The sequence below is a fragment of the Streptomyces wedmorensis genome (genome assembly GCF_000716445.1).
In the GTDB taxonomy this organism is placed as follows: Bacteria; Actinomycetota; Actinomycetes; order Streptomycetales; family Streptomycetaceae; genus Streptomyces; species Streptomyces wedmorensis.
In genome coordinates this window covers 1-57,671 of record NZ_JNWK01000020.1, presented here as the reverse complement: position 1 = coordinate 57,671, position 57,671 = coordinate 1, and the positions used below count along the sequence as shown (strand labels likewise).

Annotated in this window: 45 protein-coding genes and 2 pseudogenes (1 of these 47 running past the window's edge); 21 read left to right on the top strand and 26 right to left on the bottom strand. The window is 72.3% G+C overall.

Annotation, left to right across the window (positions count from 1 at the left end):
* A protein-coding gene (locus tag OO54_RS17710) for a carbon-nitrogen hydrolase family protein (protein ID WP_033204227.1) crosses the window boundary here: on the top strand, positions 1-550 show its 3' portion. The gene continues 332 nt to the left of window position 1, outside the view; only the last 550 of its 882 coding nucleotides appear in the window; its start codon lies off the left edge, out of view; it ends in the stop codon at positions 548-550.
* 126 nt (positions 551-676) lie between these two features.
* On the top strand, positions 677-1,135 hold the full coding sequence (locus OO54_RS41585; protein ID WP_051787008.1) for an ATP-binding protein: 459 nt from the start codon (positions 677-679) through the stop codon (positions 1,133-1,135).
* 119 nt (positions 1,136-1,254) lie between these two features.
* Here OO54_RS41585 and OO54_RS17700 read toward each other — a convergent pair whose 3' ends face one another.
* Entirely contained in the window at positions 1,255-2,289 is a 1,035-nt protein-coding gene (locus OO54_RS17700) for a LacI family DNA-binding transcriptional regulator (RefSeq protein ID WP_033204225.1), read from the bottom strand.
* 231 nt (positions 2,290-2,520) lie between these two features.
* Between OO54_RS17700 and OO54_RS17695 the strand changes: the two genes are divergently transcribed.
* The 8 genes from OO54_RS17695 (at position 2,521) to OO54_RS17660 (ending at position 11,426) form a co-directional block, all read left to right on the top strand.
* A complete protein-coding gene (locus tag OO54_RS17695; protein WP_234439635.1) occupies positions 2,521-3,819 on the top strand; it encodes an ABC transporter substrate-binding protein in 1,299 nt (432 codons plus the stop codon).
* Positions 3,820-3,933: 114 nt separating this feature from the next.
* The gene (locus tag OO54_RS17690) at positions 3,934-4,902 is read left to right on the top strand and encodes a carbohydrate ABC transporter permease (protein WP_051787007.1); all 969 of its coding nucleotides are present in this window, start codon (positions 3,934-3,936) and stop codon (positions 4,900-4,902) included.
* Positions 4,899-5,777, top strand: coding sequence for a carbohydrate ABC transporter permease (locus tag OO54_RS17685; protein ID WP_051787006.1), 879 nt, complete (start codon positions 4,899-4,901; stop codon positions 5,775-5,777). Before OO54_RS17690 ends, OO54_RS17685 begins: the two co-directional genes overlap by 4 nt.
* Positions 5,774-7,615, top strand: coding sequence for a glycoside hydrolase family 35 protein (locus tag OO54_RS17680; protein WP_078905239.1), 1,842 nt, complete (start codon positions 5,774-5,776; stop codon positions 7,613-7,615). The genes OO54_RS17685 and OO54_RS17680 overlap by 4 nt, the downstream gene beginning before the upstream one ends.
* A gap of 132 nt (positions 7,616-7,747) precedes the next feature.
* Positions 7,748-8,710 (top strand): SIS domain-containing protein, encoded by a 963-nt coding sequence (locus tag OO54_RS17675; protein WP_033204222.1) that lies wholly within the window; start codon positions 7,748-7,750, stop codon positions 8,708-8,710.
* Positions 8,703-9,680 carry an ROK family protein gene (locus OO54_RS17670; RefSeq protein ID WP_051787005.1) on the top strand — a complete coding sequence of 326 codons (978 nt, stop codon included), beginning with the start codon at positions 8,703-8,705 and terminating at the stop codon, positions 9,678-9,680. The genes OO54_RS17675 and OO54_RS17670 overlap by 8 nt, the downstream gene beginning before the upstream one ends.
* Positions 9,677-10,609, top strand: coding sequence for a 1-phosphofructokinase family hexose kinase (locus tag OO54_RS17665; protein ID WP_033204221.1), 933 nt, complete (start codon positions 9,677-9,679; stop codon positions 10,607-10,609). Before OO54_RS17670 ends, OO54_RS17665 begins: the two co-directional genes overlap by 4 nt.
* Entirely contained in the window at positions 10,590-11,426 is an 837-nt protein-coding gene (locus tag OO54_RS17660) for a class II fructose-bisphosphate aldolase (protein ID WP_033204220.1), read from the top strand. The genes OO54_RS17665 and OO54_RS17660 overlap by 20 nt, the downstream gene beginning before the upstream one ends.
* A 91-nt stretch (positions 11,427-11,517) precedes the next feature.
* On the opposite strand, the gene OO54_RS17655 is transcribed toward OO54_RS17660, so the two are convergent.
* Positions 11,518-12,516, bottom strand: a complete 999-nt coding sequence (locus OO54_RS17655) for a LacI family DNA-binding transcriptional regulator (RefSeq protein ID WP_033204218.1) — start codon at positions 12,514-12,516, stop codon at positions 11,518-11,520.
* Positions 12,517-13,160: 644 nt separating this feature from the next.
* Here OO54_RS17655 and OO54_RS17650 point away from each other — a divergent pair.
* From OO54_RS17650 to OO54_RS17625, 6 genes and pseudogenes are all read left to right on the top strand, one after another.
* Positions 13,161-15,392, top strand: a complete 2,232-nt coding sequence (locus OO54_RS17650) for an RICIN domain-containing protein (RefSeq protein WP_033204216.1) — start codon at positions 13,161-13,163, stop codon at positions 15,390-15,392.
* A 318-nt stretch (positions 15,393-15,710) separates the two neighbouring features.
* Positions 15,711-17,807: a phosphocholine-specific phospholipase C gene (locus OO54_RS17645; protein ID WP_033204215.1), complete on the top strand. Its 2,097-nt coding sequence runs from the start codon at positions 15,711-15,713 to the stop codon at positions 17,805-17,807.
* A gap of 689 nt (positions 17,808-18,496) precedes the next feature.
* Positions 18,497-19,952 (top strand): annotated as a pseudogene (locus OO54_RS48570) (DUF4158 domain-containing protein); the annotation flags it as partial.
* Positions 19,953-20,588: pseudogene (locus OO54_RS43655) on the top strand (MFS transporter); the annotation flags it as partial.
* A gap of 215 nt (positions 20,589-20,803) precedes the next feature.
* The gene (locus OO54_RS17630; RefSeq protein WP_033204213.1) at positions 20,804-21,787 is read left to right on the top strand and encodes a quinone oxidoreductase family protein; all 984 of its coding nucleotides are present in this window, start codon (positions 20,804-20,806) and stop codon (positions 21,785-21,787) included.
* Positions 21,788-21,985: 198 nt separating this feature from the next.
* Positions 21,986-23,152 (top strand): IS30 family transposase, encoded by a 1,167-nt coding sequence (locus OO54_RS17625; protein ID WP_078905246.1) that lies wholly within the window; start codon positions 21,986-21,988, stop codon positions 23,150-23,152.
* On the opposite strand, the gene OO54_RS17620 is transcribed toward OO54_RS17625, so the two are convergent.
* Entirely contained in the window at positions 23,061-23,573 is a 513-nt protein-coding gene (locus OO54_RS17620) for a hypothetical protein (protein ID WP_033204211.1), read from the bottom strand. The two genes, OO54_RS17625 and OO54_RS17620, sit on opposite strands and share 92 nt — an antisense overlap.
* A complete protein-coding gene (locus tag OO54_RS17615; RefSeq protein ID WP_033204209.1) occupies positions 23,570-24,202 on the bottom strand; it encodes an ATP-binding protein in 633 nt (210 codons plus the stop codon). The genes OO54_RS17620 and OO54_RS17615 overlap by 4 nt, the downstream gene beginning before the upstream one ends.
* A gap of 132 nt (positions 24,203-24,334) precedes the next feature.
* Here OO54_RS17615 and OO54_RS17610 point away from each other — a divergent pair, with 132 nt between their 5' ends.
* Both OO54_RS17610 and OO54_RS17605 read left to right on the top strand, forming a co-directional pair.
* Positions 24,335-24,955, top strand: a complete 621-nt coding sequence (locus OO54_RS17610) for a TetR/AcrR family transcriptional regulator (RefSeq protein WP_033204207.1) — start codon at positions 24,335-24,337, stop codon at positions 24,953-24,955.
* A complete protein-coding gene (locus tag OO54_RS17605; protein ID WP_033204206.1) occupies positions 24,952-25,668 on the top strand; it encodes a phosphatase PAP2 family protein in 717 nt (238 codons plus the stop codon). The genes OO54_RS17610 and OO54_RS17605 overlap by 4 nt, the downstream gene beginning before the upstream one ends.
* A 12-nt stretch (positions 25,669-25,680) precedes the next feature.
* Here OO54_RS17605 and OO54_RS17600 read toward each other — a convergent pair whose 3' ends face one another.
* From OO54_RS17600 to OO54_RS17500, 21 genes are all read right to left on the bottom strand, one after another.
* The gene (locus OO54_RS17600) at positions 25,681-27,015 is read right to left on the bottom strand and encodes a glutamate-1-semialdehyde 2,1-aminomutase (protein WP_033204204.1); all 1,335 of its coding nucleotides are present in this window, start codon (positions 27,013-27,015) and stop codon (positions 25,681-25,683) included.
* Between the two features lie 7 nt (positions 27,016-27,022).
* Positions 27,023-27,574 carry a dTDP-4-dehydrorhamnose 3,5-epimerase gene (rfbC, locus tag OO54_RS17595; RefSeq protein ID WP_033204202.1) on the bottom strand — a complete coding sequence of 184 codons (552 nt, stop codon included), beginning with the start codon at positions 27,572-27,574 and terminating at the stop codon, positions 27,023-27,025.
* On the bottom strand, positions 27,571-28,812 hold the full coding sequence (locus OO54_RS17590) for a polysaccharide pyruvyl transferase family protein (protein WP_033204200.1): 1,242 nt from the start codon (positions 28,810-28,812) through the stop codon (positions 27,571-27,573). The genes rfbC and OO54_RS17590 overlap by 4 nt, the downstream gene beginning before the upstream one ends.
* On the bottom strand, positions 28,809-29,756 hold the full coding sequence (locus OO54_RS17585; RefSeq protein ID WP_033204199.1) for a glycosyltransferase family 2 protein: 948 nt from the start codon (positions 29,754-29,756) through the stop codon (positions 28,809-28,811). The genes OO54_RS17590 and OO54_RS17585 overlap by 4 nt, the downstream gene beginning before the upstream one ends.
* A complete protein-coding gene (locus OO54_RS17580; protein WP_033204198.1) occupies positions 29,753-31,042 on the bottom strand; it encodes an MATE family efflux transporter in 1,290 nt (429 codons plus the stop codon). The genes OO54_RS17585 and OO54_RS17580 overlap by 4 nt, the downstream gene beginning before the upstream one ends.
* Before the next feature lie 5 nt (positions 31,043-31,047).
* Positions 31,048-32,328 (bottom strand): DUF4910 domain-containing protein, encoded by a 1,281-nt coding sequence (locus OO54_RS17575; protein WP_033204196.1) that lies wholly within the window; start codon positions 32,326-32,328, stop codon positions 31,048-31,050.
* Entirely contained in the window at positions 32,316-33,341 is a 1,026-nt protein-coding gene (locus tag OO54_RS17570) for an NAD-dependent epimerase/dehydratase family protein (RefSeq protein WP_033204195.1), read from the bottom strand. Before OO54_RS17570 ends, OO54_RS17575 begins: the two co-directional genes overlap by 13 nt.
* A 3-nt stretch (positions 33,342-33,344) precedes the next feature.
* Entirely contained in the window at positions 33,345-33,995 is a 651-nt protein-coding gene (locus tag OO54_RS17565; RefSeq protein WP_033204193.1) for a PIG-L deacetylase family protein, read from the bottom strand.
* Positions 33,992-34,798: a glycosyltransferase family protein gene (locus tag OO54_RS17560; protein ID WP_017237717.1), complete on the bottom strand. Its 807-nt coding sequence runs from the start codon at positions 34,796-34,798 to the stop codon at positions 33,992-33,994. Before OO54_RS17560 ends, OO54_RS17565 begins: the two co-directional genes overlap by 4 nt.
* Positions 34,795-36,030, bottom strand: a complete 1,236-nt coding sequence (locus OO54_RS17555; RefSeq protein ID WP_017237718.1) for a class I SAM-dependent methyltransferase — start codon at positions 36,028-36,030, stop codon at positions 34,795-34,797. Before OO54_RS17555 ends, OO54_RS17560 begins: the two co-directional genes overlap by 4 nt.
* The gene (locus tag OO54_RS17550) at positions 36,027-37,238 is read right to left on the bottom strand and encodes a glycosyltransferase (protein ID WP_033204192.1); all 1,212 of its coding nucleotides are present in this window, start codon (positions 37,236-37,238) and stop codon (positions 36,027-36,029) included. Before OO54_RS17550 ends, OO54_RS17555 begins: the two co-directional genes overlap by 4 nt.
* Positions 37,239-37,246: 8 nt before the next feature.
* Positions 37,247-38,467, bottom strand: coding sequence for a membrane protein (locus OO54_RS17545; RefSeq protein WP_033204190.1), 1,221 nt, complete (start codon positions 38,465-38,467; stop codon positions 37,247-37,249).
* Between the two features lies 1 nt (position 38,468).
* A complete protein-coding gene (locus OO54_RS17540) occupies positions 38,469-39,989 on the bottom strand; it encodes a right-handed parallel beta-helix repeat-containing protein (protein ID WP_033204188.1) in 1,521 nt (506 codons plus the stop codon).
* Between the two features lie 11 nt (positions 39,990-40,000).
* Positions 40,001-41,968 carry an alginate lyase family protein gene (locus OO54_RS17535; RefSeq protein WP_033204186.1) on the bottom strand — a complete coding sequence of 656 codons (1,968 nt, stop codon included), beginning with the start codon at positions 41,966-41,968 and terminating at the stop codon, positions 40,001-40,003.
* Positions 41,965-44,148, bottom strand: coding sequence for a bi-domain-containing oxidoreductase (locus OO54_RS17530; protein ID WP_033204184.1), 2,184 nt, complete (start codon positions 44,146-44,148; stop codon positions 41,965-41,967). The genes OO54_RS17535 and OO54_RS17530 overlap by 4 nt, the downstream gene beginning before the upstream one ends.
* Positions 44,149-44,164: 16 nt before the next feature.
* Positions 44,165-46,102, bottom strand: coding sequence for an asparagine synthase (glutamine-hydrolyzing) (gene asnB, locus OO54_RS17525; RefSeq protein WP_033204182.1), 1,938 nt, complete (start codon positions 46,100-46,102; stop codon positions 44,165-44,167).
* 3 nt (positions 46,103-46,105) lie between these two features.
* A complete protein-coding gene (locus OO54_RS17520; RefSeq protein WP_033204180.1) occupies positions 46,106-47,626 on the bottom strand; it encodes a Wzz/FepE/Etk N-terminal domain-containing protein in 1,521 nt (506 codons plus the stop codon).
* Complete coding sequence (locus OO54_RS17515) at positions 47,623-49,029, bottom strand: Wzz/FepE/Etk N-terminal domain-containing protein (RefSeq protein ID WP_033204178.1); 1,407 nt, start codon at positions 49,027-49,029, stop codon at positions 47,623-47,625. The genes OO54_RS17520 and OO54_RS17515 overlap by 4 nt, the downstream gene beginning before the upstream one ends.
* Positions 49,026-50,285 carry a glycosyltransferase family 4 protein gene (locus OO54_RS17510; RefSeq protein ID WP_078905237.1) on the bottom strand — a complete coding sequence of 420 codons (1,260 nt, stop codon included), beginning with the start codon at positions 50,283-50,285 and terminating at the stop codon, positions 49,026-49,028. The genes OO54_RS17515 and OO54_RS17510 overlap by 4 nt, the downstream gene beginning before the upstream one ends.
* On the bottom strand, positions 50,275-51,591 hold the full coding sequence (locus tag OO54_RS17505) for a nucleotide sugar dehydrogenase (RefSeq protein WP_033204175.1): 1,317 nt from the start codon (positions 51,589-51,591) through the stop codon (positions 50,275-50,277). The genes OO54_RS17510 and OO54_RS17505 overlap by 11 nt, the downstream gene beginning before the upstream one ends.
* 73 nt (positions 51,592-51,664) lie before the next feature.
* The gene (locus OO54_RS17500) at positions 51,665-53,143 is read right to left on the bottom strand and encodes a sugar transferase (RefSeq protein WP_033204174.1); all 1,479 of its coding nucleotides are present in this window, start codon (positions 53,141-53,143) and stop codon (positions 51,665-51,667) included.
* Between the two features lie 763 nt (positions 53,144-53,906).
* Here OO54_RS17500 and OO54_RS17495 point away from each other — a divergent pair.
* The 3 genes from OO54_RS17495 to OO54_RS42440 all read left to right on the top strand — a co-directional run bounded on the left by OO54_RS17495 (position 53,907) and on the right by OO54_RS42440 (position 56,004).
* A complete protein-coding gene (locus OO54_RS17495; protein ID WP_033204172.1) occupies positions 53,907-54,383 on the top strand; it encodes a hypothetical protein in 477 nt (158 codons plus the stop codon).
* Between the two features lie 112 nt (positions 54,384-54,495).
* On the top strand, positions 54,496-55,089 hold the full coding sequence (locus OO54_RS17490) for an RNA polymerase sigma factor (protein WP_033204170.1): 594 nt from the start codon (positions 54,496-54,498) through the stop codon (positions 55,087-55,089).
* 3 nt (positions 55,090-55,092) lie between these two features.
* Positions 55,093-56,004, top strand: coding sequence for a hypothetical protein (locus OO54_RS42440; protein WP_051787004.1), 912 nt, complete (start codon positions 55,093-55,095; stop codon positions 56,002-56,004).
* A gap of 103 nt (positions 56,005-56,107) precedes the next feature.
* Here OO54_RS42440 and OO54_RS17480 read toward each other — a convergent pair whose 3' ends face one another.
* Positions 56,108-57,367 carry an SLC13 family permease gene (locus OO54_RS17480; protein ID WP_267888975.1) on the bottom strand — a complete coding sequence of 420 codons (1,260 nt, stop codon included), beginning with the start codon at positions 57,365-57,367 and terminating at the stop codon, positions 56,108-56,110.
* Positions 57,368-57,671 lie beyond the last annotated feature (304 nt).

Here is a 57,671-nt window from a genome sequence, read left to right as displayed (position 1 = left end):
CTCCCCCGAGGGTGAGATCGTCGCCCGCTACCGCAAGGTCTTCCCCTGGCAGCCGTACGAACAGACCTCCCCCGGCGATGAGTTCACCGTCTTCGACATCCCCGGCACCGGCCGGATCGGCCTCGCGATCTGCTACGACGGCTCGTTCCCCGAGACCGTCCGTCAACTCGCCTGGCTCGGCGCCGAGATCGTGATCCAGCCGACCCTCACCACCACCCGCGATCGGGAGATGGAGCTGGTCTGCGCCCGTGCCAACGCGTGGACCAACCAGGTGTACGTCGTCAACGTCAACGCCGCTGACCCGGCTGCTGTCGGCACCAGTGCGATCGTCGACCCGGAAGGCATCGTCCGTCAGCAGGCCGGTGCCGGCGAGGAGATCCTCGTCGACGTCCTGGACCTCGATACCGTCTCCCGGGTGCGCGAGCAGGGCTCGGCCGGCCTCAACCGCCCCTGGTCCCAGCTCGCCCGCTACGGGGAGGGGATCCATCTCCCCATGTACGGAGGGACGTTCCGCACGCCGGAGTGGGCGGCGAAGCAGATCCCGGGCTAGACGGCGTCTTCACGTGGTCTCGGGAGGGGGGATCACGGCGCCCGATTCGATCGTCATGCGCGGGCCTCATGAGGCAGGACAGGGGGGACGAAAAGGATCTCACCGGAAACGGCAGAGGAGCCCTCCATGAACCCCGTCGAAGTCCTCGGCCATGCTGGGGACCACAAGGCAGGCGCCGCGGTCAGCGACCGTACGGAGCAGAGCCGGAGCGACGGGCCGCCCGGCCCGTCCCGTGCCCGGCCGCCAGGGCGGACCGGCGCCGTCTGGGAGCTCGACCACCGTCCGGAATCGGTCGGCGCCGCCCGGCGCATCACCGGCGCCGTCCTCGTCGGATGGGGAATGGCGGAGGACGCCATTGACCAGGCTCTGCTCATCGTCTCCGAACTCATCACCAACGCCGTTGAGCACGCCGTGCCCCCGATCGCCCTGCGCCTCGACCGTCCGACCCCGGACAGCAGCGTGCGCATCGAGGTCGACGACGGCGGTCCGGCCGAGCGGGACGGTGCCTGGACCGCAAGCTGCCGCCGACGAACACGGCCGCGGCCTCGGCATCGTCGCCCTGCCGGCCACCGCACACGGCTGTAGCCCGGGGGAGCGTGGCGTCACCTACTGGGTGGTCCTGTGACCGGGGCGGAGGGAAGCCCCCGGGCCGTCCTGGGTCGGTCGGCGCGTACGGCGCCCGTGGATGCCGTGGATGCCGTCGGTCAGCGGCGGGGGGCCGTGGTCGTGCTGGCGCGGACGACGAGGCGCGGCTCGACGGAGTGCGGTTCGGGAAGGGGGTCGGGCGCCGCGATCCGGCGGAGCAGGTGCGTCACGGCGAGGGCGCCCATGTGCTGGAACGGCTGGGCGATGGTGGTGAGGGAGGGGGAGCAGTACTCGGCGAGCTCGATGTCGTCGAAGCCGACGACGGAGATGTCGTCGGGGACGCGCCGCCCGGCCTCGTGCAGGGCCCGGATCACCCCGAAGGCCATCTCGTCGCTCGCCACGAAGACGGCGGTGACATCGGGGATCCGGGCGAGGACCAGCCCGTTGCGGTAGCCGGAGCCCGGTGACCAGTCGCCCTCCAGGGGCGGTGGCACGGCGCGGCCCGCCGCCTGGAGGGCGGCTTGCCAGCCGTCGCGGCGCTGCGTCGATTCGAGCCACTCCGCCGGGCCGGCGATGTGCCAGACCGTCTCGTGCCCGAGGTCCAGGAGGTGCTGGGTGGCGGTGCGGGCGGCCTGCGCCTGGTCGACGGCGAGGATCTCGGTCGCGTCGGTGCGTGAGCCGTCGATGGTGACGGTGGGCGTGGAACGGGTGAGCTGCTCGATCCGGCTGCTGGAGTGGATGAGGGGCACCGACAGGATGATGCCCTCCACGTCCTGGTCGGCGAGCCGGGAGAGCGCGTCCTCGATGGCGAAGGTGTCCAGCGAGGTGGTGGTGGCGGTGCTGACGGCGTACCCCGCCTCGCGGGCGGCGTTCTCGATGCCGGAGGTGACGGCGGCCCGGGAGTAGAAGTTCGTCTGGAGGGTGACGACGCCGAGGGTCCGGCTGCGGCCCGAGGAGAGCATCCGGGCCGCGTTGTTCCGGCGGTAGCCGAGCTGGTCGACCGCGGCCAGCACCTTCGCGCGGGTCTTCTCCTGCACGTTCGGATGGCCGGCGAGCGCGCGCGAGACGGTCTGCGCGGACACGCCGGCGACGCGCGCGACGTCCGCCATGCCGGGCGGGCGCGCCCCGGTGCTGGTGTCACCGCGCTTTCCCATGAGGTCCCTTCCTCGTGATCGATCCGCTCGATGATATCGCCGAACGCGGCGCTCACGTGCAGTTATGCCGACAGGACGCTAATCGGTAACAGCCATTGGCATCGATAACATTCTCTGTCATAGTTTCGGCCATCGACACGCGGCGGATGCATCGCGCCGACGGTGCCTCGCCGGACATGCGGCCCCGTACGGGATGTTCCAGTTGCCCTGTCGCGACACTCAGGAGGAGCTGTGAAGCGTAGTTTCATCCGTTTTGTGGGAATGGCGGGGGCTCTCGCTCTCGCCGTCGCGGCCACCGGCTGTTCCGGATCGGGTTCAGGCTCCGGCTCGGCATCCGGCGGTAAGGCATCGATAACATTCTGGGGCTGGGCCCCGGGTTACGAGGATGCCGTCAAGGCGTTCAACGCCGGCCACCCGAACGTCGAGGTCACGTACCAGACGGTGCAGCCCGGCGCGAAGGGCGGCTACCAGAAGATGCTGAACGCCGTGAAGGCCGGGAACGCCCCCTGCCTGGCACAGGTGGGGTACGAGACGATGCCCAGCTTCGCCGCCCAGGGCGCTCTGGAGGACGTGTCGAAGCACGCCGCCTCCGCCAAGCGGGAGTACCAGTCGGCCGCCTGGAACGCCGTGACCCTCGGCAGCGCCGTCTACGGAGCTCCGGTGGACACCGGCCCGATGGCCCTCTTCTACAACAAGAAGCTCTTCGACTCCCTCGACCTCAAGCCCCCGACCACCTGGGCGGAATACCACGCGGCGGGCAAGAAGATCCACGCCTCCGACCCCAAGCGGTTCATCTCCTCGCCCTACCTCGACTACGACTACGCCGGGCTCGCCTGGCAGGCCGGCGCCGACTGGTTCGGCGTCGCGAACGACTCCTGGAAGGTCAGCATGGCCTCCGCGGAGAACAAGAAGGTCGCCGACTACTGGCAGGGCCTCGCCGACGACGGCCTGATCAGCAGAGCCCCCATGTACGACCAGGCCTGGTACACCGGCCTGGGCAACGGCGACATCGCCACGGTCGTCGGAGCGGTCTGGCAGGCGGGTGTCATCAAGGGCGGCGCCAAGGAGGGTACGGGCCAGTGGGCCGTCGCTCCCATGCCGCAGTGGGAGAAGGGTGACAAGAAGGTCGGCAACGCCGGCGGCTCGGCCACGGCCGTGCTCAAGGGCTGCGAGAACACCGCGGCGGCCTGGGAGTTCGCCCACTGGCTGGGTACCGACAAGGACGCCTTCGGCAAGCTGATCGAGAAGGCCTCGCTCTACCCGGCCGCCAACGACCTGCTGTACCTGCCGCAGCTGAAGGCCGACCCCTACTTCGGTGGACAGCAGATCTACGAGGTCTTCGCCACCGCCACGCCGCAGGTCAACCCCGAGTGGACCTGGGGCCCGCTGATGACCTCCACGGTCACGGACCTCAACGACGGCCTCGGCAAGGCATGGACCGGCAAGGGCACCATCGCGCAGGCGCTGAGCCACGCGCAGGAGACCACTGTCGCCGAGATGCGCAAGCAGGGCCTGGCCGTCGCCCCGTAGAGCAAGCCCGCCGGGCGGCGTCCCATGCCCCGCCCGGCGGTAGCCGCCCCTGTCCGCCCGACCGTCGCCGGGATTCCCGCCACCGTTCCGGCGACGCCGCAGTGAGGAACGCTCGTGACCCATGCCCCCGCCGCGCACCGCGCCCCCGCACGGCGCCCGGCAACCACCGCACCGTCCCGCCGGACGCGTGAGACGCCCCCCGGACACCCCCGACGACTTCGCCCGCTGCTCTTCTGCGCCCCCTTCGTCGTCCTGTTCGTCGCCATGTACATCGCACCGATCCTGTACGCGGCCTACAGCAGCCTCTTCACCATCCGCCGCTCCGGCCTGGGCCTGACCGCGCCCACGGAGGTCTTCGCGCCCCTGGACAACTACACACGGGCCCTGCACGACGGATCGTTCACGGCCTCGCTGGGTCGCGTCGCCCTCTTCGGTGTCGTACAAGTGCCCCTCATGCTGGGGCTCGCCCTCGCGCTGGCGCTGCTCATCGACTCCAAGTCCGCGCGGGGCAGGGGCTTCTTCCGCCTGACGAGCTTCGTCCCCTACGCGATTCCGGGCGTCAGTGCCGCACTCGTGTGGTCGTTCATGTACTCCTCGACGTCGAGCCCGCTCAACCGGCTGCTCGAACCGCTCGCCGTCACCGTCCCCTTCTTCGACCAGGACGTCGTGCTCTGGTCCGTGGCCAACATCGTCACCTGGAGCTGGGCCGGCTACAACATGATCATCATCTACGCGGCCCTCCAGTCCATCCCCGCCGAAGTCCTCGAAGCCGCACGGATGGACGGGGCGTCCGCCCTGCGGATCGCCTGGAGCGTCAAGATCCCCGCCGTGCGGGGCGCGCTGGTGCTGACCACGGTGTTCTCGATCATCGGGTCGGCCCAGCTGTACAACGAGCCGGCCGTGCTGCAGCCGGTCTCGGGCGGATCGATCTCCTCCGCGTTCACCCCCCTGATGTCGGCACAGAACGCGGTCGCGGACGGCAACTACCCCTACGCCGCGGCCCAGTCGGTCCTCCTCGCGGTCGCCGTGGGCATGGTGTCGCTCATCTTCTTCAAGCTGACCCGCCGAGGAGACCACGCATGACCACGGTGATCCCCGCTCCCGCCGCCCGGATCCGTCCCCGGCGCGAGACGAGCCCCGCCAGCCGCCTCACCGTCCTCGCCCTGCTGGGCCTGTCCGCGTTCTACTTCCTCTTCCCGCTGTGGTGGCTGCTGGTGGCGGCGACCAAGCCCTTCGGAGAACAGTTCGGTGGCAGCGGGCTGTGGTTCGACGGCTTCGGCCTGTTCGACAACATCGCCCGGCTCAGCAGTCAGGACGACGGTATCTTCTGGCGCTGGATGCTCAACAGCGTCCTGTACTGCGGCGTCGGCGCGCTGATCGGCACGACCCTGTCCGCCCTGACCGGATACGCGCTGGCCAAGTACGACTTTCCCGGCCGCGGGATGCTGTTCTCCCTGGTCCTTGCGGCCGTCCTCGTGCCCAAGGTGCTGTTCACGCTGCCGCTGTACCTGATGTTCTCGGGCGTCCACCTGATCGACAATCCTCTGGCGGTCCTGCTGCCGAGCGTCGTCAGCCCCTTCGGCGTCTATCTCGCCAGAGTCTTCGCCGAACAGAGCGTGCCCGACGAGGTCCTCGAAGCCGGCCGCCTCGACGGCGCGGGCGAGTTCCGTGTCTTCCGCACGATCGCGGTACGGATGATGCTGCCCGCCCTGGTCACGATCTTCCTGTTCCAGTTCGTCGAGATCTGGAACAACTACCTCCTGCCCGCCATGGTCCTGGGAGACGACCGGCTGCAGCCCGTCACGGTCGGCCTCGTCGCCTGGAACGCCAGCCATGTCGCCGTGCCCCCGCCCCTGGTCGTCATCGGTTCGCTGGTGTCCGTCGCGCCGCTCCTGATCGCGTTCCTCGCGCTCCAGCGGTTCTGGCGCGCGGGCATGACCGCCGGAGCCGTCAAATGACCCCTTCCGCCCCCACCGGAACCGTGGTGCCCGCGCCTCCGCGCGAAGCCGCGACCACGGGCCCCACACTGACCTGGACCGACGGCCGCTTCCTCCGCCTCAGGCAGCCGCACAGGATCCTGGCCGGCTCCCTGCACTACTTCCGCGTCCACCCCGAGCAGTGGGCGGACCGCCTCCAGCGCGTCGCCTCTCTCGGGCTCAACACCGTCGACACCTACGTGCCGTGGAACTTCCACGAACGCCGACGCGGCGACATCCGCCTCGACGGCTGGCGCGACCTGCCCCGCTTCCTCCGGCTCGCCCAGGAAGCCGGCCTGGACGTCATCGTCCGCCCGGGCCCGTACATCTGCGCCGAATGGGACAACGGCGGTCTGCCCGCGTGGCTGACCGGACGGCCCGGCATGCGCCCCAGGAGCAGTCACCGGGACTTCCTGAACGAGGTGGGCCGCTGGTTCGACGTACTGATCCCGCTCATCGCCGCCCGCCAGGCGGCACACGGTGGGCCCGTCGTAGCGGTCCAGGTCGAGAACGAGTACGGCAGCTACGGCGACGACCGCGTCTACCTGCGCTGGCTCCGCGACGCCCTGGTCGCACGCGGCATCTCCGAGCTGCTGTTCACCGCGGACGGCCCCACCCCGCTGATGCTCGACGGCGGCACCCTTCCGGGCGAACTCGCGGCGGCCACCTTCGGGTCGCGCCCCGACCAGGCAGCCGCACTGCTGCGCTCGCGCCGCGCCGGCGAGCCCTTCCTCTGCGCGGAGTTCTGGAACGGCTGGTTCGACCACTGGGGCGAGCGGCACAACGTGCGGTCCGCGCAGAGCGCCGCCGACGACGTGAAGGGCATCCTCGCCCACGGCGGATCGGTCAGCCTCTACATGGCCCACGGCGGCACCAACTTCGGACTCTGGGCCGGCGCCAACCACGACGGCACGAACCTCCAGCCCACCATCACCAGTTACGACTCCGACGCCCCCGTCGCCGAACACGGCGCGCTCACCGCCAAGTTCCACGCCCTGCGCGAGACGCTGGCGCCGCACCGCACACGGCCCGTGCCCCCGCCGCCGGACGACCCCCCGCTGCTCAAGCCCACCACGCTCTCCGTGCGACACGGGGCCGGCCTGCTGGGCGCGCTGAAGTCGGTGTCGACCCCCCTGCACACCTCCAGCCCGCTGAGCTTCGAGGAACTGGGGCAGAACTCCGGCCTCGTGCTCTACACCGCGCACCCGGTCATCCCTCCCGGTCCCCACGAGGTGACGGTCACCGGTCTCCACGACCGCGCCCAGGTCTTCGCCGACGGCACCCTGGTCACCGTCCTGGACCGGCCCACCTCGACTTTCACCCTCACCGGAACGGGTGCCGCGGTCCGGCTCGAACTGCTCGTGGAGAACCAGGGCCGCATCAACTACGGCCCCCTGCTCGGACAGCGCAAAGGCATCCTCGGCGGCGTCCGCGTAGAGCGCCGCCTCATTCACGGATGGTCCATGCGCCCCCTGCCCCTGGACGAGTGGACCGCCGACGACCTCGCACGCGCCGCCACGGCAGCCGAACCCGCCGACGGCCGTGGCATCGCCACCGCGCGACTGCGGGTCGAGGAGCCGGCCGACACCTTCCTGAGCCTGCCGGGCTTCGGCAAGGGCTTCGTCTGGGTCAATGACACCCTGCTCGGCCGCTACTGGGACGTCGGCCCCCAAACGACGCTCTACGTCCCCCGACCCTTGCTGCGTGCGGGGGACAACGTCCTGACGATCCTGGAGCTCGATCACTTCGGTCAGCGTCTCGACCTCCTCGACGCACCCGACCTCGGGCCGCGCGAAGAGTACATCGAGACCTTCGCCTGATCACCTCACCGACCCCACCGGCGCACGGCCGCGCACACGCCCCTGGGCCAGAGCGTCCGAGCGCCGCGAACTGCCCACCCCGAGTGCCACGACCCCCTGGCCCGTTCCCCACCCGAGAGGACACCAGCACCGATGTCCACCACTCACGGCTCCGCGCACCCCTCCCACACCGCCCACGAGATCGCCACCCAACCCGACTGCTGGCGCAAGGCGGCGGCCTCCGCCGCCGGCCACAGCGCCGCGCTGCCCGGCCGCGGTGAACGCGTCGCCGTCGTGGGCTGCGGGACCTCCTGGTTCATGGCCCTGGCCTACGCCGAACTGCGCGAGCAGGCCGGCCACGGCGAGACGGACGCCTTCGCCGCCTCCCTGTTCCCCGTCAACCGCCGCTACGACCGCATCGTGGCGTTGACCCGCTCCGGTACGACCACCGAGGTCGTGGACCTCCTGACCCGAATACAGGGCCAGGCCTCCGTCACCGCCATCACCGCCGACGGCACCACTCCCGTGGCCGACGTCGCCGACAGTGTCATCGTGCTCGACCACGCCGACGAGAAGTCGGTGGTGCAGACCAGATTCGCGACCACGGCCCTCGCTCTCCTCCGGGCCCACCTGGAAAGCCAGGGCCCCCTCCCCGAGGGCGTACGCACGATCGCCGAGGCCGCCGAAGACGCGGAGCTGGCGGTCGTCGCGCCCCTGCCGGGTGACATGCGCACAGCCGAGCAGATCACCTTCCTGGGCGACGGCTGGACCTACGGCCTCGCGCTGGAGGCCGGCCTGAAGATGCGCGAGGCGGCCTGCGCCTGGACCGAGGCGTATCCGGCGATGGAATACCGCCACGGCCCCATCAGCGTCACCGCACCCGGCCGCGGCACCTGGGTCTTCGGCCCGGCCCCGCACGGACTGGCCGACGACGTCGCCCGCACCGGCGGTGCCTACCTCGCCGAATCCGGAGGGAGCGCCGACGCACTGGACCCGATGGCCGACCTCATCCGGGCCCAGCGCCTGGCCGTGCACTTCGCCGGCACGCGAGGGCTCGACCCGGACCGCCCGCGAGCCCTGACCCGCTCGGTGATACTGGCGGACGCGCATGGCTGAGCACACCGACAGCCGCGCGTGCGTGATCGCCCTGGACGTCGGCGGCACGTCGATGAAGGGCGCGGTCCTGGACCACGCCATGCGGCCGCTGAAGACCCTGCGCGTGCCGACGCCCCGGCGCGAGGGACCCGAGGCGGTGGTGAACGCGGTCGCCCGGGCGCTGCGGGACCTGCAGTCCCAGGCGGCCGCGATTCACCAGAAGCCCGTCGCCGCCGGTGTGGTGATCCCCGGCATCGTCGACGAGCCCGCGCAACAGGCAGTGCACTCGGTCGATCTCGGCTGGCGCGATGTGCCCTTGGCCGCAGTGCTGGAGCACTCCACAGGACTTCCCGTCACCATCGGGCACGATGTACGCGCCGGAGCCGTGGCGGAGAGTCGTCTCGGCGCGGCCCGGGGCGTCGACGACGCGCTGTTCGTGGCCATCGGAACGGGCATCTCCGCCGCGGTCCTGACGGAAGGCCGTCCGCTGCGCGCCGGCGGCCATGCCGGAGAGCTCGGCCACCTGTCCGTCACCACCTCGGCCGTGCGGTGCGCGTGCGGCAACAGCCGCTGCCTGGAGACGGTCGCCTCGGCCCGCGCGATCGCCGCCGCCTACACAGCCCTGTCGGGGCGGGAGGTCGAGGGAGCCGAGCACGTCGCGGCTCTCGTGACGGACGGGGATCCGGTGGCGTTCCGCGTGTGGGAGCGTGCGACCGACGCCCTGGCGGAGGCGTTCGCCGTCTGCGCCACGCTCCTGGCTCCGGAAGTGATCGTGATCGGCGGGGGACTGTCCCGCGCCGGGGAACTCCTCCTCGCCCCGCTCCGCGACGCGATCGACTGCCGTCTGAGCTGTCAGCGGCGACCCGAACTGGTTCAGGCGGCGCTGGGGACGCAGGCCGGCTGCCTGGGTGCGGGACTGCTCGCCTGGGACGCCGCAGGCACCGGCGTGGCGGCCGGCCTGCCGACCGGGAGGGTGGGAGGAACACTGTGATCCTGACCGTCACTTTGAACGCGGCGCTGGACGTCACGTACTTCGTCGACGACCTGACCCCGCACACCTCTCACCGCGTCAAGCGGACCTTCGAACGCGCCGGTGGCAAGGGCATCAACGTGGCGCGCGTCCTGGCGGCGCTGGGGCACCCCGTGCTCCTCACCGGCCTGGTGGGAGGAACCACCGGGCAGGCCGTGGGGGAGGACCTGCGTTCCGCCGGTCTGCGGGACGCGCTCGTGCCGGTGCCGGGGGAGTCCCGCAGAACCGTCACCGTGGTCTCGGAACGCAGCGGCGATGCCACCGTGTTCAACCAGCCCGGTCCACGTGTCGACCCGTGTTCCTGGCCCGCGTTCACCCGGCGGTTCGCCGAACTCGCCGGGCAGGCCCGGGTCGTGGTGCTCGCCGGGAGTCTCCCACCGGGCCTGCCGTGCGACACGTACGCGAGCCTGGTGACAGCTGCTCGCGAAGCCGGAGCCGTCACCGTCCTCGACACCAGCGGCCCCGCCCTGCTTGCCGCGCTGGACGCGCGGCCCGATGTGATCAAGCCGAACGCGGCGGAGATCATCGAGGTGACCGGCCGCTCACATCTCGCGGACGCGGCCGCCGAGCTCCAGGCACGCGGAGCCCGGGCTGTCGTCGCCTCCGACGGCCCGCGGGGCCTGCACGCCGTCACTCGGGACGGACGCCACCGCGCCGTCCCTCCCACCCGGCTCCGCGGCAACCCGACCGGCGCCGGCGACGCGTGCGTCGCCGCCCTGGCGGCAGGACTCGCGGCCGGCCTGCCCTGGCCGGACATCCTGCGCGACGCCGTCGCCCTGTCGGCGGCCGCCGTCGCTGCGCCCCTCGCCGGCGACTTCCACCGCGACCTCTACGAGCAGTTCCGTACCGACGTGAGTGTGGAGACACCCCATGCCCCTGACGCCCACTGACGACATCATCGCTCCCGCCTACGCCCACAACCGTGGTGTCGGAGCCTTCAACGTCGTCCAGCTCGAGCACGCCGAGGCCATCGTGGACGGCGCACACCGGGCGAACCTGCCCGTCATCCTCCAGATCAGCGAGAACACCGTCCGCTACCACGGATCCCTCGCCCCGATCGGCCGCGCCGCACTGGCCCTGGCGGAGGAGGCGACGGTGCCGGTGGCCGTCCACCTGGATCACGCCGAGTCCGAGGACCTCGTGCGCGAAGCCGTCCGGCTCGGTTTCACGTCCGTGATGCTCGACGCCTCCCGGCTGCCCTACGAGCGGAACGTCGCCGTGACCCGGGCCATCACCGAGTTCGGGCACAGAGCCGACGTTCTCGTCGAGGCCGAACTCGGCGAGGTGGGGGGCAAGGACGGCGCCCATGCCCCCGGGGTCCGTACCGACCCGGACGAAGCCCGCGAGTTCGCCGCGGCGACTGCGGTGGACTGCCTCGCGGTCGCCGTCGGCAGCTCCCACGCCATGGTCACGCGCGATGCCGTGCTGGACTTCGACCTGATCGCCCGCCTCCGGGGCGGCACCGGCGTGCCACTTGTCCTTCACGGCTCGTCGGGCGTCTCGGACACGGACCTCGCTCGGGCCGTGACGGCCGGAATGACGAAGGTCAACATCTCCACCCACCTCAACGGCATCTTCTCCGCGACCGTCAGGCGGGAACTGGATCGCCGGCCGGCGGTCAGCGACTCCCGCAGGTACATCGGTCCGGCCCGCGAGGACGTCGCGGCGGAAGTCGCACGTCTCCTGAACGTCCTGGCGCTTGCCTGACACCTGTCCTGAGCCGCGTCGGCGGGCGGTGGCGGTGGTTCGAATGGCGTGGTCCCAGGGGCGGGATCCCGCAAGACGGGGGGTGGGCGTGTCAGCCGGGCGGAGCGGTGCTGTCGCGGACGATGAGCCGCGGGAGCAGGAGACGCGGATGCGGCTCGGCGGACTGGGCACCCGAGACGGCTCCGAGGAGCAGTCCGATGGCTTCGCGCGTCATCTCCCTTTTGGGCAGGGCGACACTGGTGAGGGCAGGGCGGGTCAACAGCCCTTCTGGCGTGTCGTCATGAGCCACCACCGACAGGTCGGCCGGGATCGAACAGCCCTTGTCCCGGGCAGCTTCGAGTGCTCCGACGGCGAGCACGTCGTGCGTGGCGAACAGCGCGGTCGCCGCCGGGTGAGCCTTCATCGCCTTGTGGGCCGCCGCGATCCCGCCTGTGAACGATGGCTCCGGCGCCAGGTGCACGGCAGAGTCCGGGACGTCCAGGCCGTCCTCGGTGAAGGCGCGCCGGAAGCCGCTCACGCGCATCGTGTGCGCCGGGCTGGCGAGAACGGCCACGTTCTCGTGTCCGAGTTCCCGGAGGTGACGCCCGGCCAGGTACCCGCCGTGCTCGTAGTCGATGGTGACCACCGGGAAACGGGCGGGAGCCCGGGTCTCCCAAGCGCACAGGACGACGGGGAAGCGGGTGCGCGACAGCAACGGCAGGTGGTCGGTCAGCCCCTCGTCGCCCGCGATGAGGAGGCCGTCGACGGACCGGCTGGTCAGCCCCGCAAGATGCCTCCTGGCGCGCTCTCCGTCCCGGCGGGTGGTGCAGAGCAGCAGGCGGTAACCGTGCTCGCCGAGGACGTCCTCCGCCTCTTCGACCAGTTCCGCGTAGAAGGCGGTGGACACGGTCGGAACGAAGAGGCCCACCGTGCGCGTGCTGCCGGTGGCGAGCGATCGGGCGACCAGATTGGGGACGTATCCGAGTTCGGAAATGGCCTCGCGGACCCGGGCCTCGGTGGCAGGCCGAACGGCGACACGACCGGAGAGCACGTTGGAGACCGTTTGCTTGGTGACCCCGGCCCGGTCCGCCACGTCCTGCATCGTCGCCATGGCTACCTCTATTTTACCGATCCAAAAACGGATGCAACGTACTGCGGGGAAGGGCGAACGGTCAACACCCGGGTCAGGGGATCCGGGCGCGCGGCGGCACCGGAGGCGCCGGTTCCGAGAAAACCGAAGTTTTCGACCACAGGCTCTTGTTTTACCGGTCAAATTGGCCGTACGGTCCACCCACCAACGGCAACCGAGACCCGGAGGCCGACCGGTGCGGCGCCCCTCCTCGCGTCGCGGAGCGGACACCTGAACCGCACGGGTCTTGGTCTCCGCACCACGCCCACAGCCTTGCCTTCCCCGCACCACCCGGCCGAGACCGGGTCACCCCGCCCGCATGCCACGCCCGCCTCAGCACTCCGCGAGCCGGACCGCATGCCGTGCCCCCACCTCCCACAGGCGGCCGTCCCCGTTGAGGCCCGCGGCCCGAACCGAAATGCGCTCGCCCCGCAGGCACCCGCACCGACACGTGCCCTCCCTGAAACGCTCCCCCGGCCGGACCGGCCCCGCACGGTACGCCCCCCCCGGCCGAAGGGGGCCGCACTCGGGACGCCCCACAGCCGTCCCGAAACGCACCCGCCGTCCCGAAGGACGCCGGACCACCCACGGAGCCTCCCCTCGGCTCCTCCGATCAAGGAACACTCATGACCGCTCCTCGCACCAGACTGGCCGGAGCGCTCGCCGCAGCCGCGCTGGTCATCACAGGCGGCAGCACGCTGATGATGCCCACGGCATCCGCAGAGACGAGCGCCGCCTCCTACACCGTCACCGTCGGCGCCAAGGGCTCGTGGACGTACCCCGACGACACGCCCGCCGGCCCGTACATCGACAAGGACGGCACCTTCTACTTCCAGCAGGCCCACGCCCTCTACAGCGCGAACGACCCGCGCAAGTGGAACTTCTTCACCGGCACGAACATCGATTCGGCCACGAAGTCCAGCGCCCTCAGCGACGCCGTGAACCCGGCCAACTCCAACGACCGCAACAACGACACCACCTGGCGCTGCAACTACAGCCCGACCGGCGTGGAGTCCACCCCATCGCCCGTCACGACCACCTACGCCCACCGCAACTACTGCGACCTGGCCGGTGTCTGGGTCGACCCGGACACCGGTGACTGGTACGGGCTCGTGCACAACGAGTTCACTCCGGAGCCCTTCGGCGACGGCTCCCACTTCGACGGCATCGACTACGCCGTCTCCAGCGACCAGGGCCGGACGTGGTCCATCAAGGACCACGTCATCACCTCGCCCTACAGCACCAAGCGCGGCGACACCGCCGCCTTCCCGCAGCAGACCTACCACTACGGCACCGGCGACCCCCGGCTCTTCGTCGACACCGCCTCGGGCTACTTCTACGCGTTCTACGGCTCCCGGATCGTGAACAAGGGCTACGGCGGCGGCTGGGCCGCGTTCTACGGACACGTCGCCCGCGCCCCGATCTCGTCGAAGATGGCGCCCTCCTCCTGGCAGAAGTGGTACAACGGCGCCTGGTCCCAGCCGGGCGTCGGAGGCCGCGAGAGCAACATGGTCCCGGTCGGCTCCGGCAGCACCACGGGTTACACGCCGACGTCGAAGGAGTACAACCCCGCCAACAGCGGCTCGGTGAGCCAGCAGGTGGCCGCCGGCCTCACGCCCCCGACGTCCCCGCTCTTCGTCATGGACATCACCTACAACGCCCACCTCGGCCTGTACATCGGCCAGCCGCAGGCGGTCGACCAGAGCGGCAACGCCTCCCAGGAGATCTACGCCACCGACAACCTGGCCACCCAGAAGTGGTTCCGGCTCGGTGACACCGGCAGCTACAAGAACGCCTCCTGGTACCGCTGGTTCCTCGACAGCGCCAACAAGACCAGCTCCACGATCGTCGGCAAGGACTTCCGCTCGTACTGCTCCTTCGGCTGTTCCAACGGGTCCAGCAGCGAGTACGTCAACCTGACGATCAACACGACCGAACCCGCCGCACCGGTCGACACCAGCAAGGCCTACCGCATCGCCGCCGGCGGCCGGGTCCTGGCCCAGGTCTCCGGCAGCTCGGCCACCACCTCGCTCGCCGCCCCCACCGGCTCCGGCCACGAGTCGTGGATCTTCATCGCCAACGGTGACGGCTCCCACCGCATAGCCAACTCCGCCACCGGTCAGCTCCTGGGCGTGAGCACCGCGTCCACGGCCACCCGCGCCTGGGGCACCAAGCCCACCGTGACCCCCGCCGGCGCGGGCGGGGCCACCGTCGGACAGCAGTGGTTCGTCATCCGCGGCACCTCGGCAACCGGGGGCACCCCCACCGGCACCTACAAGATCGTCAACCGGTACAGCGGCCTCGTCATCGGCCTCTCCTCCGACTCCGGCCGCCTCGCCGAGACCACACCCACCCGCAGCTGGACCAACACCACCGGCGACGCGGTCGGCGGCACCCGCACGGCCGGCGAGCAGACCCTGACGCTCACCCCGATCGCCCAGGCCCCCACGCTCGACGGAACACACACCCTCACCGCCGGCGGCAAGGCTCTCGACAACCCCGACCACAGCACCACCGCCGGTACCCGGCTCATCACCTGGGCACCGACCGGCGGCGCCAACCAGAGCTGGACCTTCACCCGGCAGACCGACGGCACCTACGAGATCAAGAACAGCGAGTCCGGCCTCTGCGCCGACGTCCACAGCGGCTCCACCAGCGCCGGCGCGTCGATCATCCAGTGGGGCTGCAACGCCGGCGCCAACCAGCGCTGGAACGTCACTCGTCTGGCCAACGGCACCTACACCGTCGCCTCCGTGGCAAGCGGACTGCTCCTGACCACCGCCTCCTCCACCGACGGAGCAGCCGTCACCCAGCAGCCCGACACCGGCAGCGCCCTTCAGCAGTGGACCATCAACTGACCTGACCTGACCTGACCTGACCTGACCTGACCTGACCTGACCTGACCTGACCGGACACGGCCGCGGCCGTGACGACCTGCCGGAGCCCCGTGCAGCACACGGGGCTCCGGCAGCCTCCGTAGCGCTTCCGCGCGCCGATCCCCTGGGTCCGGCCGCCCCATGCACCGGTCACTCCACCACTGCCCTCGGCCCGCAGCGCAAGGGCTCGCGGTACGAGCGCCGATCAATCGGTGAGCCGCGCCGGCTCACCACCAGAGGCGGCCTGCTCAGCCGGTAGGCACACCTTGACATCCGCCAACTGATTCGTGAGGTCATGCCATGGTTCCCATGGACCGCCGGAAGTTCCTCGTCTCAGCGGCCGGCGCCGCAGCGGTGTCGCTTCCCCATCTGGCGGCGAGAACGCAGTCACGAGAGCTTCCCGAAATGGACGCCGCGCTTGTTGCCGCTCCTTCGCCAAGCGACCTGACCAAGATCAAGCACGTGGTCATCCTCATGCAGGAGAACCGCAGTTTCGATCACTACTTCGGCACACTGAAGGGGGTGCGCGGTTTCGGCGACAAGAGCACCATCGACCTCCCGGGCACACTTGGCGCGCCTGCGGGAAAGTCGGTCCTCCAGCAGCCCGACGGTTCGTCCTGGCGTTACCCGTGGGCCCTGAACCGAGGGGGACCCGACGGCTGGAAGAACGCGCAGGGCGTGGGTACGGCACACAGCTGGACCGACGGCCATGGAGCATGGAACGGCGGGCGCCTCGACCGGTGGATCGCGGAGAAGGGGCAGCTCACCATGGGCTACTTCACACGCGCCGACCTGCCGTTCCACTACGACCTGGCGGACGCCTTCACCATCTGCGACGCCTACCACTGTTCGGTACTCAGCTCGACCGGCCCCAACCGCAACTACTTCTGGAGCGGCTCCACCGGAGTCGGGCTGATATCCCCCCCTCACCTGAACGGTGGGGACTTCGAGGGTGAGAACCAACCGTGGACCGCCTACGCGGAGGAACTCCAGAACGCCGGTGTCACCTGGCGGACCTACAACGTCGAGACCGACAACTACGGGGACAACGCGCTGGAGTACTTCGCAGGCTTCGGCTCCGGCCCGTTGTACGAGGCCGGTGTCAAGTCCGTTCCCTCACTGCCCGACGGAGGCAGTACCGCCGACCGGATCGTCGAGGCGATCCGCAAGGACGTCGTAGGCGGCACCCTCCGGCAGGTTTCCTGGGTGGTCACGGACGAATCCCACTCCGAGCACTCGGACGAGACGCCCAGCCGCGGGGCGGTCTTCATGAAGCGACTGCTCGATGCCCTGAGTGCCGATGCGGAGGTCCTCCGGTCCACCGCGCTGTTCGTCACGTATGACGAGAACGACGGATTCTTCGACCACGTTCCGCCCCCGTTCCCGCAACAGGGCTCCACCGACGCGACGAATGAGTGGGGTACCCACAACAACGTCTCCGGACCGGTAGGACTGGGCGTCCGCGTCCCCATGATCGTCGTGTCACCGTGGACCACCGGTGGTCGCGTCTGCTCACAGACGTTCGATCACACCTCCATGCTCCAGTTCCTGGAAAAGTGGACCGCGGCCCTGGGTAAACCCGCGGTGTGCAACAACATCACCGCCTGGCGGCGCAAGGTGTCCGGCGACCTGACCAGCGTCTTCGACTTCAGCAAGGACGCGTCCCCTTACACCCTGCCGGCACTCGGCTCCGCGGCCCCCGATGGGCAGACGCCGGGAACCATCGGCATCAACCCCGCGCCCCCGGGCACGAACACCCAGCCACCTCAGGAATCCGGCACCAAGACGGCGTGCGCCCTGCCGTACCAGACCAATGCCTACCTCGACCGCGTCGAAGTCGGCGGCGGCGCCACACAGATCTGGATCCCCCTGCAGAACGTGGGGGTCCACGCCACCAGCGCCGCCCACTTCAGTGTGTACGCCAACGCCTACCGCACCGGCGGCCCCTGGCAGTACACCATCGATCCCCACACCGACACAGAGGACTTCTTCAACGTCGGCAGCGGTTTCGGAAACGGCAAGTACGACTTCACGGTCACCGGGCCCAACCGGTTCCTGCGCCGCTTCAGGGGAGACGCCTCCCAAATCGCCCTGGGCCGGTACGTCACCGTCAAGCCGACCTTCGAAGTGCACCCGTCCACCGGCCAACTGGCTGTCATCTTCTCCATGAAGAACCACGGCACCCAGGGCGTCACCTTCCGCATCAAGTCCAACCAGTACCGCACCTGGGACAGCACCTACTCCGTGGCCGCCGGAAACGCGACAACCGAGTTCTTCAACGCTGTCGCGTACCAGCAGGGTTGGTACGACTTCACCATCACCGTCGACAACGACACGACCTGGTCGCAAAGATTCGCCGGGCACATCGAGTACGGCGCCACGAGCATCACTGGCTGACCTGGCGTCGCGGACACATGGGTCCAACTCGAAGGTGCCGACGGCGTGTCGGACGGATCAACTGTTCTGGCTCCACATTCTTGCGATGGCTCACCACGTGGAGTGCGTGGCGGTCCTGGAGCCGGTGAAGAAGGACGCCTGAACTGCGGTTCTGTGGGCACGCGGTATGTGCAGTGTGTGAGGTGTGTGCGGTGTGTGCGGTATGTGCGGTGTGGGCGTTACGGGCGATGTCTCGATGCTGAGATGACGCTCGCGACGCCCATTTGGCACTCATTCTGATGGAGCGTCAGGTCGTCGTGTGTTCGCGTGCGGCATGCGCTCCTTACGAGCCCTCGGCCGCCCGTTCCGGCACGGGCGCCCGGGTGCTGATGGTCAAGGCGCGAGGATGCCCCCGGGTGGCGAGCGGCGCCGGTGGTGTGCGGCCCGGGAGATCGGGTTCGACGGGAGATCGCTCCACGCCTCGCGCCGGTCGTGTGGCTTAACCGGGTCCGTTAACCTCTGGACAACGTTGTCATCCGCTCGGCAGGGTGGTCCATCGCGCAGTTCGGAAGGTTCTCGGCCTCGGGGAACATCGGTACAGCGGTTATCGGTGAGAACGATCATGGTCGTCTAGCGCAGTGATCCACTTCGCTGCTGAGGTTCGGTGAAACGCCTCCGGGCCTGGTCCGGGCCTGGCTACGGTCCGGCTCGTGCCGGTGGAATTTCTGAGTGATGAGCAGGCCGAGGCGTACGGGACGTTCGCTGAGGAGCCGACGAGGCCCGAGCTGGAGCGGTTCTTCTTCCTGGACGACGTGGACCGGGACCTGATCGCCCTGCGGCGGACGGAGCATCGCCGGCTCGGGTTCGCGCTCCAGATGTGCACGGTGCGGTACGTCGGCCTGTTCCTGGAGGACCCGCTCGCGGTGCCGTGGCCAGTGATCGAGCACCTGGCCGTGCAGCTCGGCATCGAGGACCCGTCGGTGGTCAAGCGGTACACCGAGCGGCGCCAGACGCTGTACGACCACGCGTGGGAGATCCGGGACGCCTACGGCTACCACCCCTACGAGGACGCTGAGTGGGGCCGGCGGTTCCGTACGTTCCTGCACGGGCGGGCATGGACGCACGCTGAGGGCCCGAAGGCAGCTTCTCGACCACGCGGTGGGCTGGCTGCGCCGTCACGGGGTCCTGCTGCCCGGGGTGTCCGTGCTGGCCCGGCAGGTGTCGGAGGCGCGTACGGTCGCGGAGAAGCGGCTGCACGCCACCGTCGCGGGCGCTGCCCGCCGCGCGGACCCGGCGCTGCCCGGGGATCTGGTGGCGACGCTGAAGACGCCGGAGGGCTCGCGGTTCTCGGAGCTGGAGCGGCTGCGCCGGCCGCCGACGCGGACGACGGGCACGGCGTTCGCCCGCGCGCTGGAGCGGATGGACGAGATCGGCGCGTACCGGCTCGGCAGGCTGAGGCTGTCGCAGATCCCGCCGAACCGGATGGCGGCGCTGGCCCGGTACGCGCTGGGGTCGAAGGCGCCGCTGCTGGAGCGGGCGGTGGAACCGAAGCGCACGGCGATGCTCGCCGCGGTGATGCGGCACCTGGAGGCGAAGGCAATCGATGAGGCCCTGGACCTGTTCCAGGTCCTGATGGCCACCCGCCTGCTGAACACGGCGAAGCGCAAGACGGAGAAGGAGCGGCTGTCGACGCTGCCGCAGTTGGAGAAGGCGTCACGGGTGCTCGCGCGGGCGGCGAAGGTGCTGTTCGAGGAGCTGGAGCTGTTCGAGGAGCAGGAGGCGGACCTGGACGTGGCCGCGCTGTGGGCGGCGGTGGAGGAAGTCGCCCCGCGCGCCGCCGTGATGACCACAGCGGCCACGGTGGTCTCGCTGGTGCCCGAGGACGAGAACTCGGCCGAGGTCGCCATGCGGGCCGCGCTCGCGACCCGGTACGCCACGGTGCGCCCGTTCCTCGCGTTGCTGGGTGAGTCGAAGGCGCTGGACGCGGCGAGCGCGGGCAAGCGGGTCCTGGCCGGGGTGCGCGGCCTGCCTGCGTTGGCTCGGCGGAAGGTGGGGGTCAAGCCGCTGCTGCCGCGCGAGGTGGACGACAAGCTCGTGCCGCCCGCGTGGCGCAAGGCGGTGTATGCCAACCCCGGTCTGCCGCAGGGCGCGGTGGACCGGGTCGCCCGGCCCGAGGCCGGCGCGTCCAAGACGGAGGCACCGCGGGGCGCCGACGATGTGGCCTCGTTCGTGAAGCTGTCCCTGGCGGTCGTCTTCCGCTCCATCGTCTTCACCGGCCTAAGCACCTTCATCTCCCTCTACGCCCAGCAGCGCATGCGGGGCAGCACCACCGCGGGCACCATTGCCCTGTTCCTGCTGTTCCTGGGCGGCGCAGTCGGCTCGGTCCTGGGGGGGTCCCTGGCCAACCGCTACGACCGCGTCCATGTCTCCCGCTGGTCCTACCTGCTCTCCGTCGCCGCCGTGACCGGAGTGATCTACGCACCCGGCCCGGCCATGTTCCTCTTCGTGGCCCTCACCTCCGTCGGCCTGTACGTCCCCTTCTCCCTCCAGGTCACCCTGGGCCAGGATTACCTGCCCTCCCGTATCGGTACTGCCAGCGGCGTCACCCTCGGCCTCACCGTCAGCGTCGGCGGCCTCATCAGCCCCCTGCTGGGACACCTGGCCGACTCCACCTCCCTGAAGACAGCCCTCACCCCCCTGATCGCCATGCCTGCCCTGAGCTGGCTCCTCTTCCGCGCCCTGCCCGAACCCACCGCCCCCAAGCCTCAAGCCGACGCACCCGCGCCCCGCGATCCCGGGTGATGACCGCTAACGGGAGCCGGCTGCGGTGCGAGCGCAGGCAGAGCCGAGATGCCCGGCCGACCGTCGACCGCGTTTCGTCACCTGAGCAGGCCCATTCCGTCGGTGGCACCCTTCTCCCACGTGGGCACGAGACGGCTACGACACCTCACCGCGAGCGGGAATCGGATCGCCACGACCGGAGTTGGTGAGGGGAGTTAGCCGTTTCAGGAGGGGTCATGCGAGCGATTCAGGTTTCCGAAGTGGGCGGTCCCGAGGTGCTGCGACTGGTCGACATTGATCAACCGATGCCGGGCCCGGGCCAGGCGGTCGTGGAGGTCGCCGCGTCCGGCGTCAACTTCCTCGACGTATACCACCGCCAGGGCCGGTACACCCTCCCGCTGCCCTTCACCCCGGGCACTGAGGGCGCGGGCACGGTCCTCGAGGTTGGCCCCGGCGTCACCCACGTCGCTGTGGGAGACCGGGTCGGCTGGGTGGAGATTCCCGGCACCTATGCCGAGCAGGCCGTCGTGGACTCCTCCCGGCTCGTGCCCCTGCCCGACGGCGTCGACTTCGAGGCCGCCGCCGCCGTGCTGCTGCAGGGCATGACGGCGCACTACCTCGTCAAGGACGCCTACCCGGTCCAGCCAGGTGACACGGTGCTCGTGCACGCTGCTGCCGGCGGCATGGGGCTTGTGCTGACCCAGCTCATCACCCATCTCGGCGGCAGAGTGATCGGCACAACCTCGACACCGGAGAAGGCCCAGCTGGCGCGGCGCGCCGGGGCCGCCGAGGTGATCCTCTACTCTGCAGTGGACGATCTCGCGGCAGAGGTGAAGCGGCTCCATGGCGGCCAGGGCCTGCCTGTCGTCTTCGACGGCGTCGGCAGGGACACCTTCGATGCGAGCCTCGCCAGCCTGCGAACCCGCGGCCACCTGGTGCTCTTCGGCGCCGCGAGTGGTGCAGTGCCGCCCTTCGACCCCATCCGGCTCGCCCAGGGCGGTTCGCTGACCCTGATCCGGCCAAGCCTCGGGGACTTCATCGCCGATCGGTCCGAGCTGCTCCGGCGCGCCGCCGACGTGCTCGAATTGGTGCGCACCAAGGTGCTTGAGACCACCGTGACGGCCCGCTACCCGCTCGCCGAGGTCGCCCAAACTCACCGCGATCTGGAGGCTCGGCGTACCACCGGCAAGCTACTCGTCATCCCCCGCGATCCCGGGTGATGACCGCTAACGGGAGCCGGCTGCGGTGCGAGCGCAGGCAGAGCCGAGATGCCCGGCCGACCGTCGACCGCGTTTCGTCACCTGGGCAAGCCCCTTCCGTCGGTGGCACAACAAGGCCCGCACAGCGAACGAGGGCGTGGGCACCCTCAAGTGATCAACGCACCACCCACGGATGATCATGTGATCGTGGAGGCACAGGTGCGTGACTACGGGTTTTCGCCAGCTCAACAGGATGAGATCTGGAGACGCTGGCGCGAGGGGCAGTCGTTCAGCCTGATCGGGCGGGCACTCGGGGCACCGATGCAGCACGCCCGTCGGTTCCTGCACCAGAGCGGCGGCGTCCGCCTCATCCCGCAGACGCGGTCAGAGCGGCATCTGAGCGGCAGCGAGCGCGAGGAGATATCCCGCGGCATCGCCGCGGGAGAATCGGCCCGGCAGCTCGCCAAGCGGCTGGGCCGATCCCCTTCGACCGTCTCCCGCGAGATCGCCCGCAACGGCGGCCGGGACCGCTACCGAGCCACCTCGGCCGATGCGGCCGCCTACGCGCGCGGGCGCCGTCCCAAGCGGGCCAAGCTCGCCCAACGGCCCGCTCTGTACGCCCTGGTGGAGGCCAAGCTGGCTCTGTGCTGGTCACCCGAGCAGATCGCGGGATGGCTGCGACGGCAGTTTCCTGGTGACGCAGCCATGCAGATCTCGCACGAAGCGATCTACCTCTCGCTCTACGACCCTCGCCGGCGCCAGGCGATCGACCGCAGCCTCACCCAGCGGCTGCGGACCGCGCGGCCCATGCGCCGTCCGAAGATCGCCCGTCGGCCCGCCGGGCGAGGCGTCATTCGGGGCATGGTGTCCATCACCGCCCGCCCCGCCGAGGTCGAGGACCGCAAGGTCCCCGGCCATTGGGAGGGCGACCTCGTGATGGGCACCCGGCCCTCGGCGGTCGCCACGCTCGTCGAGCGCACCAGCCGCTACACGGCCATCGTGGCGCTGCCGGACGGCATCAAGGCCGAGCAGGTCGCCCCGCACCTCACCCGGAGCCTCCTCAACACCCCGCCCCAACTGCGGCGGACGCTCACCTGGGACCGGGGCCGGGAGATGGCCGAGCACCAGGCCATCACGGCCAGGACCGGGATGCCGATCTACCTCTGCAAGCCGCGGAGCCCATGGCGGCGCGGCACCAACGAGAACACCAACCGGCTGCTACGGCAGTACCTCCCCAAGGGTGCGGACCTCCGCACGTTCAGCCAGGCCGACCTGGACGCCATTGCTCACGAGCTCAACCACCGTCCGCGCAAGACCCACGGCTACCGTACGCCGGCAGAGGTCTACGCTGGCCTCCTGAACAGCGGTGATGCGCTGACCGCTTGAGCTCGCCGTACTCGCCGAGGAGCATGTCCCAGCCGTGGAGCCGGACCTGGTCGATCAGGCCGCGCTCGTGGCGGGTGCGGACGACGTAGCCGGCGAAGCCCCGGATCGCGGCGGCTCCGTTCACGGGATCGCCGGCCAGCGTGTCGAGCACGCCGGCCGCGCCCCGGTGCACGGGGTGGCCGGCGAAGTCCAGACCGGCCACCCGCGCCCGGGTGCCGCGGGCGGCCGCGACCGGGTCGGGGGCGTCCCAGGCCATCGCGGCCGATTCGAAGAGCAGCCAGGCGCCCATGGCGGGTCGGTGCGCCGTGACTTCGGAGACCGCCTCGACGAGCGGCAGCCGGGCCGACTCCGCGTGGCCCTGGCGGTGTTCGAGCGCCGCCCGGACGCTGGCGAGCCGGGTGACGGCCGGCGGACTGCTCACGGATCCCGCCTCGTCGGCGAGCGACCGGGCGAGGTCGGCCTGTCCGGCAGCACCGGCAGGCCCGGCGCGCCGTCCCGGATCGCCGACTCCTCCCGCGCGGCGAACACCATGGCCACCCGCCCCATGCCGAGGCGGCGGGCGGCGAACAGCAGCGCGTCCACGGTCTCCAGGTCGAGCCAGTGCGCGTCGTCGACGAGGACCACGACGGGTCGCTCCTCGGCGAGTTCGTCGAGCAGGCCGAGCGTCGCGGCGCCGACGAGGAAGCGGTCGCCCGCGGGCGCGTCGTCCGGCGCGATCACCCCGCGCAGCGCCCGTAACCGACGCTCCGGCAGGCTCCCGACCCGGTCCAGGGTGCCGCGGAGGAGTACCTGCAGGCCGGCGTACGGCAGTGCCGCCTCCGACTGGACGCCGGTGCAGCGCGGCAGCCGGGCCCGGCCCGAGGCCGCCGCGGCGCACCGGTCGAGCAGCGCCGTCTTGCCCGACCCGGCCTCGCCGAGGAGCATCACGGCCCCGCCGCGGCCCTCCCGGGTGCCGGCCAAGAGGCCGTCGAGGCAATCTCGTTCGTGGTCCCGGCCGCTGAGACCGGAGGGTTCCCGGTCGTCGGCGCCTGTCTGGAGCGCGTCGGTCATCGGCGCTTCCCTTCCCCCGGACGCCTCACCCTCGGGTGAGCGTGCCGCCCCGAACGGCACGATACGTGCTGATCACGGTGCGCCGCGTCGTCCACTGTCAACGGCATAGGCCGTGCCGCTAGGATCGCGCGCATGCCGAACGAACCCTCGCCGCCCCGCCGCCGGGGCGCCGTGCGTACCGAAGCGCTGCTCCAGGTGACGCTCGATCTCGCCGCCGAGGTCGGCTACGCGGGACTCAGCATCGAGGCCATCGCCCGGCGGGCCGAGGTCGGGAAGCACACCGTCTACCGGCGCTGGCCGACGAAGGCGGCCCTGCTCCTGGACGCGCTCCAGCGGGCCTGGGCGACCGACCTGGACCACCGCGACACCGGCGACCTGCGTGCCGACCTGCGCGAGCGGTTCCTGCGCTCCTCGTCCGCCCTGACCGAGCCGCCGATCGGTCCGGTCTACCGTGCCGTCATCGCCGAGGCGCAGTCCGACCCCGCGGCGCGGGCGACGCTTCACGAGCGGTTCCTGCGCACCGTCGAGACGAGCACCCTGGAGCGCGTCACCCGTGCCCAGCGCGCGGGGGAGCTGCGCGCGGACGTGGATCTCACCTTCGCGGCGGAGGTGCTGTGCGGAGCGCTGTACTACCGCCACCTCCTGACTCCCCGTCCGGTCGACGAGGTCGCGATCGACGGGCTCCTGGACATGTTCATGGCCGCGTACGGCAGTCGGTCGCGGACGCGTCGACCGGACGCGGTGGGCGGGTGACCGGCCGGTCGACGGGCGCGGTGCCGCACAAGGCGGTGCGCGGGCCGCACAAGGCGGTGCGCGGGCCGCTCGGGGCGGTCGCGGGCCTCGCGGCGCTGCTGGTCGTCGTGCTCGGGGTCCTGTTCGCCGGCGACAGCGGGCCGACGGCGGTGGACGCCCGGGTCTGGGCGGTCGTGGGCGGAGCGGTGGTGGGCGGCGTGGGGGCGCCGTGGCGGGACGTCGCCCTCGCCGTCGACTTCCTCGGGGAGCCGGTGGGGGCGGTGGTGCTGGTGGCCGGGGCCGTCGGGGGGTGTCTGCTGCTGCGGCGGCCGCGCGCGGCCGTGCTCGTCGTGGCGGGCGTCGGCATCAGCGTCGGGGCGACGAAGCTGCTCAAGCCCGTGGTGGGGCGGACCGTCCACGGCGAGAACCTGTCGTTCCCGAGCGGACACACCGCCTTCCTCACCGCGTTCGCGCTGGTGGTGGCACTGCTGCTGACCGGCCGGATCGGCCTGCGGGGGACGGCCGGCACGTCGCTCGTGGTCGCCGCCGGGCTGGTCGCCGGTGGCGCCATGGGCTGGGCGCAGGTCGTCCTGAGCGCGCACTACCCGACCGACGTGGTGGGCGGCTGGTGCACCGCGATGGCGGTGGTGCCGGCGACCGCGTGGCTGGTCGACCGGGCGGCGGACCGCCCGGTCGATCGTGGAGCCGACGCCCCTCGGGGCGACCGGTGTTGAGGAGCCGTCAGATCAGGCGAAGCGGCGGAAGACCGGTTTGACGGGGCGGCCGGCGAGCCAGGGAGTGGGGTCGGAGGCGTCGAGGGCCTTGCGGTAGACGGCGCAGGCCTGCGCCACGACGTCGACGGTGTGATCGATGTCGGCGTCGGTGAGGGCGCTGCTGACGACGAACGAGGGGGCCAGGACACCGCCGGCGAGCAGATGGCGGAGGAAGAGGGTGCGGTACTCCTGGGAGGGCCGTCCCCGGTCGTCGAGGGTGGCGAAGACCAGGTTGCTGGGGCGGCCGCGCACGACGAGGTGGTCGCCGACGCCCAGGGAGGCCGCGGCGTCGCGGACCCCGGCGGCCAGGCGTTCGCCGAGGGTGTGGAGGCGCGCGGTGACGGCCTCCTCGGTGTAGGTGGTCTGTACGGCCATGGCGGCGGCCAGGGAGTGGGTCTCCGCGCCGTGCGTCGTGGACAGGAGGAAGACCCGGTCGGCGGAGTGGCGCAGGCCGCCCCGCTCCATGAGGTCGCGGCGGCCGGCGAGCGCGGAGACGGCGAAGCCGTTGCCGAGGGCCTTGCCGAAGGTGGAGAGGTCGGGGACGACGCCGTACAGGCCCTGGGCGCCCGCTTCGGACCAGCGGAAGCCGGTGATCATCTCGTCGAAGACGAGGACGCAGCCGTGCCGGTCGGCCAGCTCGCGCAGGCCCGCGAGGTAGCCGGGCGGCGGCTCGGTGTGGGTGGCGGGTTCGAGGATGAGGCAGGCCACCTCGTCCTGGTGCCGGGTGAGGAGCTCCTCGGTCGCGGCGAGGTCGCCGTACGGGAACGTCACGGTGAGGGAGTCGGTCGCCGCCGGTATGCCGGCGGACATCGGGGTGGTGCCGATGAACCAGTCGTCGGTGGAGAAGAACGGGTGGTCGGCGCAGAGGGCCACGCGCGACCGGCCGGTGGCGGCGCGGGCGAGGCGCACCGCGGCGGTCGTGGCGTCGGAGCCGTTCTTCGCGAACTTCACCATCTCGGCGGTCGGCACGGTGGCCAGGAAGCGCTCCGCGGCCTCGACCTCGACGATGGACGGCCGGACGAAGTTGCTGCCGCGGTCGAGTTCCCGCCGTACCGCCTCGACCACGCGGGGGTGGGCGTGGCCCAGGCTGACCGACCGCAGGCCGGAGCCGTACTCGACGTAGCGGTTGCCGTCGACGTCCCACACGTGGGCGCCGCGGCCGTGGCTGATGACCGGGGCGAGGTCCTCGGGGTACTGGTCGTCGCCCTTGGCGTAGGTGTGCGCGCCGCCGGGGATCAGGGCGTGCAGCCGCTCGTTCGCCTCCCGCGACCGGGGGAGGGCGAGGCCGCCGGTGTCCTCGGTGTTCATGCCCGCCTCAACTCGCCTTCTGCTTCAGGGCCTCGGCGAGGCTCGGGGCCTTCCGGTCGCGTTCGGACATCGAGGTGACCGGCAGCGGCCAGGGGACGGCGAGCTCCGGGTCGTCGAAGGCGATGGTCACGTCCTCGGCGGGGTCGTGCGGGCGGTCGATCCGGTACGAGACGTCGGCGGTCGCGGTGAGGGCCTGGAAACCGTGGGCGCATCCGGCGGGGACGTACAGGGTCGCCTGGGTCTCGTCGGACAGTTCGACGTGGACCTGGTTGCGGTAGGTCGGCGAGTCCGCCCGCAGGTCCACGACGACGTCGAAGATCCTGCCGTACGAGCACCGCACCAGCTTGGCCTCGCCGGCGCCGGAGCGCAGGTGCAGGCCGCGCAGTACGCCCCCGACCGAGCGGGACAGGCTGTCCTGGACGAAGGCGTCCGGGTCGAGGCCCACCGAGCGGACGACGTCGGCGTCGAAGGTACGGGAGAAGAAGCCGCGTTCGTCGGCGTACGGGGTCGGCTCGAAGAGGTACGCGCCGGCGATCGCCGGGACTTCGGTCGCTTTCATGGGGCCTTCCGCGAGGTGGGTGCGTGGTCGGTCGTCGGGAACAGGGCCGCCGTGAGGGCGGCGAACTGGTGGTCGAGGCGCCGGGCGACGGCCAGGTTCCGCTCGGCGAGGGTCCGCCGGAGCTCGGCCGATCGCCGCTCCAGCGCCCGGAACCGGTCGAGCAGCCGGTCGGCGTCGACCTCGCGCGCCGGGTGGCAGAACTCGGCGAGGCCCATCAGGTCCATGAGCGCGTCGCTCTTCGCCGCATAGCTGAGCGCCAGCGTCGGTGTGCCGGTCTTCAGCGCGCAGACCAGGTTGTGGTAGCGGGTCGCCACCACGGTGTCGGCGGCCGCCGTCTCCTTCATCAGGTCGGCGAGGGAGGCCGCCTCGGCGGCGGTGACGAGCGGCGAGTCGACCGCGGCCAGGATCGCGGCGACCACCTCCCGGTCGACCTCGTCGCCGGTCAGCAGCCGGACCGGCCTGCCGTCCTCGACCAGCGCGCGGACGAAGCGGGTGGTCCCGTCGAGGTAGCGCCGGTGGATCTCCTCGGCCCGGGCACGGTCGTCGTCGCCGCCGTGGAAGTCCATGACGCCGACGCAGACCGGGCCCGGCGGCCCCGCGGGCCCGCCCGCGACCGGTGCCGGAGACGGCGGTGCCGGCAGGGAGAACGCGAGGTCCGGGTGGACCTCGTCGTGCGCGGTGTCCACGCCCATCGCCCGCATCGCGTCGCGGGACAGGCCGTCCCGGTACGACCGGTAGGCGGCCAGCCGGGCCGACCAGCGCACCAGGGCGCGGGTCGGGCGGCTGCCGATCGGGGCGGCCCCGACACCGACCAGCGCGACCCGGGTGCCGAGCAGCCGGCCGCTCGCGCAGAGCAGGAACAGGGAGTACGGGAAGCCCCAGGGCCGCAGCGGCAGCGTGGCCTCCAGGACGCCCATGCCCGGCACGATCACCACGTCGTGCCGGCGCACCCAGGCGGCGGTGCGGACGACGTCGACGAGTTTGCCCAGGCCCTTCGCCGCGATCGCGCCCGCACGCGACGCGGTCCGGTACTCCCCGCCGTACCAGTGCAGTCGCGTCGCCGGGATCCCGTACCGGGCCGCGACGACCTCGGGTCCGCCGCACAGCGCGTCGACGGCCGCGTCCGGGTGCGCGCGCCGGAGGTAGCCGAGCACGGCCTCGAGCGATCCGTCGTTGCCGAGGTTGCCGGAGCCGAGCAGGCCGAACAGGCCGACGCGCACCGGAGTCCCGGACGTCATGCCCGCCTTCCCTCGCGGCCGGCGACGAGGGCGTCGACGGAGACGGTGAGCTTGGCCGGGTCGACCGGGGCGCGGTCCTCGACCCGCTCGCCGGCGCCCGGCCGGGCCCGGCTGCTCATCCACGCGGCGAGGTGGCGGTAGCACTCCCGCCGGTCGGCGGCGGACAGCGGCGCCCGCCGGATCGCCGCGACGAAGCCCCAGACGTACTCGGCGAGCAGCCGGGGGGTCGGGTGCAGCGCCCCCGCCCGGCGCGGGTCCAGGTTGACGCACCGGGAGCGCTTGGAGGGGTTGGCCCGCTCGGCGCGGGTGGGGTGGTCGCGGCGGAAGTACATCAGCTCGGGCACCTGGTGGAAGGGACCGTTCAGGCCGATCTCCGCGACGAACGTGCGGTCCGCGTGGTGGTAGCTGTCGTGCGGCCTCACCCGGCGCAGCACGTCGGCCCGCATCACCCCGTAGAAGTCGTCGCCGCCGGGCTCGAACAGCATGCTGCGGAAGCGCTCCGGCGCGTGCGGGGAGGCGGTGGCGAGCCCGTACTCGTACGGGACCTTCACCTGGCCGTCGCCGTCGATGACCGCCTGGTCGGCGTGGGCGAGGATCACGTCAGGCCGCTCGTCCAGCGCCTCCACGCAGCGCCGCAGCAGGTCACGGGCGTACAGGTCGTCGTGCGAGGCCCACTTGAACAGCTCTCCGCGGCACTGGGTGAAGACGTAGTTGTGGTTGGGCGCGGCGCCGATGTTGCGGGTCAGCCGGATGTAGCGGATGCGGGAGTCCCGCGCGGCGTAGTCGCGGGAGATGTCCTGGGTCCCGTCGGTGGAGGCGTTGTCGGAGATGACCAGCTCGAAGTCCTCGTAGGTCTGGCCGAGCAGGGCGTCCAGCGATTCGGCGAGGTACTCCTCGCCGTTGTACACGGGCAGGCCGATGCTCAACCGGGGATGGGCGGTCATGACGTCCTCGCTTCGGGAGTGGAGTTCCGGTGGTGCTCGCGCAGGGCGGAGCGCAGCTGCAGCCACCACAGGGCCGAGCCGCAGAGGGTCGCCGCGGCGACGCCCCAGGCCGATCCGACGGTGCCGGCGACGACCGCCCCGCCCAGCCCGCCGCCCGCGTAGCAGGCGGAGGCGAACAGTTGGGCGCGCAGGCTGCGCCGGGCCGCGCCGAGCGCGCGCAGTCCGGCCGCCGCGCCGGTGCCGAGACCGGCGCCCGCGACGCCCAGGGTGACCGGCACGATGAGTGCCGAGGCGGCGCTCCAGACGCCGCCGAGCACGAACGCGCCGGCCCGGTCGGGCACCAGGAGCAGCGCCCCGCCCCACAGCAGGGCGGCGGCGGCCTGCCCGCCGCCGAGCAGCAGGCAGAAGGCGCGCATCCGGTGCGGGGCCCGCTTCAGGACCCGCGCCGCCTCGGCGACGGTGACCAGCGAGAGGCCCATCAGGACGGCGAGGAACGGGCCGAGGAGCAGCTCGGCGCCGCGGACCGTGCCGACCGCGCCGACCCCGACGATCGCGCCGAGCCCGTACGCGCGCAGCTGGCTCGCGCCGCTGTTGCTGACGTTCTCGACGAGGTACCGGGAACCGAGGTCGCGGTGCTCGCGCAGCCACGTCCCGGCCCCCGCCGACCGGGGCCGGATGCCCGACTGGAGGCAGCCGTACGCGGCGGCCACCGCGGCCGACCCGCCCCAGGCGAGCAGGAAGGCGGCCACGCTGCCCACGCGGGCCGCCACCACGAGGGCCGGGAGGAGCGCGACGCCCCACACGACGTCGTTGACGAAGGCCTTGCGCCCGGCGCCGGCGGCGAAGAAGGCGAACCGCCAGGCGTCCTGGAGCAGCAGTCCCGGCAGGACGACGCCGAGGCAGGCGAACGCGGACCCGACGCCGCCGCCGAGACCGAACCCGACCAGCAGGGACACCGCGCCGAGGGCGGCGCCGACGGCGAGCGCGGTACCCGACGAACGGGCCACGGCCCCGCGCCAGGACGCCTCCGGCACGCCGCTGAAGCGCACCACCAGAGGGTCGGTGGCCAGCCCGCGGGAGACGTTGAGGACCACCCCGTACGTCACCCAGGCCAGGCTGAACACGCCGAACGCCGTCACCCCCAGCGAGCGCGCCACGTAGATGCCCACCGCGAAGTTGGTCATGCTGGAGGCCGCCTGGTCGGCCAGCCCCCAGGACAACCTGCCGACGAGGGCCCGCCGGGCGGATCCGGCCGTCGCCGTCGTCTTCTCCCCTTCGGTGGTCATCGGCTTCATGCCTTGATCAGCCCGGCGTCGTGCAGGGCGCCGGCCGCGGTGGCGACGGCGTCGAACGGCAGCCCCGACCGCTCGGCGACGTCCAGCAGCCCGTGCTCGCCGTCGGAGAGGCTGAGCACCCAGAGCATGGCCATCTGGGCCTGCTTGGTGTCGCTGCGGCCGCCGAGCGCGTCGTACAGCCCCCGACGGCCGAGCTGGGGTTCGCCGTAGGGGCTGAGGTTGACGTACGTCCGGTTGCGGTCGAGGACGGAGAACGCCTCGGTGCAGAGGGCCAAGGTGTCCTCCAGTGCCTCGGGGGTGACGAGGTCCGGGTTGTCCGCCGACGTGTGGTACTCGGGGTACCCGGCGTACGGGGTTCGGCTGAGCGAGCCCACGCCCAGGTCGAAGCCGGGCGAGCAGAACTGCCGCTCGTCGTAGCCGTACGGGGTGAACTCGGTGATCCGGTGCGGACGTTCGGACGCGGTGAGGACGTGCCACATCACCCGGTCGATCTCCGCGTCGCCGCGCCTGCTCCGCTTGTACGTCAGCTGCCCGGGGTCGCCCGCGCAGGCCAGCACGAGACCGTGCTTGACCCGCTCGATCCGCTCCGCGTTGCGGGCCAGCCAGGTGATCGCCCCGATGGTGCCGGGCGCGAACAGGAACCGGTAGGTGTAGTAAGGCTTCCGCTCCGCCAGCGCCCGGGCCAGGAACACCGCCACCGCGACGCCGGCCATGTTGTCGTTGGCCAGCGACGGGTGGCAGACGTGGCAGGACACGATCACCTCGTCGGGGACCTGCCCGGGGACCACGTGCTCGGCGTAGGTGAGGTGGCCGTCGGCGAGCGTCGAGTCGATCCGTACCTCGTACTCGCCGTCCGGAAGGGCGTCCAGGGTCTCCTGGGCCAGGCAGAACCCCCACTCCGGCTTGTAGTAGCTGGTGCGGTACGGCACCCAGGACGGCTGGTCCGGCAGGGTGTGCAGGTGTCCGCGCAGCTCGTCCAGCGGCATCGTCGCCGACACCGGGACGCTGTAGCCGAGCACGTGCAGGCTGGACGCGGCGAAGTCGACGACCCGTCGTCCGTCGGAGTCGGCGACGTACGCGTCCCGGATGTTCCACTCCTGCGGCACCGTCCAGTCGAGCACCTGCGTCCCGGTCGGCACCTCGTGGACCTGCAGCGGGACGTACTCGTCGACGATCCTCAGGGTGGCCCGCACCCCGTCGCCCGTGATGCTGCGGCACAGCGGGTACAGCCGCTCCACCAGGGCGTGCATCTCCTCGCCGGCGGTCATCGGCGCCACCGCAGGGTGTCGTCGACGGCGCCGGTGTCGGACGCCGCGCGCAGCACGGCCAGCCGGGTGAAGCGCCGCTCGAAGTCCTCGGCGGTCAGCCCGTACTTCCGGTAGGCGTCGGCGAGTTCGAGCGCGCCCCGCTTCACCGACCACTCGCAGTCGAACCCGGGGATCGCGGCGCGGAACCGGGAGAAGTCCACCCGGTACGACCGCGGGTCGGCACCGTTCTCCCCGGTGATCCGCACCCGCGAGCCGTCCACCGCCTCGGCGACCTGCCCGGCGATCTCGGCGACCGTGACGTTGTTGGCCTCGCTGCCGATGTTGAACGCCCGGTCGTGGACCGCTTCCCGCGGCGCGACCAGCGCGGCCGCGAAGGCCCGGGCGATGTCGGCGGCGTGCACCAGCGGGCGCCAGGGCGTGCCGTCGGAGAGCACGAGGACCTCGCCGGACAGCAGGGCGTGGCCCACCAGGTTGTTCAGCACGATGTCGGCGCGCAGCCGCGGCGAGTAGCCGAAGGCGGTGGCGTTGCGCATGTAGACGGGGCTGAAGCCGTCGTCGGACAGCTCGTGCAGGTCGTCCTCCACCCGCACCTTCGACTCCGCGTACGGGGTCACCGGGCGCAGCGGGGCGTCCTCGGCCACCAGGTCGTCGCCGCCGGCGGCGCCGTACACCGAGCACGTCGACGCGTACAGGAAGCGCCGCACCCCGGCCTCGCGGGCCAGCCGGGCCAGCCGTACCGAGGCGTGGTGGTTGATGTCGTAGGTGAGCTCCGGCGCCAGCGATCCCAGCGGGTCGTTGGACAGCGCGGCCAGGTGGATCACGGCGTCCACCCCGGCCACGTGCTCGGCCGTGACGTCCCGCAGGTCCACCCGGTGGCCCTGCGGGTCCGCCGGCACCGGGCCGAGGACGCAGTCGGCGAACAGGCCGGCGTCGAGACCGACGACCTCGTGTCCGGCGGCCGTGAGGACGGGGGCCATCACGGTGCCCAGGTAGCCCTGGTGTCCGGTGAGCAGTACGCGCAAGGTTCATTCCCCCAGGTCGAGAGTGAGTTTGGTGACGGCGAAGGCCTCGGCGTAGCGCGCGTGGCATTCGATTCCGCGGATCCGGGCGAGGCCGAGGAAGGCCTCCCGGTCGTACCAGGGACGGTGCCGCTGCGAGGGGTAGTGCTCCTGCAGCAGCCGCACCTTCCGTTCGGCGGTGTCCGGCGACAGCGGCTGGTACGCCACCGGCCGTCCGAGGTCGCCGTCCCACTTGACGATCTCGTAGCCGAGCACCAGGTGGTCGCGGAACGCGGTGGTCATCAGCTTCGCCAGGCCGCGGTGGTCCTGGTGCGCGTCCTCGGTGCGCGGGGCGAGCACGAGATCGGGATCGGTCCGCCCGCGCAGTTCCTCGACGGCGGACTTGGCCTCCTCCCAGTGCGCCGGCAGCCTGCCGTCCGGCAGCTTGTGCACGGTCAGTCGCAGGTCGGCGCCCGGACAGAAGGCGGCGAGCGCGGCCCGCTCCTCCTCCTCGCGCTCGCCGCCACCGCCGGAGAGGACGAGGGCGTCGACGCGCAGGCCGGGCCGGGCCCGGCACAGCGTGAGCAGCGTCCCGCCCGCGCCGATGGCGATGTCGTCGCAGTGCGCGCCCACCGCGACGATCCGTTCCAGGGGCCGCCCGGCCCCGAGCCGGATCACGCGGGTGCTCCGGCGTTCGCCTCCGCGCCGTCCCGCTCCCACACGGCCCACGGGCGGTCGCCCACGGCGTAGGCGGCGTCGAGCGCGGCCCGCTCCTTGACGGTGTCGGTCGGCTTCCAGAAGCCGCGGTGCCGGTGCGCGACGAGCCGGCCCTCCTTGGCCAGGCCGGCGCATCCGTCGGCGACCAGGTCGCCGTTCTCCGGTATGTGGTCGAAGACCTCCTGGCGGAGCACGAAGTAGCCGCCGTTCTCCCACAGCGGCAGGTCGCTCACCGCGGTGATGCCCCCCACCAGGCCGTCCTCGCCCAGGTCCACGCAGTGGAACGAGGACTGCGGCGGCACCACCATCATCGACGCGCCGGCGTCGCGCCGCGAGAACCGCTCGATCATCTCGTCCAGCGGGGCGTCGGTGAGCACGTCGGCGTAGTTGGCGAGGAACATCTCGTCGCCGTCCAGGTGGTGGCGCACCCGGCGCAGGCGCTCCCCGATCGGCGACTCGATGCCGGTCTGCGCGAACGTGATGGTCCAGTCCGAGATGTCGGTGGACAGCAGCTCGGTCTTCCCGCCCCGGAGCACGAAGTCGTTGGACGTCGTCTCCTCGTAGTTGAGGAAGAAGTTCTTGATGTGGTCCGCCCCGTAGCCGAGGCACAGGATGAACTCCGTGTGCCCGAAGTGCGCGTAGTAGCGCATGACGTGCCAGATCAGCGGCCGGGGCCCGACCATCGCCATCGGCTTGGGCACGTCGTCGGAGGTTCCGTTGCGCATCCGCATCCCGTAGCCGCCGCAGAACAGAACGACCTTCATGACGTCACCTCGACAATGCTCAGTTCCGGGATGGGGAAGACGAGCCGGCCGCCCCACTCGTGCACGAAGGACAGCTGCTCGGTCAGCTCGGCCCGCAGGTTCCAGGGGAGGACGAGGACGTAGTCCGGCTTGTCGGCGGCGATCCGCTCGGGCGGCAGGATCGGGATGCGCGTGCCGGGCGTGAACCTGCCGTGCTTGTACGGGTTGCGGTCGACCGTGTAGGCGAGGAGGTCGGGCCGGATGCCGCAGTGGTTGAGCAGGGTGTTGCCCTTGCCCGGGGCGCCGTAGCCGACGACCGTCTCGCCGCGCTCGGCGGCGTCGATGAGGAACCGCAGCAGGTCCCGGCGCACCTTGGCGACCCGCGCGGAGAACTCGGCGTACCCGGACAGCTCCTGGAGTCCGGCGGCCTTCTCCCGGTCCAGGACGTCGGCCACCGCCCGCGACGGCTCGCCGGCCACCTCGGCCGGCCGGGCCCACAGCCGGATGGAGCCGCCGTGCGTGGGCAGCAACTCGACGTCCACCAGGGCGAGTCCGCCGCTGGCCAGCGCCCGGATCGCGGACGCGACCGTGTAGTACTGGAAGTGCTCGTGGTAGATGGTGTCGTACTGGTTGTCCTCGATCAGGGTCAGCAGGTGCTGCACCTCGATGGAGACCCAGCCGTCGTCGGCGACCAGGGCGCGCAGCCCCTGGGTGAACCCGATGACGTCGGGGATGTGCGCGTACACGTTGTTGGCCACGACCAAGTCCGCCGGGCCGTGCTCGGCGCGGACGGCCGAACCGGTGTCCGGGCTCAGGAACTCCGTGAGCGTGGGCACCCCGGCGTCCCGCGCGGCGGCGCCGACGTTCACCGAGGGTTCGATGCCGAGGCAGCGGATCCCGCGCTCCACCACGTGCTTCAGCAGGTACCCGTCGTTGCTGGCCACCTCGACCACGAACGCGTCGGCGCCGAGACCGACCCGTTCCGCGGCGTCGGCGACGAACGTGCGCGCGTGCTCCACCCAGGAGGTCGAGAACGACGAGAAGTACGCGTACTCCTCGAACGTCTCCTCCGGCGTGATCAGCGGAGGGATCTGCGCGAGCCAGCAGTCGGTGCAGACCCGCAGGTGCAGCGGATACGCGGGCTCCGCCAGGTCCAGCCGGTCGGCGGCGAGAAAACTCTCGCACGGTGGCGTCGCCCCCAGATCGACGACGCTCGCGAGCGCCGCCGAGCCGCAGAGTCGGCAACGTGTCATTTACTGCCCCCCATCGATTCCGACCGCACCGCGATCGCGGTGCGGTACTCCTCCACCAGGCGTTCAAGACCGACGGCCGGGCTGAAGTGCCGCTCGTAACGCCGCCGGGCCGCCTGGCCCATCTCCTGGTTGCGGACCGGATCCGCCGTGATCCGGCGGAGGCAGGACGCGAGCGACGCGACCTCGCCCGGCCGGTGCAGCAGCCCGGTCACCCCCTCCTCGACGAGCTCGACGAAGGCGCCGTGACCGGCGGCGACGGCCGGCACGCCGGCCGCCATCGCCTCCGCGGCCACCAGGCCGAACGTCTCCAGGGACATCGAGGGCGCCACCACGGCGACCGACCGGGCGACGGCCCGCCGACACTGCTCCGGGTCGTACAGGCCGACGTACCGCACGTCGTCCCGGCCCTCCGCCCAGGCGGTCACCTCGGGCGCCAGCGGCCCCGCGCCGGCCAGCACGAGCGGCACGCCCACGCCGCCGTCCGCCGCGAGCTCGTCCCACGCGGCCATGAGCAGCCGCACGCCCTTGGTATCCGCGAGCCGGCCGAGGAACAGCACGTGCTCGCCGGCGCCCGCGCGGAGGGCGCCCGGATCGGGCACGAAGTTGTGCTTCACCGCCAGCCGTCCGGCCGGCATGCCGGACCGCACCAGGACGTCGCGCTGCGCCGCGGAGATGCAGAAGAACCGCTCCACGCCGGACCACCACCGCCGCCGGTTGACCGACAGGCTGACCGCGAGCGGAACCGTCGCGAGCCGCGAGTTCCGGTAGCAGCCGTGCCGGACTGCGGGCAGCGACACCGCCGACCCGACGCACTCGGTGCACGGCCGGCCCTCCCGGTGCAGCGTGCCGGGCGGGCAGACCTGCGTGTAGTTGTGCAGCGTGGCGACGACGGGCACGCCGACGTCGGCGCAGGCCGCGAGCACCGCGGGCGAGAGCAGCGGGAAGACGTTGTGGACGTGCACCACGTCCGGCCGCTCGGCGCGGAGCCTGGCGGCGAGTTCCGTGCGCACCGCCGGGTTCCACGGCACGAGGAGCGGCACCGCCGCCTTGCCGAGCAGGGACCGGCCGGCGATGTCGTCGCTGCGCCGCTCGAACACCTCGACCCGGTGGCCGGCCGCGCGCAGCAGCCCCACCTCCTCGTCCACCACCCTGTTCTCCCCGCTCGGCTGCGCCGAGGAGTAGCGGTTGTGCACCACAAGGACATGCATCGCTCAGGTCACCTCCTGGCCCATCGGGGGACACGTCGTTGAGGAACTTCGGCCGTCGCCAGGGGCGCGGCCGCGGCGGGCGGCACGAGCAGCGACGCGGCCAGGGTCAGATGCAGCAGGTACGCCGAGGCGTCGCCGAGGCCGACCTCGGTGTACGACGAGAGCCCGCAGTAGGCGATCAGGAAGATCGCGCAGGCCCTCGACAGCGACGGCGGCCGCAGCAAAGCGACGGCGCCCAGCACGATGACGATCGCCGCCACGATGGCGACGCCGAGCAGCCCCTGCTCGTGGTAGACGGCCAGCCAGCTGTTGTCGATCGGCAGCCCGCCGAACGACTTGTCGCCGAGACCCGTGCCGAACACCGTCTCGCCGGTCGTCCGGGGCTCCGCGAGCAGGGCGTCCCACACCTTGGCCCGACCGGTGAGGTTGGCGAAGTTCTCCTGGCTCTGCCCGCGCAGGAACCAGGCCTGCAGCGCGGAGCTGAACACCACCGCGGCCACCGTGGCGCACAGCACCGCCCAGGCGAAGAAGCGGCGGGCCGCGGCGCTGGTCAGCACGAGCGAACCGATGGCCAGCACGAGACCGATGAGCAGGCCGAGCGTGGCCGTCCGGGTGTGGGTCATCGCGAGCAGGACGAGCGCCGGCACGATGATCACCGCCGCGCCGGCCCCGGTGGTCCGGCGGCCCAGGAGCAGCAGCACGGTGAGCCCGATGACCACGGCGCAGTACTGGCCGATCTGCGGCGGCGTGAGCGGCCACAGCGCGCCGACGAGCCGCCCGCCGTAGTACTCCGGCATGGCCGTGCCCGGCGAGGCGGCGAGGCCGGCGGCCACCAGGACGAGGACCGCGAAGTACAGCCGGATGTGATGGCGCACGAAGGTCAGGCCGCCGTCCCACCAGCGGCTGAGCAGCCACAGCGTGGCGACGAAGACGGCCAGCCGGGCGCAGCGGAACAGCGCGCCGAACCCGGACTCCAGGTGCACGCTGGCGATCACGCTCACCGCCACCAGCAGGGTGAGCAGGAACACGAACGCGCTGGCCCGGATGCGGAGCCGGAGGTTGACCAGGAGCGCCAGCGCGAACGCGGCGACCAGCGCGCCCATGGTGACCATCTGGATGAGGGAGCGGGGGATGGTGACGATGGTCTTCGCCCCGGCGGAGCCCAGTGTGTTGAGGACGAGCAGCCCCCAGACCGTCCCGACGATCCTCGACGTGTGGTCGGCGGTCATCTCAACCACCGTCCCGCGTGCGGAAGGTGCTGCCCGCGTCCTGCCGATACGGCGCGCCCTGCCACCGCCGGACGTCGACGACCCGGCCCGGGTCGTGGGCGACGAACGTCCACGACCCGACGTAGACGTTGTCGTGCCAGCGGTTGTGCTGCCCGAGGGTGACGGCCTGGGCCACCTGCCCGCCCAGGTACGGCGACCAGTCGGGCGAGGTGCCCTCGTTGGCCAGCACCGCCATCCGGTCGCACAGCGCCGTGCAGTCGACGACGGACTTGTCGAGGACGAAGCGGTTGTCGTGGATGTCCACCCGCTGGGTCCTCCACCGGCAGTCGGCGAGGAGCGGGGCGGCGGCGATCGCCGGCCGCGCGCAGCGGGCGGTGTCCTTCACCAGCAGCGTGCAGTAGCCCGTCGAGGTGTTGGCGGGGCTGTTGCAGAACCGGTCGGCGTTCTCCCACAGGGTGATCCCGGACCAGTTGTCCTCCAGCAGGTTCCGGTGGATCTCGACCTTGTCCGTGCGGGCCCGGAGCCGTGGTTCGCCGCCGGACTCGGAGATGTACAGCGTCGCGTACGGGAAGTCGTCGCCGTCCTGCGCGTACCGGCGGCCCTCGACCCAGTTGTTCCGCCGGATCGTGTTGTCCCGGACGACCGCGTTGTAACTGGTCTCGTAGATCAGCGCGGCGCCGTCGTTGGCCTCCAGGACGTTGCCCTCGATGAGGAAGTCGTTGTTGTTGTTGTCCGCCCAGAGCCCGGCCCCGCGGTTGTCGTGCACCCAGTTGCCGTGGATGTCGGCGCCGTCGACGGCCCAGAACTTGATGCCTCCGGTGCAGCCGCAGCCCGGCTGCCGCCGCTCCCAGTCGTCGGTGTTGTTGCCGGTGATCTCGTTGCCCTCGACCACCAGGCCCCGGATGGAGTCGCCGGTCTTGTAGGCGTTCATCCCGTACTGGCCGTTGCGGCGCAGGCAGCTGGCGCGGACCCGCTGCCGGGCGCCGGCCATCAGCCCGGCGCCGGAGTTGTCCTGGATCGTGGCGTGCTCGATCACCCACCCGTCGGCCATGTCGTGGTTGACCACGCCCTCGTCGTGCGGCGCGACGAAGCCCCGCACGGTCAGGTGGCGGACGACGACGTCGCGGGCGGTGCCGCCGAACGCGTACTGGTTGGTCTTCCGGCCGTCGAGGACCGCGCCCGGCGCGCCGAGGTAGCGGTTCCCCTCCTTCGGCACGACCTGGGCGTACTCGTCCGGTTCGAGCAGGTGCCTGCCCGGCCGGAGCCAGAACGTGGTGCGCGGGGGACTGCTCTCGGTCTTCGCGGCAAGGTCGCCGACCACCGAGGGATCGACCGTCACCGCGCCCGCCGGTGCCGTCGCCGGCCCGGCCGCGGGCGCGTCGCACACCCGGGCCACGGACGTGGACGGCGCGGCGGCGCCCGGCTTCGGCCGCGCGGCCGGCGTGCTCTCGCAGCCGGTCGCCGCCAGCAGGGCCAGCACCAGCGGTGCCGCCGGCAGCGCCCGCCGCCACTCGGTCCCCAAGCGTCCCCCCACTAGCCGTGGAACCTGAGCACGGTGGCGAACGGCTCGGCGCCGTCGCTGAAACCGGTCCCGACGAGCGTGGTGGCGGGCTCCTTGCGCCCGAAACCGGCGGAGTACCAGCCGAGCGGCGGGTTGCTCTCGCCGCGATGGGCCCGCCAGGACAGCTGCCCGGGCAGGTCGAGCGCCGCGGAGCGGTCCTCGCCGTCACGGGTCCAGGTCAGCACCGCGCGGTTCCCCTCCAGTTCCGCGGCGATCGCCGGGCCGAGGTGGAACGCCAGCTGCACCGCCCGGCGCGGACCGCGCACCTCGTCGACCACCCTCAGCTCCCGGCTCGCGGCCGTCAGCTCCACCCGGCGGCGGTGCACCGAGGGCCGGTACCCGTCGTGCTCGGCGGACCAGCTGACCGTCCCCCCGCCGGAGGCGCCCGCCGTGCCGGCGACCAGCACACGGCTGCGGGCGTGCCGGGTCCACAGGAACGGGCCCCCGGAGACCGACTGGTCGACGCCGTCCAGGCGCAGCGTGTTGTGGCCGAGGGTCGACCGGAAGTACTGCCGCCACTCGGGCTGCCCGTGGTAGCAGAACGTCCCCGGGTCGGCGAGCACGTCGACCCCGTCGTGGCGGACCTCCACCGACAGCGCGTCCGCGTGCGCGTGCGCGGCGATGGAGAGGAAACCGTGCGGACCGGCGTCGCAGCGGCACCAGATCCCCTCAGGTCCGCGCAGGATGGTCATGCCCGCGTCGGCGAAGTGCGCCGGCCGGCTCGCCGGACGGGCCACGGCACGACCGGTGCCGTCCTTCGCGTACGGCCGGACCAAAGCGGCCAGCAGCGGGGTGCGCACATCGGTGCCGGTCACCGCGGGCCACCAGGGGAGCCGGCCGAACACGGCGTCCCCGGTGGCGAGCAGCGAGCCCCAGCGGTCGGTGCCCGCACCGTCCACGACCAGGCCGTGCCCGTCGTCGGAGTCCCCCTGGCGCGGCGGCCGCAGCCGGTCGTCCACGACGGCCGCGAGCGCGTCCGTCATCCGCAGCAGCACCAGCCGGACCGTCGCGGGGACGGGCACGTCCGCCGCGTCCGCCTCGGCCAGCGCGGCAAGGCCGAGTTCGAGGACGAGGCCGTGGTATTCGCTGGCCAGTTCGCGGTTGAGGCCGGAACCGAAGGTGTTGCTCCGCAGATGCCGCTCCAGGGACCGCAGCGCGTCGTCCCGCCAGCGCGCCGAGGTGGGGAACCAGCCGAACGCGCAGGCCGCGGCCAACTGCCCGGCCGCCTCCGCGATGACGTGGTTGTTCGCCGACGACCCCCGGCTGGGGAACGCGGCCAGCCAGCGCTGGTGGTGCCAGATCTGGCGGAGCGCCACCGGATTGTCCTCGAACAGCCCGGCCGCGCCCGGCCAGCCGTCCAGCAGCCGACGGACCCACACCCAGGAGAGGAGCCGGATCCCCAGCTCGATGCCGCTCGTCCAGTGCACCCCGCGCAGCGGGGCGTTGGCCGCCCACCACGACCTCAGGTGCCCGTCCACGCGCTCGGCGTACCGCTCGTCCCCGGTGATCGCGTAGGCGGCGGCGAGCACGGTCAGGTACTGGTGCCGGGACAGCTCCCAGATCTGCTTGACGTCCCCGACCGCCTCCTCGTCTCGGTACGGCACGTCGAAGGCGTAGCCCCACGGAGCACGCCGCCCGGTCTTCGGGTCGTACCACCAGTCCGGGTCGGCCAGGTCGTCGCGGTCCACCCCGAAGAACTCGGCGTGCCCCGCCATCAGCCGGTCCGCGTCGGCGACGAGCCGCTTCGCGGCGTCCGGAGGTATCGCGCCCACCGTTCCCGCGGGGAGTAAGGCGGTGAACCGGGCGCCGGTCACCCGCGGGCAGTCCGGCCGCGCCGACCGCCACCGCCGCCTGCGCACCGTGTCGCCCACCCGGCCGCCGACCTCCCGCGGCCCCATCCGGGACAGCCGCCGCAGGTACCAGCCCGCGCTCATGCTCATCGCGCCCCCGCCAGCGTCACCGGAACGCCGCTCGCCAGGCCCGTGCGCACGGCGAGGGTGGCGGCCGTGGTGGCGACGAGGGACTCCAGCGGCACCGGCATCGGGCCGCCGGTCCGCACGGCCTTGACGAACGCGGCCAGCTCGGCGTTCTGGCCCTTGTCCCGGGCCTTGGGCAGCCGGGAACTGACCCATCGCTCGGGGCCGTACACCGAGGCGCGGACGAAGTCGTCGAGCTTCAGCACCTTGCCGTCCGCGACGAGGTCCAGCGTCTCCTTCGGGAAGCCGGACGCGCCGGTGGTGACGTAGCTGATGGTGGCGGTGGACCCGTCCGGGTACCGCAGCACGACCTGGAGGTCCTCGTTGCCGGGGGTGGTGAGCGCGTACACGGAGACCGGGTCGGCGCCGAGCAGCCAGCTCGCCGTGTCGATGAAGTGCCCGCCCTCGCCGGCGAACCGGGAGCCCTCGCTGTCCTGCCGGAGGTACCAGCTGCCGTGTTCGAGGCGGCCCGCGTTCACCAGGTAGCGGAGGCTCGCCGGACCGGTCCGGGCGCCGAACCGCTTCCTGGCCTCCTGGAGGAGCGGTGAGAACCGGCGGTTGAAGCCCACCTGCAGCCGGTCGTTGCCGGACTTCTCCACCGCCGCGAGCACACCCGCCAGCTCGTCCTCGGTGAGCGCCAGCGGCTTCTCCACGAACACCGCCTTGCCGGCGAGGAGCGCCCGCTGGGTCAGCTCGGCGTGGGAGCTGTGCCGGGTGACCACGAACACCGCGTCGACGGACGGGTCGTCCAGGACGGCGTCGAGATCGGTGGTCGCCCGGGCGAAGCCGAACTTCCGCCGCGCGTTCGCCGCGGACAGCGCCGTCGTGGTGACGACCGTGGACAGCTCGACGCCCTCGCGCCCGGCCAGGTGCGGCAGCAGCATCGACGTCGCGTAGTTGCCCGCGCCGACGAAGGCCAGCCGGACGGGCGTCCCGGCGGGCCGGGCCGGACTCCGCTTCCCCTCCACCGAGGGCACGGCCACCACAGGCGCCGCCGCCTCGGTCCCCGCCGCCTCCGCCTGCCCGGGATACCGGAACAGCACGGCCACGGCCTTCAACGCGCCGTCCTTCAGGGACTGGTACGTCTCGACGGCGTCGTCGAAGTCGGCGACGTGGGACACCAGCGGCTCCACGTCGACGCGGCCGCGGGCGAGGAGGTCGAGGAAGCACGCCAGGTTGCGGCGCTCGGTCCAGCGGACGTAGCCGATCGGATAGTCCCGCCCGGCGAGCTCGTACTCCGGGTCGTAGCGACCGGGGCCGTACGAGCGGGAGAACCGGACGTCGAGCTCCTTCTCGTAGTACGCGTTCCACGGCAGGTCGAGGCGGCACTTGCCGATGTCGACGACCCGGCCGCGGTCCCGGCTCATCCGGGCGGCCAGCTCGACGGGCTGGTTGCTGCCGCCACCGGCGGCCAGGTACACCTGGTCCACGCCGTGACCGCCGGTGAGTTCGGCGACGGAGGCCTCCACGGCCGCGGAGCCGGGATCGCCGCACGCGTCCGCGCCCAGCCGCTCGGCGAGCTCGCAGCGCGCCGGGTCGGGGTCGACGCCGACGACGCGGACGCCCGAGGCGACGAGGAGCTGCACCACCAGCTGCCCGATCAGTCCGAGGCCGATGACCAGCGCCACCTCGCCGAGCTGCGGCTCACCCTGGCGGACGCCCTGCAACGCGATCGACCCGACGGTGCCGAAGGCCGCGTGCCGGGGCGCGAGACCGTCCGGCACCGGGGTGTAGAGGTTCTTCGGCACCCAGTTCAGCTCGGCGTGCAACGCGTGCTCGTTGCCGGCGCAGGCCACGACGTCGCCGACCTTCACGTCGTCGATGCCCGCGCCGACCTGCTCGACCACCCCGCACAGCGAGTAGCCGAGCGGCGTGTACGAGTCCAGCTTGCCCATCACCTTGCGGTACGTGGCGGGCACCCCGTTGGTGGCGACGCTCTGCACGACCTTGGCCACCTGGTCCGGCCGGGAACGCGCCTTGCCCAGCATCGACATGCCGGCCTCGGACACCTTCATGAGCTCGGTGCCGGTGGAGATCAGCGAGTAGGCGGTCCGCACCAGCACACCGCCCGGCTTGCACCCCGGCACCGGCACGTCGAGCACCGTCAGCTCGCCGCTCTTGTAGTTCTGCACGACCTGTTTCACCGATGTCCTCTTGTCTCTACGCCGTCGTCGAGGGGGAGTTCTGGCCGGACCCGGCGGTCGCGCCGCGGTACCAGTACTCGAGGGTCAGCACATGCCACAGATGCTTGGAGTAGTCCCGGTGCCCGGCGGCGTCCTCGGCGACCATGCGCGCCAGCGCGTCACGGCGCAGGAGCCCGGAGTTGACGAGCACGCCGTCGTGCACCACCTCGCGCACCAGCGGTGCCAGGTCCCGGCTCATCCAGGCCCGCAGCGGGGCGCTGAACAGGCCCTTGGGCCGGTACACGATCTCCCGGGGCAGGATCGAGGTGGCCGCCTCCTTGAGGACGGCCTTGCCCTGCCGTCCGACGATCTTGCGGTCGCCGGGCACGGCGAACGCCGCCTTCACCACCTCGACGTCCACGTACGGCACCCGCACCTCGGTCGACGCGGCCATGCTCGACCGGTCCGTGTAGGCGAGGTTCAGGCCCGGCAGGAACATCCGGGCGTCGCCCAGGCACATGCGGTTGACGAAGTCGTCGAGGTCGTTGTCCTCGTAGACGTCCGCGTGCTCGGTCAGCACGTCGTCGACCGTGCCGGCCAGGTCCGGATCGACCAGGGCCAGCAGCTCCTCCTGGTCGTACATGGTGTAACTGCGCCGGAACGCGGTCTCCTCCGGCAGATCCGCGAAGGACAGGAACCGCTTCGCGAACCGCACCGACCGGTACCCGCGGCGGGCCGAGGCGACCGGCAGCCGGTCTACGGCGGCGGACAGACCGCGCCGCAGCGGCCGCGGGACGCGCTGGTAGCGCAGCGCCAGCAGGTTGGCCAGGTGCTTGCGGTAGCCGGCGAACAGCTCGTCGGCGCCCATCCCCGAGAGCATCACCTTGACCCCGGCCTCCCGGGCGGCCGAGCAGATCAGGAACGTGTTGATCGCGGCGGGGTCGCCGATCGGCTCGTCCAGGTGGTACGTCATCCGCGGCAGCAGGTCGAGCACGTCCGGAGCGATCTCGATCTCGTGCAGGTCGACGCCGAACCGCTCGGCCACCTGCCGGGCGTAGCGCAGGTCGTCCGGCATCGCCTCGAACCGGGCGTCCTCGGCCCGGAACCCGATCGTGTAGGCCGAGATCCCCGGCCGGTCGCGGGCCGCCAGCGCGGTCAGATAGCTGGAGTCGAGACCGCCGGAGAGGAACGTCGCCACGGGCACGTCGGACAGCAGATGGCGCCGGGTCGACTCCGCGACGACGGCGGCCAGGTCCGGCAGCTCGCCGCTCCGGGCCCGCTCCCGCCCCTCGGCGGCGACGTCCTTCAGGTTCCAGAACCGGCCGCGCTCCACCCGTCCGTCGGGCCGGCAGCGGAGCCAGGTCCCCGGCGGCAGCTTCTCCGCCTCGCGGAACGCGCACCGCGAGTCCGGCACCCAGTAGTAGAGGAGCGAGGCCACCAGCGCCGCGTGGTCCACCTCCAGCTTCCCGCCGGTCACGGCGGCGAGCGCCTTGAGCTCGGAGGCGAACACCAGCCCCTCGCCGCGCCGGAGCAGGAACAGCGGCTTGATGCCGAGCTGGTCACGCGCGAGCACCAGGTCGCCGGTCCGCTCGTCGAAGATCCCGAAGGCGAACATGCCGCGCAGCCGGGGCAGGCAGTCCGTGCCCCAGCGCCGCCAGGCCTCGAGGACCACCTCGGTGTCGGAGGTGCCGCGGAAGCGCACCCCGGCGGCCGCCAGTTCGGCACGCAGCTCCGGCGCGTTGTACAGCTCCCCGTTGTACGTCAGGACGAGGCCGCCCGAGACCATCGGCTGGGCGCCCGTCTCGGACAGGTCGACGATGGCCAGCCGGCGGTGCCCCAGGTGCACCTCGCCGTCGCCGACGGGATGGCCGTACCGGCCCGCCGCGTCCGGACCGCGGTGGGCGAGGGTGTCGGTGAGCCGGTCGGCCACGACCTTCCCGTCCGGCCAACGGTACGTGCCTGCGATGCCACACATGTCTTACCGATCCTCCTGGTCGCTGTCCGATCCCCGCGCCGCCCACATCGGCAGCCGTTCCGCCCGCCGCCGCTCCGACCCGTTCTGCCGGACCGGCGGCTCGCTCCGGCCGCGCGCCGCGGTCCGCGCCCCGTCCCACAACGTGCCGTCGGTCCGGTCACGCGGATCGGGGTCGACCAGCACCACGCCGAGCACCGTGATGTGCTGGTCCGCGAGCTGCCGGGCCACCGTGTGCAGCCACGCGGCACTGCCGTGTCCGGCACGCACGACGAGCACGGTCCGCGTGCCGAGGTACCGGAGGTCCGTCCACGCCGCGCCGGGCGCCACCGAGCCGACGCCGAGCCGGCGCTCCTGACGCGACACGGTCGCGGCACGCTCGCCGCCGACGACGGCCGGGTCTCCCGGCGCCGGCCGGCGGTCGGCGAGCCGCCGGCCCGGCAGACCGTCGACGACGGTCAGCGGCCCGTCCGCCGCCAGCGCCCTGGCGAAGTCCAGGGCAAGCTCGCTCGCGCCGCGCTCACAGCCCAGTTCGAGCAGCGACACGGGTTCCGCGGAGCCGCGTACGGTACGGGCCAGGGACGCGGCGAGCCGTTCGCGCGCCGCCCGGGCCCGCCGGCGCGGCCACGGTCCGGCCGGCCGGTGCGGCAGCTCCGCGACGACCGACGCGCCGAGGTTCGCCGCGATGTCCCGGCGCAGCACCGGCCGGTCCGCCACCACCGTGCCGACCGCGGCCACCGCGAGCCCGAGGACCAGCCCGAGGACGAGCCCGAGCCCGGCCTGGGTCGCGGCGGTCCTGGGCAGGGAGTGCCGTATTGGGCGCGGGGCGTCCACGATCTGCGTACCGGCGACGAGCCGGGGCGTGCCGATCCTCGCCTCCGCGGCGCGCTGGTCGAAGTCGGCGATCCGCGAGGTGAGTTCGGCTCGGCGGGCGAACAGCGACTCCAGGTCCGCCGACACCTTCGGCCCGCTCTGCGCCGACGCGCCCCCGATCGTCGTGTTGACCTGGGCCAGTTCCTCCCGCATCCGGTCGCGCTGGTCGAGCAGAGCCTTGGCCTCGGCGTCCGCGGCCTCCCGTATCCGCCGCACGTGGTCCGCGACGAACGCGTCGGCCAGCGCCCCGGCGCGCGCCACCGCCTCCGCGTCGGTCTCGCCCGACACGTCGATCCGCAGCAGGTTGTTGGTCAGACCCGTGCCCGCGTAGTCCTTCATGAAGTCCTCCGGCTTCACCGGGGACTTCAGGGCCCGCAGGGCCTGGTCGGCGATCCGGGTGGTCTGCAGCAGCGCGACGTCGGTGCGGATCAGCGTCCCGGGGTCGTTCGGCTGGTCCTCCTGGTGCGCGACCAGCACCTTCGTCACCGCGGTGGGCGGCGGCGGCAGCAGGACCGCCAGCGCCGCGCCGACGAGCAGTCCGAGGAGCGCCAGGGACCCCCAGAGGCGGCGCCGCCCGCGCACCGCCACCACCAGCGCCTGAAGGTCGAGGAGCGGAGCGGCGCCGGACGGCTCCGGTGTCGTACGTGTCGTCACTCCGCACCTCCCGTCGTGCCGTCGGCCCCCGCGAACGCCGCCGCGACGGCGGGCCGGGAAGGCTCGGCCGACCGCACCGCACCCGCCGCGACCGTGCCGGCGAGGACGACGCCGACGACCTCGTGCCCGGCGTCCGCGCACGCCTCGGAGATGCCGGAGAGCTCCGCCGAGGTCCAGCTGCCCGCGCTGAGCACGACCAGGGCCCCGGACTCGTCGCCGTGGTCCGGCACCAGCGGCTGGGACGTCGACACGCCCACGACCCGCAGCGCGGGGGAGTCGCCGCCCGAAGCGCCCGGAGCCGGATCGCCCCCGGCCTCGGCGGCGAGCTGCCCGGCGGCCCGGAGGGCGATCCGGTCGCCGTCCGGGACGACGACCAGCAGCCGCCGGCCGGCCGGCAGCCGGTCCCGGAGGCGGGCGTACAGCCGCCGGTAGCGGATCCGCCGGCTGGCCTCGTCGCCCGACGTACGCGGCGCCGGCATGTCCCACCGGGTGTCGACGCCGAGCAGCCGGCGCAGCAGGTACCGCGGGCCACGGCCCTCCGACCGGTGCGCGTGCCGTTCGGCGGGTACGTCGACGGTGCCGAGGAGCACCGAGCCGAGCGCCGCGGCGATCTCCGCCTCGCCGCGCAGCCGGCGACTCATCCGCGCCGCGGTGAGGTGGCCGACGACCGTCAGCAGGAACGACAGCAGCGCCCCGCCGACGACGAGCTGCGTCCTCGTCGGCGGCGCCTCGCCGGCCGGCCGGGCCGCCGGGCCCATGACGACCATGTTGGCCTTGTTGGACTTGCCGGACGCCGGGTCGGCCTGGTCCAGCTTGTCGATGGCCTCCCGCAGCGCGGTGCGCAGCTTCTCGAGCTCGGTGCGGGTCTGCACGCTCTCCACGGTCCGCCCCGGGTCGGCCGAGTCGGCCAGCTCGGTGATGCGGCGGTTGGTCTGCACGACCATCTGCCGCAGCGTCTCGAGCCGCGCCGCCGCCTCGGGGTCGGTGTTGTCGCCCACGATCCGGGTGGCGAAGCCGACGAACTGCACGGCCACCTGGTCGGCGAGGCGCTGTGCGCGCTCCGGGGTCTCGGCCGTGCCGGAGATCCTGATGATGTTCCCGTCGGCGACCTTGGCGGTCACCCGTTCCCGCAGTTCGCGGCCGTCGACGCCCGCCCAGCCGAGGGTGGCGGCGACGCGGTCGACCACCACCGAACTGGTCGCGATCTCCGCCTGCGTCAGCAGCTCGCGCTCCTCCCACGCGCCCGGCAGCAGTACCGACGCCGACGTCGTGTAGCGCGGGGGAAGCAGCAGCGAGGTGCCGTAGCCGACGAGCGCGCCCACCAGGACGAGGAGGGTGAGGAGCCGTCGGCGCCGACGGATAATCCGCCCGATCGTGACCAGGCGTATCGTGTCATCGCTCAACGACGAGGCCCCGTCCCTGCCTCGTTCGGGCCGGCCGCGGCGGCGCGGTCGCGGCAGGCTGCGGCGTAGGCGGCGAGCAGCGACCGCTGGGAGTTCCGCCAGGAGAGCGGCCCGCTGATCCGCTCCCGGCCGGTCTCGCCCATCCGGGCCCGCTGCTCCGGATCGTCGAGGAGCAGCGCGATGAGCTTGGCGAACTCGGCCTCGTCGTTCGGGGGCGCGTACACGGCGGCGTCGCCGGCGGAGACCCGCGCCTCCCGGAGGTCGAACGACACGATGGGCCGGCCCATGACCATGTACTCCAGGACCTTGTTCATCGTCGACACGTCGTTGAGCGGGTTGTGCGGGTCGGGGGAGAGGCACACGTCCGCGGTGGACAGGTAGCGGACCAGGTCGGCGTCCGGAACGCGCCCGGTGAACTGCACCTGCTCCGACAGGCCGAGCCGCCGGGACAGGTCCACCATCGCGTCGAAGGTGTCGCCGCCGCCAACGAACACCGCGTGCCAGTCGCTCCGCCCGACCTCGTCGCGCAGCTTCGCGAGCGCCCGCAACGCGTAGTCGACGCCGTCCTGCGGTCCCATGACGCCGAGGTAGCACAGCAGATGGGGCTTGCCGCGCTTCAACTCCGGTTCGGGCGGCACCGGGTGGAACCGCTCGATGTCGGGCGCGCTGCGCACCACGAACACGTCCTCGGGCCGCCGGCCGCCACGGCGCACCGCGACGTCCCGGTAGCTCTCGTTCGTGGCGAGCACGATGTCCGCGGCCCGGTAGGTCCGCCGCTCCAGCGCGCACACGGCGCGGTAGAGCAGGTCCTTGCCGCGGTCGAACCGGGAGAGGTACAGCTCGGGCACCAGGTCGTGCTGGTCGAAGACGAACCGCGCCCCCTGCCGCTTCATCCACAGCGCCGGCAGGAACAGCAGGTCCGGCGGGTTGCAGGCGTGCACCACGTCGACCGGGCCGACCTTCCGGGCCAGCCGGACGGTGTGCCACAACGCCGAGCCGTACTCCCGCAGATAGCCGGCCGGACCTCCGGTGGCCGCGCGCAACGGGTAGCGGTGGATCCGCACCCCGTCGATCTCCACCTCCGACTCCGTGTCCCGCTTGCTGCCCTTGGGGCAGATGACGTGGACCTCCCAGCCCGCGTCGCGCAGCGTCGTGCACTCCTGCCACACCCGCCGGTCGAACGGCACCGACAGGTTCTCCACCAGGATCAGCGCGCGCCGGCCGGGCCGGTCGGCACTGGTCTCTTCACCAAGCAAGGCCCACGTACCCAGGTTCGGCCCGGCGCGCGTCCGCGTCGGGGAGATGGATGAGGTCGATGATCACCGGGCCGTCCCCGTGGGGCAGTGCCGACAGCACGGCCGGATCCCTGGTCCCGACCAGGCACACCTCGGCGTGCTTGAGCACGTCGTCGACGGAGTCCGCGAGGAGCTGCGCGAGGTGCGGCAGCCGGGTCTCGATGTACTCGCGGTTCGCGCCGATCAGCCGGGACAGGCTCACGTTGGCGTCGTGGATCCGCAGGTCGTACCCCTTGCCGAACAGCCTCTCCGCCAGCTCGACGAGCGGGCTCTCGCGGAGGTCGTCGGTGCCGGGCTTGAAGGACAGCCCGAACAGGCCCACCCGGCGCTTGCCGGTGCGCTCGACCAGCTCCACCGCGCGCTGCAGATGGTCGGCGTTGGACGCCAGCACGTGCGCGAGGATGGGCACCGAGACGTCGGCCCGCTGCGCCGCGTGCACCAGGCTGCGCAGGTCCTTGGGCAGGCAGGAGCCGCCGAAGGCGAAGCCGGGCCGCAGGTAGGCGGGGCTGATGTTCAGCTTGCGGTCGGCGAGGAACACGTCCATCACCTGGTGCGAGTCCACCCCGAGTGCCTGGCAGACGGCTCCCAGCTCGTTCGCGAAGCCGATCTTGAGGCCGTGGAACGCGTTGTCCGCGTACTTGATCGCCTCGGCCGTCGGGACCGGCACCCGGAACACCTCGCCGGGCAGGCCTTCGTACAGCGCCGCCACCACGTCGCCGCTGCCCGCGTCCAGCTCGCCGATGACGGTCTTGGGCGGGTCGAAGAAGTCCCGCACGCTCGTGCCCTCGCGCAGGAACTCCGGGTTGACCGCGACCCCGACGTCCACCCCGGCCGTGCCGCCGACGAACTTCTCCAGGATCGGGACCAGCAGGTTCAGGCAGGTGCCCGGGAGCATGGTGCTGCGGAACACCACGGTGTGCCGCCCGCCCCGCTCGGCCAGCGCGGCGCCGATCTCCTCGGTGACCCGCTCCAAGTACGTGGTGCACAGGCTGCCGTTGGGCTCCGACGGCGTGCCCACGCAGATCAGCGACACCTCACTGTCCATGATCGCCTCACGGACGTCGTCGGTGGCGCGTAAGGCTCCGCTCCGCACGACTTCGGCGACGAGCTCGCCGATCCCCTCCTCGACCACCGGGGCCTTGCCGTCGTTGACCAGGTCGACCTTCACCCGGTTGACGTCCACCCCGACCACCTGGTGGCCCATGCTGGCCAGGCACGCGGCCGACACGCAGCCCACGTAACCGAGCCCGAAAACGCTGACCTTCATGCCCCGTTCCTCCCCCCAGGCAGGCCCTCAGGGCCTGCGGTCCACGAGCCGGCCGTACGATCGCTGCCGCGCATCAGTAGGCCCCCTGCCCGTACAGCACCGCGCGTAGCGTCTTCCACAAGATCACCGCGTCCAGTGCGAGCGACCAGTCCTCCACGTACCGCAGGTCGAGCCGGACGGCCTCCTCCCACGGCAGGTCGCTGCGTCCGCTGATCTGCCACAGGCCGGTGAGCCCGGGCTTGACGAGCAGTCGCCGCCGGATGTCCGGGCCGTAGGCGGCGCACTCCTCGGGTAACGGAGGCCGCGGGCCGACGAGCGACATCGATCCGGTGAGGACGTTGAAGAGCTGCGGGAGCTCGTCGATCGAGTACCGGCGCAGCACCGCCCCCACCCGGGTCACCCGAGGGTCCCGGCGGAGCTTGAACAGCAGGCCCGCGCCCTCGTTGCGGTCGGCCAGCTCGGCGCGCGCCCGGTCGGCCCCGGCGACCATGGTGCGGAACTTGAGGATGGTGAACTCGCGGCCGTCCTTGCCGACCCGGCGTTGGCGGTAGACCGCCCCGCCCCGGCTCTCCGTCATCACCAGCAGCGCGACGACCACCATCAGCGGCGCGAACAGCAGCAGCAGGACCGCCGCGCCCAGCCGGTCGACGACCCCCTTGACCGACCGGCGGCCCCCGGTGAAGGAGGGCATGCTGACCCGCAGCAGCGGGATCCCGAGCACCGCGTCGACGTGCAGCCGCGGGCCGGCCACCTCCATCAGCACGGGGGCCACGACCATCTCGGCGTCGCTGCCCTCCAGGTTCCAGGCCAGCCGCTGCAGCCGGTGCGGTGACCAGTGCGGGTCCGGCGTGACCGCGACGACGCGGTAGCCGTCGCGGCGGATGTGGTTGGCGACGTCCGTCAGCCGGCCGACGACCGGCACGCCGTCCAGCTGGTCGCCTTCGGGTCCGAGTCCGTCCTCCGTGCACACCGCGTCCACCCGCCACCCGAGGTGCGGGAACTTCCGCGTCCGGGTGATCAGGTCGCGCACGGTGGCCGGGCTCCCGGCGGCGAGCACCGGGCGCAGACAGCGTCCCTCCTTCCGCTGCTTGTGCAGCCAGAGGCGCAGCAGGTAGCGCGTCGTCATGGTGACGACCGCTATCGCGGGGATCGCGACGAAGATCCAGAGTTTGATGTTGCGTGAGGTCAGGGCTATCCCGCCGAGGGCGAGCGCGACGGTCGCCATGAAGAGGGAGCGCCCCAGCCTGCGGAACTCCTCGGCGCCCTGGCCGAGCACGGCGGGCGCCCACGCCCGGCTCACCGCCAGCATCGCCAGCACCAGCAGCTCGGTGCCGAACGCGAGTATGCCCCACTTCTCGTGCCAGTTGGCCGCGTCCCGCGCCCCGAAGAACTCGCCGATCGCCGCCACCACGAACGCGGTGGCCACGGTGTCGCTGACGATGACGGTACGGCGGTACCGCTGCTCCCAGTCGCTCGTGGTCCGGCTGATCTCCCCGTCCGCCAGACGCCCGCGCGCCGACGGAAGCGGGCTGACTACTCCCCCTTGCCGCACAGAACCCCCCAGGTCCCCAGTGGTCCGACGTGTTCGCCCACCACGGCTCCCGCCCCGGAAGGCCCCCGCCTCCCGCATACGGAATACCGGCTATTGCAGACTTACTGGAACAATCCACCCTGGCGACGGCAGAGTCGCCCGCCCGGCCGGACTCTCGAGATGCGTGACGGCCCGCCGAATCCCCCGGGCGCTCCCCACGCCCGAGGCCCCCTCGCGGGCTCAGGAATCCATCGCCCCTACGTCTGGCGCAGGGGACGAGACTGCTGGTTCTCCGTAGTGCCGGACGTAAAGATCATTTTGGTCGCCTCGTGTCCGATCAGCTGAAGCATGGTCAATCTAGAGCATCGAAAGGGGTATGGAGAGGGGGTGTGTGTAATTTGTGCGTAAGGTTTGGGACTTGACCCGCAGGCCGGTCGCGGCCTGGTTGAAGGGTCGAGTAACTGGTATGGAACCAGGGCGTGTTGATGATCGCTGAAGCCCGCGTTCCGCACCCTCGCGCGGCAGGTGACGGCGCCCGAAGCCCGTCGTTCCGGGCCCCGGGGGCACCCTCCCGCCGCGGTGCGCGGATCACCGCCCCGGCGTGCGGCCCCCTCGTCGGCCGCGCGGGACCGACCGGAAACCGACGTCGCCGACAGGGGGGGCGAGGGGTGCTCGACCGGCCATTGTGACCAGCGTCACGTCGCCCGCCCGTGATGTTCGCGGGGGCGGATCCGCTGGATCATCCGGCGAATCCCGCCGCTTCGATGGGGAAGGGTGGTCAGCGATGGACCGCGAATGCGTGGCGTTGTGCGCGGCAGACATGGGCCGGCACGCGTCCGAGTTCGTCGACGGGGTGGCCGCGCGCGGGAGGCTGCCGCTCGACTACTCGGCGGGGAGCCTGCGGCTGGTGGACCGGCTGATCGACGGCCTGCGCAGGGGCGGGGCGGGCCGGGAGCAGGTCGCCGGGCCGCTGAGGGGACTCGGGGCGTACGTGGGTGAGGTCCTGGTGCGGGAGGTCGGGGCGGTGTGGGTGGACCTGCCGCCGGGCCACATGCTGCGGTCCGTCTTCGCGCACCCGGTGGGGGTGAGGACGCCGGACGGACGGGTGTGGAACCCCCTCGGCCGCACCGTGAACCGCTTCGAGATAGGGCCCGGCGAGTCGCTCCAGACGTACTTCCTCACCCTGCACGGGTGGCGGTCGTCGCGGACGCGCCGGGGTCCGGTCCGCAGACCCGGCGGAGTTCCGGGACAGGGGCGCTGACGATTCGACAGGGTGTTCGCACGGACCTGTTGATCGTCTGACAGGATGTACGCCCTACGGCTCCACGGCGAGGCCCGGAGTCCGCGTGTGTACGGTTCGTGAAGAGGGTCGGGTGGGCGAGGGAACGGGAGACGCGCCCACCGCGGCACACGGCCGGGATCGCGACGCGGAACTCGGCGCGGCGGTCGAACGGGCCCGGCACGGCGACGAGGACGCCTTCGCGCGGGCCTACCGGATCGTCCACCCCGGGCTCCTCGGGTACCTGCGGGGAATCGTCGGCGAGGACGCCGAGGACGTGGCCTCCGAGGCGTGGCTGGAGATAGCCCGGGACCTCGGCAGGTTCCGCGGCGACGGCGCGGGCTTCCGCGGCTGGACCGCGACCATCGCCCGCCACCGGGCCCTCGACCACCTCCGGCGCGTACGGTCGCGGCCCCGCCCCACCGGGATCGAACAGGACGTGCTGGACCTCCCCGCCCAGGGCGACGCGGCCGGCGAGGCCCTCGACGCCCTGTCGACGCGGCACGCGCTGGCCCTCGTCGCCGGGCTGCCCCGGGACCAGGCCGAGGCCGTACTCCTGCGGGTCGTCGTCGGCCTCGACGGACCGACCGCCGCCCGGGTCCTCGGAAAACGTCCCGGTGCGGTACGGTCCGCCGCACACAGGGGATTGAAGCGTCTGGCGAAGCAACTCAAGGGGAGAGGGAGGTGACGGATGTCCGACGACCACGGGTACGGCGCGCTGGAACGGTCACTGCGGGCCGCGCTCGGCGCACCCACCGCCACCACCGGTGACCCCGCCCGCCCCGCCCCCGACGACGCGAGCGACGTGCCGGGCGGTGCTCCGGCGTCGAGCGACGCCCCGGCGCCGAGCGGAAGCGGCGTGCCGAGCGGTGCTCCCGCCCCGAGCGAGGGCCCGACGGCTCGGGCGGCGGGGGCCGAGGCGGATGCCCTGGCCGCGTTCCGGGCCGCCCGTGACGCGGGTCTGCACGCCTCACGGGAGACGCGTCGGCGCGACGACTGGACCCCCGCCACCGACCGGCGGCGTCCGAGACGGCCCCTCAAGACGGCCGTGGCCGCGCTGTTCGCCAGTGCCACGCTGGGTGGCGTGGCCGTCGCCGGCGGCGGCCTCGGCGACTTGCCGGGAACCCACACCCCGAGCCCCGAACCACGTCCCGCCGGTGTCCTGCCCGCACCGACGCGCGTTCCCGGCAAGGCCGGATCGACGTCGCCCGGACCGCCGGAGACCAGCACCCCCATCTACCCGGAGGGCCACCACGCGCCGCCGCCCGACGCCCACCGCGAGGCCCTGTGCCACGCGTTCGAGAAGGGCGGCAAGCAGGGCCGGGGCCAGGGCACCGGGAAGGGCAAGGGCGGCGACGCGGTCCCGCCGCCGGCCGCGTGGCGGCGGCTGGTGGACGCGGCCGGAGGCGAGGACCGTGTGCCCGCCTTCTGCGGCCGCGATCAGCGGCCCGGCCAGGCCCCGCCGGCCGGCGCCCGGCCGAAGGACGGCACCGGTCGGGACGCCTCTTCGTCCGACTCGGGCGACCCTCCGAACGGGCGGGCGGCGACCGGTCCCGACGGCCCGGCGGCTCGCCCGTCCCCACCCGCTTCGCGCAACGAGTGAGTCCGCGCCGGCCGTGCGTGCCGGTTCCGCACCGGGAAACCAGGGCCGCCCGGCCCTGCGGCGCCATGCCGCGGGCCCGGACGGGTCGCCGGGCCGACCCCGGTCACACGCCCATGAGCAGCAGTGAGGCCCACAGGGCGACGGTCGAGGCGAGCAGGGCGGCGGGGACCGTCAGGAGGCCGAGGCGGGTGAACTCGCCGAGGGACACGGGGTGTCCGTGGTCGTGGGCGACGCGGCGCCAGAGGAGGGTGGCGAGGGACCCGGCATAGGTGAGGTTGGGGCCGATGTTCACGCCGAGCAGCACCGCGAGCACCGAGCCCGGACCCGAGGCGGCCGCCAGCGGGACCAGGGCCAGGGTGGCGGGCAGGTTGTTGATCAGGTTGGCGAGGAGCGCGGCGAGCAGGGCGGTGCCGAGCAGGGCGGGCAGCGAGGTGCCGTCGGGCAGGACGTGGGCGAGAGCCGACCCGAGGCCGTTGTCGACGACCGCCCGGACGACGACGCCGAGCCCCAGGACGAACGCGAGGAACGGCAGCGACGCCGAGCGGACGAGGGCCCGAGGAGTCGTACGGCGATGGGCCAGGGCGTGCACGGCCAGGACGGCGGCGCCCGCCGCCGCCGCCCACGCCGGGTCCAGGCCGGTGGCCGACGCGACGCCGAATCCGGCGAGCGTCGCGGCCACGGTGCACAGCGCGAAGAGCGGGAACGGGGCGGCGGCCGGTGGCTCGGCGGGAGCGGCCGGCTCGGCGAGGTCGCGGGCGAAGAAACGCCGGAAGGCCACGTACTCGACCGCGATGGCCGCGAGCCAGGGGAGCAGCATCAGCAGCGCGAACCGGGTGAAGCCGACGCCGGCGGCCGTGAAGGCCAGCAGGTTGGTCAGGTTCGAGACCGGCAGCAGCAGCGAGGCCGTGTTGGACAGGTGCGCGCTCGCGTACACATGAGGTCCGGGACGGGCTCCCATCCGGGCGGTGGTCGCGAAGACCACCGGGGTCAGCAGGACGACGGTCGCGTCCAGGCTCAGCACGGCGGTGATCAGCGAGGCGAGCGCGAAGACGGCCCCGAGCAGCCGCTGGGGTCGGCGGCGCGCCCGGCGTGCCATCCATGAGCCGCAGGCGCGGAAGAGCCCTTCGTCGTCACAGAGCCTGGCGAGGACGAGCACCGCCGCCAGGAAGCCGATCACCGGTCCCAGTCGCTCCGCCTCCTCGCGTACGGCCGCGGGCGTGACCGCGCCCACGGCGAGGACGGCCCCGGCGGCGGGCACCGCGAAGGCGGCCTCGGGCAGGCGGAACGGTCGGGCGACGGCGCAGACCAGCACCACGACCAGGGCGAGAACGGACACGAGCGCGACGAGCATGCGTTCGATGATCCAGGTCGGCCGCGGCGCCGGGCCGCCCGGGGGCCCCGTGCGGCAGGGGCTGACGTCACGTCGGACGGAAGTGTCCGCGGAACCCTTGTGGCCTCGGCGTTCATCAATAAAATGTCACACACCATACAAGGGAGTCCATTCATGGCCCACGAGCAAGCCTCCGTGACCCGCGCCCACCCCTGGCACGGGATCATGGTCGCCACCGCCCTCCCCTTCCGCGGCGACGGCTCCGTCGACCACGACGCCTACGCCGAGCACGTGGCCTGGCTGATCGCCAACGGCTGCGACGGGGTCGTCCCGAACG

Coding starts and splice junctions, on each gene's coding strand:
- OO54_RS41585 (WP_051787008.1), top strand. CDS start 677: ATGAACCCCGTCGAAGTCCTCGGCCATGCTGGGGACCACAAGGCAGGC.
- OO54_RS17700 (WP_033204225.1), bottom strand. CDS start 2,289: ATGGGAAAGCGCGGTGACACCAGCACCGGGGCGCGCCCGCCCGGCATG.
- OO54_RS17685 (WP_051787006.1), top strand. CDS start 4,899: ATGACCACGGTGATCCCCGCTCCCGCCGCCCGGATCCGTCCCCGGCGC.
- OO54_RS17680 (WP_078905239.1), top strand. CDS start 5,774: ATGACCCCTTCCGCCCCCACCGGAACCGTGGTGCCCGCGCCTCCGCGC.
- OO54_RS17675 (WP_033204222.1), top strand. CDS start 7,748: ATGTCCACCACTCACGGCTCCGCGCACCCCTCCCACACCGCCCACGAG.
- OO54_RS17670 (WP_051787005.1), top strand. CDS start 8,703: ATGGCTGAGCACACCGACAGCCGCGCGTGCGTGATCGCCCTGGACGTC.
- OO54_RS17660 (WP_033204220.1), top strand. CDS start 10,590: ATGCCCCTGACGCCCACTGACGACATCATCGCTCCCGCCTACGCCCAC.
- OO54_RS17655 (WP_033204218.1), bottom strand. CDS start 12,516: ATGGCGACGATGCAGGACGTGGCGGACCGGGCCGGGGTCACCAAGCAA.
- OO54_RS17650 (WP_033204216.1), top strand. CDS start 13,161: ATGACCGCTCCTCGCACCAGACTGGCCGGAGCGCTCGCCGCAGCCGCG.
- OO54_RS17645 (WP_033204215.1), top strand. CDS start 15,711: ATGGTTCCCATGGACCGCCGGAAGTTCCTCGTCTCAGCGGCCGGCGCC.
- OO54_RS17630 (WP_033204213.1), top strand. CDS start 20,804: ATGCGAGCGATTCAGGTTTCCGAAGTGGGCGGTCCCGAGGTGCTGCGA.
- OO54_RS17615 (WP_033204209.1), bottom strand. CDS start 24,202: ATGACCGACGCGCTCCAGACAGGCGCCGACGACCGGGAACCCTCCGGT.
- OO54_RS17610 (WP_033204207.1), top strand. CDS start 24,335: ATGCCGAACGAACCCTCGCCGCCCCGCCGCCGGGGCGCCGTGCGTACC.
- OO54_RS17600 (WP_033204204.1), bottom strand. CDS start 27,015: ATGAACACCGAGGACACCGGCGGCCTCGCCCTCCCCCGGTCGCGGGAG.
- rfbC (WP_033204202.1), bottom strand. CDS start 27,574: ATGAAAGCGACCGAAGTCCCGGCGATCGCCGGCGCGTACCTCTTCGAG.
- OO54_RS17590 (WP_033204200.1), bottom strand. CDS start 28,812: ATGACGTCCGGGACTCCGGTGCGCGTCGGCCTGTTCGGCCTGCTCGGC.
- OO54_RS17585 (WP_033204199.1), bottom strand. CDS start 29,756: ATGACCGCCCATCCCCGGTTGAGCATCGGCCTGCCCGTGTACAACGGC.
- OO54_RS17580 (WP_033204198.1), bottom strand. CDS start 31,042: ATGACCACCGAAGGGGAGAAGACGACGGCGACGGCCGGATCCGCCCGG.
- OO54_RS17560 (WP_017237717.1), bottom strand. CDS start 34,798: ATGAAGGTCGTTCTGTTCTGCGGCGGCTACGGGATGCGGATGCGCAAC.
- OO54_RS17555 (WP_017237718.1), bottom strand. CDS start 36,030: ATGACACGTTGCCGACTCTGCGGCTCGGCGGCGCTCGCGAGCGTCGTC.
- OO54_RS17550 (WP_033204192.1), bottom strand. CDS start 37,238: ATGCATGTCCTTGTGGTGCACAACCGCTACTCCTCGGCGCAGCCGAGC.
- OO54_RS17545 (WP_033204190.1), bottom strand. CDS start 38,467: ATGACCGCCGACCACACGTCGAGGATCGTCGGGACGGTCTGGGGGCTG.
- OO54_RS17535 (WP_033204186.1), bottom strand. CDS start 41,968: ATGAGCATGAGCGCGGGCTGGTACCTGCGGCGGCTGTCCCGGATGGGG.
- asnB (WP_033204182.1), bottom strand. CDS start 46,102: ATGTGTGGCATCGCAGGCACGTACCGTTGGCCGGACGGGAAGGTCGTG.
- OO54_RS17505 (WP_033204175.1), bottom strand. CDS start 51,591: ATGAAGGTCAGCGTTTTCGGGCTCGGTTACGTGGGCTGCGTGTCGGCC.
- OO54_RS17495 (WP_033204172.1), top strand. CDS start 53,907: ATGGACCGCGAATGCGTGGCGTTGTGCGCGGCAGACATGGGCCGGCAC.
- OO54_RS42440 (WP_051787004.1), top strand. CDS start 55,093: ATGTCCGACGACCACGGGTACGGCGCGCTGGAACGGTCACTGCGGGCC.